This is a genomic window from Paenibacillus sp. FSL H7-0442, from assembly GCF_038593105.1.
Taxonomy (GTDB): Bacteria; Bacillota; Bacilli; order Paenibacillales; family Paenibacillaceae; genus Paenibacillus; species Paenibacillus polymyxa_D.
Window position 1 is genome coordinate 4545234 of sequence record NZ_CP151963.1, and the last position, 57671, is coordinate 4602904.

A 57671-nucleotide genomic window follows, 5' to 3' on the forward strand; every position below is an offset into this window, starting at 1 on the left:
TTTGTTCAAACTCCGTCAGGTCGGTTTCATTAAAATACTCAAACTTTCCGTAGCCCGCATTGTTAAGTAATATATCGACCCGTCCGTACTGTTCCAATACTCGTGCAGCAACAGCCTCTACCTGCTCCTGGCGGGTGACGTCCAGTTGGATAAGCTCATGTCTGCCGCTGATTCCAGCAGATACTTGCTTCAGTCGCTCCTGCGAGCGTGCTGTTAAAATAGGAATCGCGCCCTTTTCGCTTAACAACTGAGCGCAAAGGGCGCCAATCCCACTAGATGCACCTGTAATCACAACTATCTTGTCCTGTAGTATACTCACGCTCATCCCTCCACATTAAAGAAACTTGCTCCTTTAATATTAAGAGATCATCACCTGAATATCCAGCTCACCGATTCCTTCCACCGTGAGCGGAATATAAAGGGCACGCTGAGGCACAAAAGTGGTCAAGTTTTCTGATTTCATGACCTGCGGAGGCGTAATATCCACGACAATTCCCTGACTGGACAAAATCGTACTGGCATTACCACTAATCATATTGCCCAATTCTGAAATTGCGCTTTTTCCCATCTCATCAATTTCAGTCAACACAAATCCGCCCATCATCGCTGATACCATACGTAGCGCCACCTGTTCATTCAGGCCGAACACAATATTTCCGCTAAGCTGTCCGGTCATCCCGATCATAATCCAGATGTGGTCGTCCACCAGCTCGACATTTTTCACACCAAGATTTCCGGATGAAGGAGATACTTGGATCAATTGTTCAATGACCCGTCGCGCCGACTCCAAAAAAGGATTTATCACTTCTGCCTTCACGATCAAAGCGCCCCTTTACGATGGGCTTTTAGACACACAACAAAAGTCCCATTTAAATTAGAATTTTTTAATTAAATATTACTGTAAAACGAATCGATCCTCATTAAAATGCTCTCTATATCACTTATCGACAGCTACCCGGTAATTTTTTATAGCTAAACCACAAAAAATGTGAATAATGTCCTATATCTTTACTTCTTACCGGTTTTAGATTGATTATTTTTGAAGGATATCAGGACTTTAGTCTTTATTTCCCAATATACCACACTTTAAGGTGCTCTGCTTCGATTCATTGCCCTTCCTGCTCGAATAACCTATAATTTAATGAAATAAAGCATAACGACGGTTTTACATATGAACCTATGGATTGGCTAAAAATATTCATTCTATACAGCTGCGATAAGATTAAGAAAAGAGAGGAGGAACTTCATGAACATCAGTCAACTCGAAACACTTATCATGATTTCCAAAACGATGAGCTTCCGCAAAGCCGGAGAACTTCTCAATTTGACGCAGCCGGCGGTGTCCGCCCAAATTAAAAGTCTAGAGGATGAGTTCAAAACCATTCTGATTGACCGCAACCAGCCTGTCACCCTGACCGACCGGGGAGCTGTTTTTTTGGAACATGCCGAGCGCATATTAGAGGTTGTTGAGGAATTAAGACAAAAATTGTACGATCTAAACGAAACACCACAGGGTCACATTGCGCTGGGTACCACAACATCCATCGCTATTCAAATTTTACCGCGCGTGCTTTCCTACTTTCAGGATCAGTTCCCTCTCATCAAAACCTCCATTCAATCCATGGCTTCCTCCATGATTTATCAGCAGGTGGAGAACGGACTTATTGATGTTGGCATCGGCTATCTGATCGAACGTAATCCTAATTTAAGCACTTCGGTTCTGTATTACGATTCCTTTGAGCTGGTCGTGTCTCCTACTCATCCGCTGGCTTCACAACCACATGCTACCATTGAAGCCCTTCGGGAAATTCCGCTGATTCTGCTCTCTCCTGATACAGTGGGACGAAAATTCGTAGACGATGTATTTAAAAAGCACCAAATCGTGCCTCATGTCGTGATTGAGTTGTCCAGCAGTGAGGAAGTCAAACGGATGGTCGAAATTAATCTCGGTGCGGCCATTATTTCCAGACTATCGGTCACTTCTGAACTGCGTGCAGGCACATTAAAAATGATCCATATTCCTGAGCTGGAAGTTAGTCATCCGGTAGGAGTGATTTATAAATCCGGCCGATATCTAAACTCAGCCATGCAGCAATTTTTAAGTGATCTGAAGGGGATGCCGGAGACGAATTTCACCAGTTCTGAATAACGTAATTCGCTATGAACAACATACGCAATATAAACCCTGATTACGAAAGGAAGACAGGCTATGAAATTTGATCTGCACACCCATCATTTCCGCTGCGGTCATGCAGACGGAAACATTCGAGATTACATTGAAGCAGGCATTCAGTCGGGCTTACAAGCGATTGGTATTTCGGACCATTCCCCTTTCCTGGGCAGCGAACAGGATCAGGCTTTTCCTAAAATTTATATGGCCAAATCACAGCTTGCTGAATACGTAGAAGAGGTACAACAGCTTAAAAAAGAATACGAAGGCCGTATTGACGTGCTCCTCGGATTGGAAACGGATTATTTTCCTGATTTTGCTGAATTATATCGTTCCACTCTGGCTCCTTATCCATTTGATTATCTCATTGGGTCGATTCACAATGTCGAAGGGGACAGCATTTTTAACCGTAACCGTTGGAACAAATTAAGCGACGCTCGTAAAATCGAGGTCAAACAAGCCTACTACACGCTCATTCAGGAATCTGCGCGAAGCGGCATGTTTCAGATTTTAGGCCATATTGACGCAATGAAGGGGAACTTTCCAGCCTTTTCAGACATTCCTGCTGATGAAGCCATTGATGAAACCTTGCAGGTAATTGCGGAATCCAATGTGGCGATTGAAATTAACACTTCGGGTAAAACCAAACTGAGTGGCGGATGGTACCCGTCTGCTTCTATTTTAGAAAGAGCGCACCATTTTGGTGTGGAGGTTACTTTTGGTTCGGATGCCCATAAACCTTCGCGGGTAGGCGATGACTGGGAAGAAGTAAAGGCAATGCTGAAGGATATCGGCTTCCGGGAATGGGTCTATTTTAAAGAAAAACGTAAAATTTCTGTGGCGCTTTAAAATTCAAGGTGGGAATTGCCTCTCCGCAAATCATTTGATCTTACGAACGCTGCTGCAATGGAATTGTTGGGGATTGTAATTTATAAGGTAATAATTCCATTGCAAAGGCGAATGCTTAGCAAGATTATGACATCTATGTGTGAGGAGAATTACATATGCACTTGGAAGATCCTATGGACAAATTTAAAAAGCTAAAGCATGACATCACGCGATTTATGCTAATCTATAAATTTGCGCTCGACGAAATGGAAACCAAGATTGAAATATTAAAGCAGGAATTTCAGGCATTACACGATTACAGCCCTATTGAGCATACCAAATCACGCCTTAAATCTCCTGAGAGCATCATGAATAAAATGATTCGTAAACATAGCGAGTTATCGCTGGATGCTATCAAAGATCATATCAAGGATATCGCCGGCTTGCGTATTACTTGCTCTTTTATTTCTGATATTTATGATGTCAGTAACATGCTTCAGAGACAAAGTGACTTGAAGGTGCTGGAAATTAAGGATTACATCAAGAACCCCAAGCCGAACGGTTACCAGAGCCTGCATTTGCTGGTTCAAGTTCCTGTATTCATGTCGGATTGTGAGGAGCTAGTCTGCGTAGAGGTGCAAATTCGAACCATTGCGATGGATTTCTGGGCCAGCCTGGAGCATAAAATATTTTATAAGTACAACCAGTCCGTTCCCGAAAGTCTGACACGTGAATTAAAGAACGCAGCAGACTCCGCTAATGCGCTAGATCTCCAAATGGAGCGACTGCATCGTGAAATTAAGGAGATTAAAGACGCTAGAGGTGAAGAGGACTCCATGGAGGAGCTTCGGAAGATTATGATTAATAATCAGCAAATTACGGTGCCGGCCAATTTCTTGAAGCTTCTAGGAGAGTAGGATTAGGCGGTGCTCCACCGCTATGCGAATGATTGGTTCAACGAATCGCATGTTTGTTCAAAAATGAAAGAATAGAATCATTGATTAAGATCGGCTTCTCTCTAAGCATGTGCGGTCGATGACTACAACCCGGAACAATTAGATAACGTGAGTCTTGGGTCCCTGAGCATAATTCCAGGAGTTGCTCTTCTGTGGCGAAATCGTCATGTTCACCCGCGATAAATAATGCAGGGCACGTAATGCTACTTAACTCACTACGTGTCAATTGCGGATATTGGCGCCAATCCTGTGCGCTCTGACGCATAATCAAATTCATCTGCCCCCTCAGGACATGCGACTCCACTACAGCCTATGGTCGTAACGGTCGCAAACATTTGAGGGTGCTTCACCGCACAATATAAAGCCACATTGCCTCGCAGCTGTACCCATTTTTTCGTAATACATTTCTAAATCCTGAATCTCTACGTATGGCATATGATCCTCCTTTTTTTCATTGCGTCCTGTATCTTTTACATTCATTAGTCCGTCTATCTTAATATAAATGAAAACCATTTCAGAAGGAGTGATGTAAGTATGAAAAAGATACTTGTACTGGGTGGAACGCGCTTTTTTGGCAAGAGACTGGTGGAACGTCTGCTGGAGAGTTCCGAGAACTCCGTTACCATCCTCACACGAGGCCAAACAAGCGATTCGTTCGGTGACCGCGTTCAGCGGATCTGTGCAGATCGTACCGACCCGCAAGCGCTCGCTAAGGCAGTAGGCGAGCAAGTGTGGGACGTTGTTTATGATAATATTTGCTTTTCTCCTGATGAAGCCAGCGAAGCCTGCCGCATTTTTGATGCTAAAGCCAAGAGGTATATCGTGACCTCCAGCCTATCCGTCTATGATTCGAGACCGGAAGTGCTGACAGAGAGCATCTTTGACCCTCAAGCTTACCCGGTTCGCAAGGGCGGGAAAGACGATTTTACATATCAGGAGGCTAAACGGCAGGCAGAAGCAGTTTTTATGCAGCAAGCTACATTTCCTGTAGTTGCTGTTCGTTTTCCAATTGTATTGGGGACAGACGATTATACGAAAAGACTTCATTTTCATATCGAGCATGTTCGTGAAGGAACAGAAATCGGAGTACCTAATGCCGCAGCACAAATCTCATTTATTCGTTCCGATGAAGCCGCAGATTTTCTGTTTTGGCTTGGTCACACTCCTTTAACAGGGCCTGTAAATGCTTGCTCCGACGGTACAGTGAGGATTGGGGAGATCATTTCGATCATTGAGCAGGTAACTGGAAAACAAGCTGTGATGAAAGAAAAAACAGCAGACGAGCACATGTCTCCATTTGGTATTACACAATCGTGGTACATGGATACGTCCAAAGCCCAGTCAGAGGGGTACTCATTTCTCTCCCTAAATGAATGGCTTCCAGAGCTGATAACCAGCCTGACCCGTTCCTAAAAATCATAAAAAAAAGGGGACCCGAAGCTCCGGGTCCCAGCAATATATATATATGATTCAAAGGGGGTCATGTTTATGTTGTACCCACTCTATGTTAAAGTAACTTTGCAGTTATATTTCATTTTTGTAACAAATTGAAATATAACTGAGCACAGCCAAGGCAAGAAGGCTACTCGCTTCCGCAGAAATAGAGAAGGCCCTACTATAGGATAACAAAAAAAGAGGACCCGAATCGTCGGGCCCAGCAACATATATTATTCAAAAGGGGGTCATGTCTGTATTGTACCCGTCCTGTGTTAGAGTTGTTTTGCAGTTATATTTCATCTTTGTAACAAAATATTCCACTTCCATTTCTATGCATAATCCCCTTGGGTCATCGAAAATACCAATACACTTGGCACCTCTCCTGAGGGATCATAAGCACCAATGGTACGCAGCAGGCGCATCTTATTTTTAATAAGCACGCGCATAGAAGCCTGATTATCCTCTTGGCAACGACTTTCGATCCGATGGAGCTTCAAAGATCCGAAACCAAAATTCAACATTTCTCCCACCACTTCTGTACCCAGCCCCTGTCCCCAAAAAGGACGATCCAGAATATAGCCCAATTGCGCCTCCCCCGTTCTTTCATTCCATTGCTGAAAAGAGACGATACCGAGCAACGGTGAAGAGGTAAGCTCATTGGATTCACTAAGTAGATTGCTTTCTTCTGTATTTCTCGGATGCCATTCCACCGCAAAATGCAGGGAATCTAGTGAATCGGAAGAAATTTTAATTTGCGCAACCAGACGCCGCATTCGTGCATAGACTGGCTTGCGAATTCGATTCACATATTGGATCACCAATGGATCGGATAGGATCCGTTCCAGCGCGGGATAATCCTCCGTTCTTAGCTGGCGCAATCGGACTCGGCGGGTGTAAAGCTCCGGTAGCCCAAGACGAAGCATTTCTCTGGTCAGCACAATGTTCCCTCCTGCGGATGGATTGGCTTTTAGAAATGAATGTTTCCATACTTAATCCAGTTCCTGAATCCCGCGGTAAATTCCTGTACGCAGCTCTCGAATATAATACGGCAAAGAAGGCACATCAGCTTCCTCCGCTTGTTTTACCGCCAGTTCTATATCATAAGGTACACGTACAAAATGAATGGAGAAGGACGTAGGCTGCTCCTCTCCCATCTCCCCCTCTAAAATGCAGTAGGAAGCCTGCGTAACATCCAACGGATTCCCGACACTGCCGACGTTAAAAAGTGTTTTTCCCTGAAAATGCTGGATAAAAGCATTGTGCACATCACCATATCCCACAACATCCGGAGCAAAAGCAACTTTTCCATTTTCTTCTGCTAACGGATCGAACATGGCAAGCCGTTTTTCCGGCTCATCCCATGGCTGCACACGGTGATACACACTTTGCGGCGAGGCATGCACCAGACGGATACGGCGTCCGCTCATTCTGAAATCATAATGAAACGGTAACTGTGCCAAATACTGCACTCGTTCTGCCCCCAAGCGCTCGGCTTGCCAGCTAAAATTGAGATCATCCGTAATACTGACCAGCTCATCCCAATTCCCCCGCACGACCACTTCACAACGTTGACGGACAGCATCCAGAACCTCGCTCGGGCTAGGCCCTTTGCCGATCAGATCCCCCAAACAAAACACACGGCTAATGCCTCGGGAAGCAATATCCTCCAGCACCGCCTCACAGGCAGGCCAATTGCCATGAATATCTGAAATGACAGCAATACGATCCATCTGAACCTCACTCCTTTGTCCGAAACGACTACATCTCTACACTACATTCAAGCCATCTTTATGTAGTTCCAAACTATATGACGAAGATGAAAAAAAATCATGGCCTATTGGCCGGATTTTAGTGTAATGACACTAAGCTCCGGCCTGCACAGCACGCGAATCGGCAGATGTGTCATGCCAATGCCTCGGCTAACATATAGCGGCATTCTCTCCGTTCCCACATGAAATAATCCCTGGATGTACTTGCGTCCACCCGGAGGCGGCATTGGCGCTCCAATGACCGGCAAGCGTACCTGTCCTCCATGCGTATGCCCCGACAATTGAAGATCAAAGGACATTTGCGCCGCCACATCTGCATAGTCCGGCTCATGCATCAGCAGGAGCTTGCACATCTCATCAGGTAGTCCGTGGATGGCACGCTGCGGATTGGGCTTGCCCATGATGTTATCCTCTAAACCGACCATAGCTACACGCTGTCCCGCAAGCTCTACAATCGCATGCTCGTTTCTCAGCAACGTAAACCCGGTTTTCGGATACAATTCCTGTACTCCGGCGGGTAAGCCTCTATAATCATGATTGCCCAGAATAGCAAATTTGCCAAGTGTGGCGTACATAGAAGCCATAACTGGAACAGCAGCCTTCATGGATACTGCATAGTCATCCACAATATCGCCTGTAAAACAGAGCAAATCTGGCTTCAGACCTGCTATCCGGTCCGCAAGCTCGCGTAAATCCTGCTCATCCATGTGAAAACCCAAGTGCACATCACTGAAATGTACGACCCTGATTCCGTCAAAAGCAGACGGAAGACGAGGGATAGACAAGTTGAAGCGTGTAATTTCCAAATGATTAGGCTCCCATAAGGAAGCATATCCTCCAGCTAGAAGCGCGGTTCCGGCTGTGGCTAAAGCCGCTTTTTTCAAAAAATGGCGGCGCGAAGGATTGGCTGGTTCATTTGAAACGGAACGCCGCGAAGAACCGGGAGGGATAGCGGCCCCCTGATGCGGGCCATCCTGACTCTCGCGGCGGGTGTGCGGCGTCTTCTCCATATGCGTTCCCCCTTGCGATCTATTCCTTGATCTCACTTATTCGAATTCTTACCGTCCAAAAGCTTTAGCGATGGGTGGACAACCACTGCTCCGCATAGTCTACCAAATCACGTTGCCTCGCGAAAAAACATGAAGCCTCCCCAATGTTCACCCGCGTAAAAGCTGAGGGACAGTCCCGTTCAAAATCAAGTCCCAGCTTCTCAAAGTCATCTGAGGTAATATTAAAATCCTGAAAAGATACCCACGCTTTTGCTCCATCCACCATCATAGGAGCTTGATGGGTGATCACTTCACGTCCATTGTAGGCTGTTCGATATTCCGCCAAATGCAGGGACGTGTTGCTGTCATGTCCGCAGCCCAACAGCACTACATAAGCATCTGCCTCGTACAGCTTCGCCAAGGGCGAATGCTCACCCAGTCCAAAGTCGAGCTCATGAGCTGCCAGTAATTCCGAAGCTGTGGGTCCACGTGCCGCCAGAGAAACATGCGGATGCCCGCTGCGCTTGGTTCCCGGCAGGCCACGGAACGTTTCTACAATGATGCCCATCCCTCCGGTCAGCGTCCAGGCCGGATCATAAGCGGGCATTTCCTCGCGTACCAGTTCCCACCATGACTCATCCAGAGGCGGGTTCATCCAAGTCGAGGGATCAGTCAAGTCATGTGACTGTGTCGGCATCACCAGCGTCCCTTCCGGGCCAACTGCTTCGGTTAGTGCGGCAAGAATGACCGAGGCCCCGCCTGGAACAAAGCGTCCAAAGCTGCGCATCGACGAGTGAACAAGCAATGTCATGCCGCTCCGAACCCCCAGATCCTCTAATCCCTTCAATACATCCGACCTAGTGACAGGTCGATTCGTTATCGGTTGCACAGTCACCTGTCCAGCCTCCTTTTCTCCAAAAACGATACACAATACCATAATTATACCATAACTGCTATCCCGCGCTCCTTCCTCCATGTTACCCTCCATCATTCCTGAGCGCAAAAAACAGGCTTTCTCCAGTTTGAGAAAAAGCCTGTTTGGGCATAACCTATTCGCTGTCTAGTGCTATACAGTCAGCCAGCGCTTGAACATATGCTTGGTCGTTTCCTTGTTCATTTCGGCAATAGAAGTGGTCAACGGAATACCTTTCGGACAAGAGCGTACGCAGTTTTGCGAGTTCCCGCACCCTTCCAGCCCGTCGTCTGTCATCAACGCCTCTAGCCGCTCTTCCTGATTCATTTCCCCTGTCGGATGGCTGTTAAACAGGCGAACCTGAGATATCGCCGCAGGTCCGATGAACGTCGTCTTCTCGTTGACGTTCGGACAAGCTTCCAGACAGACACCACAGGTCATGCACTTGGACAGCTCATACGCCCACTGACGCTTTTTCTCAGCCATTCTAGGACCAGGGCCCAGATCGTAGGTACCGTCAATCGGAATCCACGCTTTGACCTTCTTGAGCGCATTAAACATCCGGCTGCGGTCGATGACCAAATCCCGAACTACCGGGAATGTGTTCATCGGCGCGATCGTAATCGGCTGCTCCAGCTTATCGACGAGCGCTGCACAGGCCTGACGCGGCTTGCCGTTAATCACCATGGAGCATGCTCCGCATACTTCCTCCAGGCAATTCGACTCCCAGCACACCGGAGCCGTCTCTTTACCGTGGCTGTCCACCGGATTACGCTGAATTTCCATCAGCGCGCTAATCACATTCATTCCCGGACGATAAGCCAATTCGAATTCTTCCGTATAGGGACTGGCTTTAGGATCAGCTTGACGGGTCACAACGAACTTCACTGTTTTATTCGACTTCACTGCTTGCTCCGACATCTAAATACACTCCCTTCCGTTATTTGTTCTTGGAATAATCCCGAATACGCGGCTTGATCAGCGAAACATCCACCGCTTCATACGAGATTTGTGGTCCTTCCGGTGTCCAGTCCGCAATCGTCGTTTTCAGGAAATCCTCATCGTTGCGATCCGGGAAATCTGGTTTGTAATGAGCCCCGCGGCTTTCGTTGCGCAGCAGCGCACCTTTGGTCATCGCTTCAGCCAGCTCCATCATATTCCACAGTTGCCGTGTAAATGCCGCACCCGCATTGTTCCAGCGTGAAGCGTCATTGATGTTAATGTTAGAGTAACGCTCCTTCAGCTCCTTGATCTTGTGGATCGTAGCTTCCAGCTTGTCATTATAACGAACCACAGTCATGTTGTTCGTCATCCACTCGCCCAGTTCTTTATGAAGAACATAGGCATTTTCTTTTCCGTCCATATGCAAAATACGCTCATACTTCTCCGTCTGCTGATGAACTGCCGCATCAAATACGGAGGACGCTGTATCCTGTGCAGATTTTTTCAAGCCTTTGATATATTCCACAGCCTTAGGTCCAGCCACCATCCCGCCGTAAATGGCTGACAGCAACGAGTTCGCACCCAAACGGTTCGCTCCGTGGTATTGGAATTCACACTCACCAGCCGCGAACAGGCCTGGTATATTGGTCATCTGATTGTAATCGACCCACATGCCGCCCATTGAATAATGAACAGCCGGGAATATTTTCATCGGAATTTTGCGCGGATCATCACCGACGAATTTTTCATAAATTTCAATAATGCCGCCCAGTTTTACATCCAGCTCTTTCGGGTCCTTGTGGGACAGATCGAGGTAGACCATGTTCTCGCCATTAATACCCAGTCCATCATCAACGCATACACTGAATATTTCACGTGTCGCAATATCGCGAGGGACCAAATTTCCGTAAGCTGGATACTTTTCTTCGAGAAAATACCATGGCTTACCATCCTTATACGTCCAAATACGACCGCCCTCTCCCCGTGCCGACTCGGACATGAGACGCAGCTTGTCATCACCTGGTATAGCCGTCGGATGAATCTGGATAAACTCACCGTTCGCATAGCGTACGCCTTGCTGATACACCGCACCGGCAGCTGTGCCCGTATTAATGACGGAATTCGTGGTTTTACCGAAAATAATCCCGGGCCCACCAGATGCCAAAATAACTGCATCCGCCGCAAAAGTCTTCACTTCCATCGTACGCAAATCCTGCCCGCAAATCCCTCGACAGATGCCTTCATCATCCAGTACAGCCTGTAAAAACTCCCAGTTTTCATACTTGGTCACCAAACCCGCAGATTCCCAGCGCCGTACCTGCTCATCGAGAGCGTACAGAAGCTGCTGTCCTGTCGTCGCACCAGCAAAGGCGGTCCGATGATGCTGGGTACCGCCGAAGCGGCGGAAGTCCAGCAGTCCTTCCGGTGTCCGGTTAAACATGACGCCCATGCGGTCCATGAGATGAATGATCCCCGGAGCCGCTTCGCACATCGCTTTTACCGGAGGCTGGTTGGCCAGAAAATCCCCGCCATAGACCGAATCATCAAAGTGAATCCAGGGGGAGTCTCCCTCACCCTTGGTATTTACCGCACCATTGATGCCACCTTGAGCACAAACGGAGTGGGACCTTTTGACCGGAACCAAAGAAAATAAATGAACGTGAACTCCCGCCTCTGCCGCCTTGATCGTAGCCATTAGACCTGCCAGACCGCCGCCCACGACAATAATGTTGGATGCTGCCATTTCTGCTCACTCCTTTTTTTCAGGATTTTTAACCAAATCCCCTTTTACGTTTGAAAATAGAATTTCAACACAATGTATAATGGATATGACTCATTTACAGTAGTTGTTTAAAAGTACTGCATTGCACCAAGGCAGTTGCTGTTTCCTGAAATTCCGCGCTGCGGAATGCAAGCAGGGAGGCGATGAAGCCGATAGACACCACCACGAACAGGGTCATACAGATATAAGAAGATACTTTTTGCGCACGTGGTCCCACGGTAATCCCCCAACTGACCATAAATGCCCACAGTCCGTTAGCAAAGTGAAAGGATGCCGAAACGACACTGATTAGATACAAAATGAAATAAACCGGGTTCGTCACGATGCCATGCATGACCCCGCCTAGCTCCTCATGAGTTACATTACCCAGAGCCACCTGAAAGCGTGTGTCGTATACGTGCCAGATAATAAATACAAACGTAATGACGCCGGAAATACGCTGGAACAGAAAGCGCCAGTTACGTGAATAGCCGAACCTTTTGACATTCGGATCAGCTTGATAAGCGATATACAAGCCATAAATTCCGTGGAACAGTAATGGCAAGTAGATGAATAACGTTTCTAGTACAATAACCAGCGGCAAACCATTCAGGAAGGCCACGCTGCGGTTAAATCCTTCCTTGCCGCCCTCCACCGCTGTGAAGTTCGTCACCAAATGCTCAACAAAAAATAGAGCCAACGGAATGACGCCAAGAAGCGAATGCAGCTTTCTGGAATAAAATCCTCTCATCTAGGTCATGCTCCCTTCTCCCAATAATAGCGTTTTCAATAGTAATATAACATATAAAATGACAGTTCCCGACAGGAAATGTCCAACAAGGTGTCCCTTATTAGGAAAAACAAAAGTGTGAACATCTTGTGTCGCTTTCATGTTACTCCTTTTCGGCTTATAATGGAATTGCAATATACGTATTAATTATTATGTCTTTTTTGCATATAGAGAGGAAGTGGATGATTTGTTTGAGGATTTGAACGCTTTTGCCGTCATTGTCGAGCAGTCCAGCCTGAATAAAGCCTCCAAACTGCTGAATCTGTCCCAACCCGCCCTGTCCCGCAAAATTGCCAAGCTGGAGGAAGAGCTGGGTGTGAATCTCTTTGATCGTCGGGGCAAACGGCTCGAAATTACGTCCACTGGCCGATTTGTTTATACATTCGCACTAGAGCAACGGCAACGACAGCTTCGCTTCTTACAAAAGCTCTCCCAGCACAAAAATGAAGCCCAGAGTATGCTTACACTCGGCGCAAGTCTCACGACACTCCAGACAACGCTGCCTACCCTTGTCGAAGCTTTTATGAGCAAGCATCCTCAAACCGAGCTGAAGCTGCTCACCGGTAAAACCCATGAAATCGTCGCCTTTGTACGTGACAAAAAAGCAGACGCCGGTATTGTCGGGTCTGCCATTCATGAAGTCGGACTGCGTTGCATTCCGCTATTTGACGATCATTTGGAGCTCGTTGTTCCCATTGGACATGAATTAACCGTTAAAACAGGAACGGCCTCGATGAAAGATCTGCAAGGATTGCCGATGATTATTTTCTCCAAAGGAACCTGGTACCGCAGTCTGACGGATGACTTGTTCCAGCGCAGCGGCATCATGCCGGATATCCGCATGGAAATCGACTCCTTCGAGGCGATTGTACGCCTGCTTCCAACCTGTAAGGCTTCCGCCTTGCTACCCAAATCCTATTTGCGCAGCGAACTGCTGCGGGATAATGGACTCACTGCATTGTACTTGCCCGATTTGAAGGAGACACGCCGAACGACCTCCCTCATTTACTCGGAGACGACCGATCTCGGTCCGACAGCACGACGCTGGATTAGCGAGACACGTGCGTCGTTTGCAGGCTATCGTATGGTGTAGAGAGTTTAGCCCTCTTCATTGACATTAACAACCTCATCCTCAAAGCGGCCGATATTGTCATTTGAGCCGATGATGACCATAATATCGTCTGCTTTTAGCCGATCCATAGCCGTCGGTGCGATCAAGATACCGTTCGCCGTATGAAGCGCCACGACACTACAGCCAAAGCGGGTGCGAGCATTTAGTTCTGCAAGCGTTTTGCCGTTCAGACATGCAGGTACATTGAGTTCCACAATACTGTATTCCTTAGACAACTCCAAATAATCGAGCAAATTAGGCGTGACTAGCTGGTGAGCCACACGGATACCCATGTCCCGTTCTGGATAAATAATCCGATCCACACCGAGCTTTTCTAACGCACGCCCGTGCAGCACAGATATGGCTTTGGCTACGACCTTTTTCACACCCAGCTCCTTCAGCAAAATGGCGGTCAGGATGCTTACCTGGATGTCATCACCAATAGCAACAATGCCACAATCGAAATTACGGATGCCCAGTGATCGCAATGAGTCTTCATCGGTAGCGTCCGCCACGACAGTATGTGTCAACATCTCACTCATACTGTCCACAACATCCTCATTCCGGTCAATGCCTAGCACCTCGCACCCCATATCCACCAATTGCAAAGCTAGGCTTGAGCCAAACCGCCCCAAGCCAATAACTACAAACTGCTGCGTTTTCATGTCTACTCGAAAACTCCCTTATCCTATAATCATTTTACCTTCCGGATGACGATATAATTCTTTACCCTTTTTCGGCCCCAGTGCATAAGCTAGCGTGAGTGGCCCCAGTCTACCTGCAAACATCGTCAGGGTAATCACCAGCTTGCCTATGACTGTCAAATCAGGTGTAAGCCCCATCGACAGCCCCACCGTACCAAACGCAGACACCGTCTCGAACAAGATCATCAGAAAATGATGATCTTCGGTTGCTGACAAAATCATCGTCACCCCGATCACGAACAGCAGCCCCAGCAGTGTAATGGTCAAAGCCTTGTAAATTCGTCCCTGCGCAAGTCGATACCTGAACAGCACAATATCTTCCCGCCCCCGCAGCATCGAAATCACTGCTCCAATGAGCAGCGCGAATGTTGTGGTCTTAATCCCGCCTCCAGTGGAGCCAGGAGAAGCCCCGATAAACATGAGTATGATGATAAAAAACTGCGTAGCCTGCCGCAAGCCTGCAATGTCCAGTGTATTGGCACCTGCGGTACGGGGAGTAACAGACTGGAATAAAGATCCCAGCAGTTTACCACCCCAATCAAGCGAGCCAAGAGTCTTTGGATTCGTAAACTCAAACACAAAAATCACGAGCGTGCCGACTACAATCAGAGCGCCCGTCATGCTGAGTACCACCTTGGTATGCAAGGACAGTCTCTTACGCTTGCGATATTCTGCCAGGTCTGACATCACTACAAAACCAATGCCGCCTGAAATAATCAAAAACATGGCTGTAAAATTAACAATCGGATCATATACATAACCTGTTAGGCTGCGAAAGTGCCCGAATAAGTCAAAACCAGCATTGTTAAACATGGAGATGGCATGCCAAATCCCAAAATAAATCGCCCTGCCTACAGGCATATCAAACGACCAGCGAATCGCAAATATTACAGCACATATGCCCTCAATGACCAGCGAGTACAACAGCACCTTACGGATCAATCCGACAATTCCTTCGACAGAGGTCTGATTCATCGCTTCCTGTAAAATGAGGCGCTCCCGCAAGGAAATCCGACGTTTGAACACCAGCGCGATTAAGGTAGCCATGGTCATAAAGCCCAGACCGCCGATCTGAATGAGCGCCACGATAACAACTTGACCAAAGGTTGTAAAAAAGGTCCCCGTATCCTTTACGACAAGCCCTGTAACACAGGTCGCGGAAGCGGCAGTAAACAAAGCGTCTACAAACGCAAGTGGCTTTCCTGTTGTATTGGAGATCGGCAGCATTAACAATAAACTACCTATTAGAATGATAATGGCAAAGCCCGCAACGAATATCTGCGGTGGAGAAAGCCGGAGCCAGCTTGCATTGGGATTCATCTATTCATCACTTCTCTCCTAATCCTTAAAACTATAAAAACAGTGATTTAATACGGTGTAAGCTCGCTACGCGTTCCATTTGATCTTCCGATCGTCGTTGCCCCTGAATTTTTTGATTTTTCCAAACCTTAGTTAACTATAATTAGCATTCCCTGAATACAGGAAGAATGCATGTCAAGCACTACTCGGTCCCCTGTGCTATTGGCGGGCAGTAGCGAAGGGGGCAGAATTGTTCTGAAGAAGCGAAGCGTTTGCCTTTATCTCCGGATTTTAACCATTAAAGGGGGTATACAATCAAAAAATCCGGGGATAACAGCAATCGGAAGAATAATCTGCACCCGCAGCGGTCTATCTAACCAATCCAAACACTTTTATACGCACAAAAAAAGACACCGGAAAACCGAGTGCCTGACTTGGTTCCTGCTCATAGCCTACGAGGTTAGCTGACGGATTCGGGCAGCACAGTATGCCCTATTTACACTTCCGATCCACCAGTGATCGGCTGTAAAATTCACCCCAGTAACATGGTTCCCCCGTTTTCCCATAGAAATTCGGCTCAACTGTATATCATTACCTATGTATTTTATAGGCATTGCCTCAAGATTATAATCCTTCTATATCCAGATCACAAAACCGATTTCGTCGAAAAAACGTGAAATTGGCTTTATTTTGCGAATGGGCATCGTTTAATCGCAGCTTATCTTATTTTATTGGAACTTTAAAGTGCTTTCACTCTATTTTCATGAATATCGCTGGTCTGTTGGCGGGAACCTGTGCAGTATGATATCTTTAATGGATGTTCTTATTTACAGATTAAGGAGGAAACTCATGAATCCTATCGGGAAACCGGTCGTGCTCACGGCCAACTTCAAAAAATTAGGCTTGCTGGGCGGGATTGGCCTGATTTGCTTTTTTATCTTTCAATTGCTTATTCCCTCGCTTAGCAATCCAAGTCCAGAATCAGTAATGAACGCAAAGGTCATCAGCAAACAAGAAGCGGTCATACACGCATTGGACTTCGCCCGCTCCGAGCTGGGCTATACTGAATCACAGCCAGAGGAGCCTGTCGTGACCTATCAGGCCGAAACAGATTTGTACGGTTATTTATCTAGAGAAAAACTGCTTCAACAGTACGACCGTACATGGAAGAAAAATTACCCTTACGAAACCTTTCGGGTCGATCTGCCTGAATCCTCAGCGAAGAGCAAGCTGCAAATTCATGTAGATTTATCCACTGGGAAGGTCGTTAGTTTTAAACGGATCACCTCCAGCACCAATTACACGCAGGCTGATATTTCTACGGATGAACAAGCACGTAACAGGCTTGTACGTGTGGCTGAGGACGGCATGACGCTTGAAGCCAAGGAGCAGGCGGCCGCTGTATGGGTGAAGCGCTTTGGCTTTAAGCCGTCGGACTTGAAGCTCGCGACCACTGAACAAGAAGGCGGATTAAAGTATACCGTGGACGATAAAAAAATCGGCGCCTCGGTACTTACACTGGCTTTTACTTTTGAAGACGGTGATGTTCGCTCCTTCACTCAAAGCTTTTCGGCCCCGTCATCCTATACCGATTATATCGAAAAGCAAACATTTTGGGCGAATTGGATGACCTATGCGGGTTATGCCCTATTTAGCTTTGTGCTGGGTGTACTTGCCATTGTGTATGCATCACTCACCCGACGACATACTTCATTTGTACGCGGCATTGTTCTATCCGTTATATACTTTATTGCTAGTATAGCTGGGACCATGAACATGCTGCCTTTATTGCAAGCAGAAGCAGGCGGTAAGGGCATGCTTATATTTCTTATGGTTTTCCAGATTGGTGTTACCTTCGTCATGGCTGTAGCGCTCTACTTCTCCTTGGTCGGCGGTGACGGACTTATGCGTCAGGTTGGACTGAATGCATGGCCACGTGCGAAAGAGCCGGGCTACGGGCTGTATGTGCTTCGCAGTATGTATGTCGGCTACTTGTGGGCCTTTATTTTACTCGGGGTACAATCCATTTTATTCTTTATACTGGAGCGCACATTTAATACATTCTCCACAACAGATGCCACGCAATCCCCTTACAATATGGCTTATCCATGGCTGCTGCCAATTATGGCCTGGATGGCAGGTATTGGAGAAGAGACTGTCTACCGTCTGTTTGGTATTCCAATGGTCAAAAAAATTGTGAAAAATACTTTTGTGGCTTGTCTGATTACTACGCTGATTTGGGCGCTGGGACATACGCTTTACCCGATCTATCCGGTGATTTCCAGACCTATTGAGCTGACTTTTCTTGGTTTGCTGTTCAGTTTTGTGTTCCTGCGTTACGGCTTTATTGCCGCCATGTTCAGCCATGTTATTTTTGACAGCATTCTAATGGGACTTAGTGTGATGAGTCTGGGAGACACTGTGAATGTGAGCGCTGGTCTATTCTGGATCTTGCTTCCAGCCATTGTGGGTTACATCATTTATTGGTTTAGTCCTAAAAAGCCAAATCGAATGATGTTTGAACCTATACAAAAAGAGGAGCCGTATTCTACGACTCCTCCTCCCGAAGGGCAGCTATAATCTGACGCGCAAGCTTATCCCCAATAGAGAGAGGCCGGAAGTCTTCGACACTGGCCTCTCTTATTTTTTTGAGCGATCCAAAATGCTTAAGCAGTAACTTACGCCGTTTCTCACCAATGCCTGGAATAGAGTCTAGACGGGAAGTTACCATAGATTTGCCGCGTTGCTCGCGGTGGAACGTAATGGCAAAACGGTGAACCTCGTCCTGAATCCGTTGCAGCAGATAAAATTCTTCGCTATTGCGTGCAAGTGTCACGGCCTCAGAGGATTCTCCCACCAATAGTTGGGATGTTCTATGTTTGGCATCCTTCACCAAACCACATACAGGAATGAACAAACCCAGCTCATTTTGCAATACATCGGTCGCCGCCTTAATTTGTCCACGTCCACCATCGACAACGATCAAGTCGGGACGTTCCAAATTTTCCTTAAGCACACGTTCATATCGACGCCGGATAACCTCACGCATTGTTTCATAATCATCGGGTCCCTGCACAGAACGGATTTTATATTTTCGATACTCCTTCTTGGCAGGTTTGCCATCAATAAACACGATCATGGCTGAGACTGGATCGGAACCCTGGATGTTGGAGTTATCAAACGCCTCCACCCGGTGCAAGCTATCCAGCCCAATGGCACGTCCGAGATTGCTTGCAGCTTTGGATGTTCGTTCCTCATCCCGCTCGATCAGCTTAAACTTCTCATCCAAAGCTACACGTGCATTTTCCGTCGCCATGCCTGTCATTTGCTTTTTCAGTCCACGCTGCGGTACAAGTACCTTTACATCCAACCATTCAGCCAGAGCGAGAGCCGCCGTACTTGGGTCCTCCAGTCCACCGGATAGTTGAGTTTCTGTTTCCTTTATCTCGGCATCTTGGTCACCAGCTTGATCTTGATTCGTTGCCGCTGCATAAGTTGCCCGTTCTTCAGCCACCAGCAGTGAGTCAGCAGAATGCTCTGTCTCCGTTTGTATCGCATTCTCATCTGTCTGTCCGGTAACATCGGCTGTAGGTGCACTGTAGAGTGCAGTTTCTGCCGCAACCGGTTGATCGACATTGACCTGTTTCGCCTGCATCAGCTTAGGAGAATCCGGCAGCAATATTTCCTGCGGCACTGCTGGGTTGTCACTATAATATTGCGTCACATAGGACATAAAATCACTGTAAGCCTCACCGTAGAAAGGAAAAGTCGACATATGGCGCTCGATCATTTTACCTTTGCGGACATATAGGATCTGTACACACATCCAGCCCTTATCTACTGAAAAACCGAATACATCTCGATCTTTCGCATCCGATGTGGTGATTTTCTGCTTTTCCATCATCGCGTCGATGCTGATAATCTGATCTCGCAACTCCTTGGCCCGCTCAAAGTACAATTCCTCTGCGGCCTCCTGCATTTTACGCTGAAGATCCTTTTTAATTTCCTCATGTCCCCCGCTCAAAAAGGAACCAATTTCCTGACCAATCTGGTCATACGTTTCCTTCTCGACCTCTTTCACACAAGGCCCCAAACATTGATGCATGTGATAATACAGACACACTTCCTTGGGCATCACACCACACTTGCGTAACGGATACATACGGTCCAGCAACTTCTTCGTCTGATGTGCCGCGTAGGAATTGGGGTACGGTCCAAAATATTTTGCTTTATCTTTCAGAACGCGACGGGTCACCTCCAGCTTGGGGTGTGCCTCGTTCGTAATTTTCAAATACGGAAAGGTTTTATCATCCTTCAATAGCACGTTATAACGCGGCTGGTACTTTTTAATGAGGTTGCACTCCAAAATGAGTGCCTCCATATTACTGCCTGTAACGATATATTCAAAATCACGAATATCGGAAACCAGTCGCTGCGTCTTGCCGTTATGGCTACCTGTAAAATAGGAACGGACCCGGTTTTTCAACACTTTGGCCTTGCCGACATAAATAATGGTGCCTTCGCTATTCTTCATCAGGTAACAGCCTGATGCATCCGGCAGTAACGCTAATTTGTGCCGTATGTTCTCCAGCGCCTTCTCCTGATTCTGCAAGTCCTCCGCATAAGGTTTCATTTGCCCGGTTCCTCCTTCCATTCTTAATGACTACTCAACTAACTACTTATAATATATAGGAATAATACACAAAAACGCCCCCGGTATTTACAACCGGAGGCATTGACCTTTCATGGCCGCTCCACCAAGCCCCCGCGGGAGCATGGGTCACATGCGATGATTATTGGTGCTTAGTAAGCATGCTTTTCAGCGCTTCTTTGGAGTTCAGACCTACCACTTTATCAACAGGCTGTCCGTCTTTGAAAACGATCAGGGTCGGAATACTCATCACGCCGAAACGGGAAGCAGACTCTGGATTTTCATCCACGTTCACCTTCGCGATTTTGACGCTGTCGCCAACTTCTGTGGACAGATCCTCCAGAATAGGAGCGATCATTTTGCAAGGACCGCACCATGGCGCCCAAAAATCAACCAAAACGGTTCCTGTGCCTTCGACTTCTGCGTTGAAGGATTGATCGGACACGTTAACAATTGCCATTGTATGTTCCTCCTTTATAGAAAAGTCAAGATTATTATAACCTGTAATGTCTGTTTCGACACCTTTTAATTATATCACAATAGTCTTTTAATTGTAAGATATCGAAATAGCAGACGGATAAACGCTTACCCCCGCTGATTTTTTCCCTTTACGGTAATGACATCTACAAAAGGACGAATCCGGTCCATCAAGCGTTGTCCTTTATACATTTCCTCTCCATCCTTGCTCGTAAAGCTGAGATGCTTCTCCAGTCCCTGCAAAGAATAATTGGAAGTATAAAAAGTAGGTTTGCGGTTCATTCGGTAATTCAAAATAGAGCCCATCACGTGGTCCCGTACCCACGGACTTAAATTTTCGGCACCAATATCGTCAAATACAAGCAGATCACAATTTTTGAGCATTTCGGTCGTTTCCTTCAACTTCTGCCCATCTTGGATCATGGACTTTAAGTCCTCCACAAAATCAGGCATATACACGATCACACCGTTCAGACCCGACAGGGCCAACTCGTGCAATAAATAGCCCATCAAAAAAGTTTTACCCGTACCAAACGTACCTTCCAGATACAGTCCTTTTTTGGATAGACCCTGACTTTTCGTTTCTTCAATGTAACGGAATAGCTGTGTGACGGCAGGCATGCGTTGTGAATCTTTGCGCGCAATTTCAAGGGCGTTATATCCCTCCAGAAGTGCGCGTTCATCCACATAGAAGCTTTTAATTCGCTCACGCACCCGTTGCTCATGTTGGGAAGCAATCTGCTTCGCACATGGGGTCCGAATGTCTACAATTTCAGCAGTTCCATTCGGATATTCCACGCCCAGCTTGCAAAAGTGGCCCTGAAAATCGTTAGGACACCGTTCCAGTCCCGGACAATTGTCGCAATTTCGACGATCTCGGGCATACTGAAAGAGCATGCTCATGTTGAGTCGCAATTGTGTTTCGTCCACATCAGGATGCGCAGCACAAAACTCCTGCACGAGCGGATCATTTAGAACCTGATCCGCTACATTGCGAGTGCGCTGGCGAAACGAAGGGTTCTGCATCTGCTGCAGCAAATCGCCCAGTGATTCCAAGAACGCTCCTCCTTTCTTAAAAAGTGCAGAGTTATGGATACCTTAAAATCTACCTACACCTTTTTCTGTTTACCGGATTGCATTCGTTCAGCCAGACGCAGCAGTTCATCCAATTCTTCCTCAGATACAGACTCCTCGGAAGGTTGATCTTGAACGATTGGAATGGATGGCTTGGCTGACCCGTTATTTTTGGCATACGCGCGGGATCGACCGCCGGAAGGAGAAGCAGAGGACTGTTTTCCTTTTACCTTAGCTTGATCCCTTATATATTGAACGGCTTTCTCGTAAGTGTTTACCTGCTTAAGCAGCATATTGGAAGCAACGGCCTCGACAAAGTTGCGGTTAATCCGCTGATCGCTCCCGGATACGAGCAGTGACATCAAATAATGGATCAGCACGTTGATGACTTCGCCTGGCAGCTTATAGCTGATATCAATTTTCTCGAATATATCCAGCAGGTTACCGGGAACCGTGCCGGGGAAAAAGGTTTGCAGCAAACGGCGATAAGGCTCGTTGCGCAACATCATATTATATTGGTGAATGTCACACTTGGCTGTGAATTGTGGGGGAACCTCCACATAAAATTCCATTTCCACAGCTTGCTCTGCAGGCGGCTCTTCAGATGTGGAAGCTTCCCTTTGGCGCAAAGCAACTACCTTGGCGGCTTGAACCTGCTGCTCCTCCTGACGCTTGCGATCCTGTCTGGAGTGCTGGCTAGCCCGAAGCTGAAGCTCGTCGAGCAACAAGTCGCCTGCTTCGGTAAAAATACCGTCCTCATCCAGCAAGCGGCTAATATCCTGTACAGAAAGATCAAATTTGCGAACAACGTAATTGACCATGCCTAACTGCTCGTGCTCAAACCGAAGACGCTCCACGTGCTTACGATTGGCAGATTCACGCGGAAAACGGAGAATAATATCTGCATAGTTCAATGCTTCCTCCGATTCTGACGCAAGTGGTCCAGTCTGACGGCTAGTAGACACCTCGGACAACGCCTGCTCCAATTCATAATCTATAACATGGGTATTCAGTTCAAATAACTCATAAAATGGAATCGAAATATTCTCTTTATTATAGGAAGATTGCGACCATTCGCTAGATTCTCTGCTCCACAATGATTCTCTCAGAGAAAGCACTGCAAACTTACCGATTTTGTCTCTCAACAAAAGGGTGAGATGCTGTGTTCTGAAAAATTCAGCAGGTGCGAGCGGCGGCTGCATCTCATATTCATACATATAGTCGTCCGTTTCGGGTGCATACAGCCTGGACGTCTGTAACAGACCGACGGCCTCCAGTTTGGAGGTCTGTTCAATCAAATACTTGCGTCCCTTCTCACTCGGCTCCAGTCCCAGTGTCAGAAAAAGGCGACGCTGCTGTTCCAACGGCGAATAACCGATTTGTCCGACTGGCACATGCTGGAACAACAGTCGATACAGACTGACCGCAAATGCGCCTACCATCGGCTGATAGACGCTTCCCAGCATCAATTCATCCAGTGCGCTCAAGCCAAATTCCCGATAAACGCAGTAGCGGTGGTTCTCAGTATAGTGCAGCAGGTTTTTCATCCGCATTCCAACATTCTTCCTTTCCTGACATAACGGTCTCCAAGATGTTTTTCTATTCTATCATACTTGCCTTCTGGTGGGACCAACAAAATAAGGGCAATTGTTCTCCTTTTTGGCAGCCGTATTCGTCTGAGTTCTACTTTTTTCGAGAATACTAACTATTTTATGACTTTGTGACCTGCATCATGGTAAAAATGAAATTCTTCACACTTCTTTCATTGGTGAAAAGCTTTACTTTGAGCTACAATATAATGGTTAAGTATCACGTATTGGATACAGGAATGATATTAGGAAGTACACATATTTCGGCTAAGCCGATTACCATTTACAGATCGTAAAGGAGTGTAGATCGTGAGTCAACATCAACCTCAACAAACCCCAGCAACACCTAACGAAGTAGCCTCCACACTGGAAGGCTGGTATGCGCTTCACGATTTTCGGTCCATCAACTGGACAGCATGGAAGACAGCAGACGATGAAGAGCGCGCCGGAGCACTGGACGAGCTTCAAGAGTTTATGAAGGAATGGAACGTTACCGAGGAAGCGGGTCTGGGCAGCTCAGCTGTCTATACTGTAGTCGGACAAAAGGCTGATTTTGTCATGATGCACCTGCGCGAAACGCTGGAAGACCTCAATAAACTGGAAAATGATTTTAACAAAACAACCTTCGCCAAATATACAACTAAAACCTACTCTTATGTGAGTGTGGTGGAACTGAGCAATTATTTGAGCAAAGATGAAGATCCTATGCAAAATCCACAAATTGTCGCACGCTTGAAGCCTGTATTAAACAAGGCCCGTTATATTTGTTTCTATCCAATGAACAAAAAACGTGATCTAGATGACAACTGGTACATGCTTTCAATGGACGAGCGTCGCACCTTGATGCGCAGCCACGGTTTAATTGGACGCAGCTATGCTGGCAAAGTAAAGCAAATCATTTCCGGTTCTGTCGGCTTTGACGATTGGGAGTGGGGCGTAACACTGTTCTCCGATGACGCACTTCAGTTCAAGAAGCTAATCTACGAAATGCGTTTTGATGAAGTCAGTGCCCGTTACGGTGAATTTGGCTCCTTCTATGTCGGCAGCGTGTTGAATGAGGAATCATTTGAAGACATGTTGAAGCTGTAAAGCACAACCGTCAGTACCATATCGCAGCATACAATTAAGGATTCCGCGAACTCCCACTTTCGGGACGGCGGAATCCTTTTTTTATTGCAGCACAGGCTCGACCCCTACGGATGTATCCTCACTTTTCGCCAGCTTTCTTTTCTCCAAAGCGATCTGAATAAAGATAACAAGCATTAGACCACTTAATAGGATCAAAAAGCCGCCAAGCTCAGGAATAAAATATTTTAAGCTCCCACCTTTGAAGCCCATCCCTCTCAAAAACTTGAAATGCCAGGTCAATGGAAGAATATTACTAATATATTGCAGTGATGTAGGCAGCATAGCTACTGGCAATTGAGCGCCGCTCAGTAAAAACGAAGGCAGTATAATTAGCATGAGGCGTGGGGAAGCTTTTCCCGGATTCGCCGCATTCCACCCTAAAGCCATCGCAAACAAACTCAACGTAATCGTGTACAGGAGAAATGGAATACTGAGCTGCCATACATTCGCTTCAAAGCGTAGTCCGCCAATTTGCTTAAGTAAACCAATGGACAGGTAAAAGGACACACATCCTACTAACGCATACGGCAACACCCTAAGAATCAAACCATACGAAAACTGAAGCTCCTCTTTTAATCTTCCTTGCTCCCGCAATCGCGGGACAATTGTCAGTACAGTAGCACCAATCAGTGAAATCATGACCGTATTAATGAACCCCATAACTGAGGTCATCAAAGTAGCATTGGTAGGATTATATAACAGGCGCTGCTGAAGCAGCATATTGGAAGTAAGCCCTGTAACCTGGCTGTCACTCATTCCCATACCCTTTAATCCACCACCAGCCAGCATCGCATTTTCCGTCGCCATAATCTCTGTGACTGCCGAGCGTAGATTTCCCGTAGCCTGACCTACCGTATTATCCACATAAAAACCGATGTTGCTCTGAACTCCTTTGATCCTATTTTCCTCCAACCCAGCTGGAAGGTAAATCACCGCAAAAAACTTTTCATTATATAAAAGTAAATTCGGATCGGCTTCATTCTCTTGCACATGGCGTACATCAATATACTGCGATGCATCTAATTTATTAATAAGCTGTCGGCTATAACTGCTATGATCTAAATCGACTACAGCTACAGAGGCATCGTTAAGCTGATTATTTTTAAAAACAAATCCAAAGGCTACAGCTACTACGATAGGAACGAGCAGCATGATAAAAACCATCTTACCACTGATCATCAGCTTCCATTCTTCTATAAACGCCTTCATTTCGTCACAACCTCTACCGTCATTCCAGGTAATAATTCAGATGTTCGCTGGACATCCACCCGCACTTGGAAGGAGCTTATATCCGACAGACCTTTGTCCCGACTCATTCTCATGTTGGTATACTGAGGGGCAGAAGTAATGTACCTCACCTTGCCTTGGACATCTTTATCTAAAGCTACGACGTGCGTATTCACATTTCCCCCAGCTTTAAACTGTGACATGGAATCCTCGCCCACATAAATATCGTAGTATAGCTGATTGGTTTCAATAACGACGCCCGTTGCCCCCGTAGAAACGATCTCTCCCATTTTAGGTACAATACGCGACACCTTACCATCTGCGGATGCCTTCAGCACCATACGTCCGCGCTGCAATTCCAAAGTTTTGAGTTGAACACTTAATGCCTGCTTTTGTTGAGCCAGAAGATCCACATTGTATTCGCTATTCTTAACATCTTTTCGTGTTTGCGAGGTTTGAGTCAAGGCTTCCTTTGCTTTTTCTGTTTTGATACGAGCCTGCTGGCGTTCCTCAGCAGTTGCGCCTGCCTCCATTTTATCCAAAGCGGTTTGCTGCTGAGCGATCCCATTTTTAGCAATGTCTGATTGTTTGCTAGCCGCTATAATCTGGTTTTTGGCAATTTCAACCTGATCTGTAGCTGTATCTAACGCGATTTGGGCATTATCCAGTTGGTTTTTGGCGTTATCCAGTTCTGCTTTGGTTCCAGCTCCAGCATCATATAACGCTTTGATACGGTTGTAATTCACATTAGCCAAGTCCAGAGCCTGTTGTCTGGATGATACTGTTTTTTGCGCGATTTCCGCATTCCTTTTGGCTGTCTCTACTCCTGTCAGAGCTGCGTCCAACGATTGCTGTGCTGCTTCAATAGCCAGCTTTTGTCTTAGAATATCCTCCGCACGTGTTCCTTGATTTAATAAGGACTCTCCTGCTTGCGCGGCTTGAATGTCCAATTGTCCCTGTTTTTCTGAAGTTGAAATTTTCTCCGACTGATTTTGCAGCCCGTCTTTAGCCTGTTTTATTTTCACATCAGCCTGTGCGATATCCGTTTTTAATTTCTCAATTTGCAAATCAAGGTCTACAGGATCGAGGGTCATGAGCACATCCCCTTTTTTCACCTGTTGTTCTTCCTTCACCTCAATCGTGTTTACTCTTCCCCCTACGCCCTGAAAAGCAACATTTACGGTATCTGCCGTAAGCAGTGTGTTTTTTTGTTGGGCTGCCATACTCACAGCATCCTTGCCGCTCATTGCCATCAGCGTACCTCCGGTACCTAATGCAACAACAAGTAGCACGTACACAATGATCTTTTTATTCATTGCAATAAACTCTCCTTCATGATGATTTAGCCAATGATAGTTAAAAAATAATAGTCAAAAACAAATAAGGAATCTGATAGTACGACGTCTAACTATTTAAGCCGGGAAATTTGATTACTCCCGTTTTATCCGTTCAAGTCCTGAGGAAAACTTATTTAATAACGTAGCAAATAGAATATGATCTTCCTTTGTAAATTCATTCATTAAATCCGAAAAAAGCTGGATGAACATCGGAATTTTTTCCGTCATTAACTGTTTTCCTTCATCAGTCAAGGAGATCGCGGTCATACGTCGATCCGTCAGCGTACTTCTTCGGATGATGCCGTCCCGTTCCAGCTTATCAATTACGCTGGTTACTGTTGAACGAGTAACCCCTGAATATTCAGCCAGCTCTGATGGAGTCAATGCACGTTCATGTAAAAACAATGGCATTAAAATTTTCAGGTTGCCTACAGATAGCCCATATTCCGAGAGTCTGGAAGACACTCCATTGTACACTTCATGTGCTGCCTGCACGAAAAGTACCCACGTATTCAACGATTGGGAGTCCACATTTGGAAACTTTTCAGTCAATAAATGTATTCTCTTGGGATCGGCATTGATTTTAAAATCAGAATTCAATGTGAAGCTCCCCCTCTGTAATTAGTAATCATACTATACGACGTCAAATAGTTATGAGTCAATATCTTTTTTTGTTCATTGAAATAAAAAAGGCCTCCAAGCTCCTTTCAAGGAGTCATGGAAACCTTCTGGCCTTAGAAAAACCGTCCTTTTTTCAGTACCAGTGGAATTCCGCCTATGATGAACAGATAGCGGAGATCGACAATTTTTTTCAATTGTGCGGCCACCCAACCTTTTATTTTGCGCTTGCCCACCACGGCGACGGCTTCGCCTTTTCCAAGAGAAGCAACCGTCCCTTTGTTGGAAAATACGAACTTGTGCAACTCCTTTTTGCGGAGAGTAGCGGCTAGATTCTTGGCACAGAGCACCCCTTGCTGCATCGCAATTTGGGCAGTCGGTGGATAAGGGCGTCCTTCGGGATTAAACATCAAGGAGCTGTCCCCGATAATAAAAATATCATCGTGGCCCGGTGCACGCAGAAAATCGTCGATTTTCACCCTTCCACGCATCACTTCGAATCCAGCTTTCTCAATTAATCCGTTTCCACGAATCCCTCCCGTCCAGACCACCGTGCAGGCTTCGATTTTCTCACCCTCACCAACGATTACACCATCCTGCAAGCATTCCTTAATCGGAATTCCAATGCGGAAGGTGACCCCTTTTCGCTTAAGGACATCCATCGCATACTCCACCAGCTCAGGATCGAACCCTGGCAGTGCCGTTGGAGCCGCCTCGACGTTAATGATTTGAATTCGGTTAAAATCGATGTCATACGCTCTAGCCAGCTGTGGCAAACGATCCGCTAACTCCGCTACAAACTCAATACCGCTAAAACCAGCGCCCCCTACGACGAAATTGAGGCGACCTGGTTTACCGTCGTTTTTATACAAGGCCAGCTGGTATTCAATATGCTCACGAATCAGGCGAACCGAGTTAATACTGCGAATCGTCAGCGCGAACTTATCCATTCCCGGAATACCGAATGTTTCTGGCTCCCCGCCTAGTCCAATGACCAAATAATCATAGGAGAGCGAGCCATCCTCCAGCAAGATTTTTTTCTCCTTCGGTATGATTTCCTTAACCGTTCCTTTGACTAAATCCACCTTGAACTCATCGATCAGTTGGGCAATCGGAATCCTTGAATGCTCAATCGTATCCGTACCTGCCGCAGGCATATGAAGATGTGTCGTAATATAGTGGTAATCATGACGGTTGATCAGCGTGACATCCGCCTCATTGTGCTTGAGCTCCTTTTGCAATTGCTGAGCCGTCAATATACCGCCATATCCGGCGCCCACAATGACAATTTTGGGAATACTGCTCATGCTTTTACCCCTTCCGATATACATAATTATTCGAAGCTGTTCTCTCAAAACGGTTAATTTACACTCACAAAAAAGTCTTCATCAAATATTAATAGCTTTAACTTTGCAAGCGGAACCTGGCAGTTTATAATGATAAACAGTGAATCATGCGTTCGGCGGCTATCTGAACCTCTATGCGGCTGATTCAATAATTACAAATTCCATACTATCCCTTTCGGAGGTGTTTTTAGAGTGACAACTCAATCCACAGGCGCGGAGATCCGCGATCTGATCATTATTGGAGGCGGTCCAGCCGGTATTTTCGCCGCTTTTTACGGAGGAATGCGTCAGGCATCCGTCACCTTAATTGAAAGTATGCCCCAACTGGGCGGCCAGCTTGCAGCCCTTTATCCTGAAAAATATATTTATGACGTTGCTGGCTTTCCTAAAGTAACTGCACAGGAACTGGTCAACAATTTGGTTCAACAAATGAACCACTTTAATCCAGAAGTGCAGCTAGAAGAGAAAGTCGTATCGTTAGAGAAAAAAGAAGAACGCCACTTCATTGTAAAAACAGACAAAGGTGGCGAGTATCATGGTAAGGCGGTTATTATTACCGCTGGTGTTGGTGCTTTCGAGCCGCGCAGACTGGAGCTTCCAGGTGCCGAACATTTTGAAAAAACGAACCTGCATTACTTTGTTAGCGACCTGAGCAAATTTGCAGGCCGAAAAGTGCTAATCAGTGGTGGCGGTGACTCTGCCGTAGACTGGGCACTCATGCTGGAACCAATTGCAGAACAGGTTACATTGATTCACCGCCGCGACAAATTCCGTGCGCATGAACACAGTGTCGAAAACCTCCTGGCATCCAAAGTAAATGTTATTACACCAACGGAAATTACAGAATTGCATGGAGAAGACACGATTACGAAAGTCACTCTTGCTCATGTAAAAACCAAAGAAACACAGGAAATCGAAGTGGACGATGTGATCGTTAACTTTGGATTTGTATCCACACTTGGCCCGATTGCTGAATGGGGAATTGAAATCGAAAGTAATTCCATCGTGGTCGATTCTCGCCAGGAAACCAATATTCCCGGCATTTTCGCCGCAGGAGATATTACAACCTATCCAGGCAAGCTCAAGCTGATTGCGGTCGGCTTTGGTGAAGCCCCTACGGCAGTCAACAACGCCAAGGTCTATGTAGATCCAGATGCCAAGTTGTCTCCTGGTCACAGCAGTAACATGAAATTGTAGTCTAGTTTAGACTATGACAAAAAAGGGTATTTTACTCCAAATTTGAATGTTTGGAGTGAAATACCCTTTTTTACGGTGTGCCTATTCGTTGCAGTGATTGTCTGTAAAGCCATTCGAACCCTGAATGACTTTACAGTCGCAGTACGAGAGCTTGTCCGGTCTAATGAAGGACTACGGCTGTATTCATCTCTAGATTTCTTTTGTGAATTTCAGCCAGCAACAGTGCAATGAAGTCACATTCAAGTTTAAGCTCGATTGCCATCTGATAGGAATCCAAAAGCATCTCATCCGTCAGCATAGCCATCCTCGACACAACCTTTCCTTTTATTTCAAAATCTATTCTATCAAAATACCAAAAACGGAACAAGCGTTCTGTTATCCACAGCCAATTGTGGAAATCCTGTGTATAAATTGTTGGTAAGTGTCGTTAACCCTTATATGTGACAGGGGATAATGTGGACAATATTTATACACAGAATTTTGAAGCTTGAACACAAAAAAAATATTTTTATTATTTATACAAATATATTATATTTAGCGTCTTGTTAATAGATTAAATTGGGATTTTATTGAAGAAAACAGAAATTTATTGAGGTCTTGTATTAACCTCTAAAATCCATACCCTTCCATTCTGATCAAGCCCGTAATCAAATCCTAGTTGTCCAATCCCAGGAAACCTTTTTTCCAGCACAGGAATACAGCGCTGTGTAAGTTCAATGATCTCTCGCCGCTTTCGCGTAGCAAGCCGCCGGGGATATATCATTCGAAGCGCATCTGTTCCCTTCAGCAAAGTTCCCCCTCTGCACAGATTCGTAATGACCAGTCCGGGACGAGCATGACGTGCAACTACCGCACGAAAATCCCATCTCTGCCCTTCCTTCACAACTTTGACTCGATAGTCGACAGGTCTACCTTGAATACTTGCCAGTTGGATCCCTTGTTGAATGAGATATGGGCGTTGGATTCGGAGCTTATGGATTCCGATTACAAGTGCTCTAAAATGACTGAACCGGTGCGTGTGCTCCATACGCGTGCAGGTGTATCCCCTACGCTCCTTTGCCACACGCATGACTCCGATTCCTCCGCCTCCTTTTACAGGTTTTATAAACACAAAAGCATGCCGCCGCAGCATCATGCGCAATTGATCTTCACTATATAGACAGGTTTCCGGTATATAAACGGCGGTATGTGGATGGTGGAGCAGCGCCTTCGTCTTTAGCCATTTGCTTGCAAGTTGTCTCATCTAACCCTCTCCTTTCGCCGTCAGGTATACTTATACATACTCAACAGGAATGTTCTATTCTTGGATGATTGTCCGCGGCACGTGTCTATTTCGACAAGATCATGGCGAACGGTAGCATGCACCGAATATCACTGGTACAATGACAATAATCTACTACCATTTGCACGGAACAGCGGAAATTACCGCCAAATCGTTTTTCAACAAGGAGGTCAACTCATGAATAGCAAAATTGGCATCATGGACATTGGCTCAAACTCCATACGTCTGGTGATCTATGAAATGACAGAGACAGGAGCCTATCGCATTGTGCAGGAATGCAAAGAAGCTGCCCGACTGAGCGAAAAGGTTGGGGCCAACGGCCGTATGGAACGGGAGGCGATTCGAAGCATCGCTCCGTTGCTGCGCCAATTTATGGCGGTATGTCATATGCACGGGGTTGTCCGTATGCGTGCAGCAGCAACAGCAGCCATCCGCAATGCCACGAATTCGGACGAAATCGTCCAATGGATTGCGGAGGAGACAAATTTAACACTGGAAATACTGAGCGGAGAGCAAGAAGGCTATGCCGGTTTTCTAGGTGTAGTGAACACTATGAATGTGAGTGATGGAATCATCATTGACATCGGGGGTGGCAGTACCGAAATTACGCTGTTCCGTGATCGAAAGCGACTGCATACGGTGTCATTTCCCTTTGGCGCCGTCAATATGAACTGGCGCTTTGGACGTGAGGTCAAGAATGGCGAATGGTCTCCTCAGCAGATTGAGGAAATGGAGAGCTTTGTCCGTTCTTCACTGCAAAATCATGATTGGATCTTCTCCAATCCGGATCTGCCATTCATCGGGCTAGGTGGGACCCTGCGTACTTTGGCTAAAATCAATCAGAAGCGGCAGGATTACTCACTTCCTGTGACGCACCATTACGAAATGACGATAGAAGATGTCGATTACTTCTATGGCAGTCTGCCCCATCTTCCCTATGAAAAACGCAAAAAAACAGCCGGCCTGTCCAAGGACAGAGCCGACATCATTGTACCGGGGCTTATTATATTGAAAACGATATTTGAAGCTGCTCAAGGCTCCGCGTATCTGGTCAGTGGAGCGGGTCTGCGAGACGGCCTATTTCATGAGCTGGTCAACGCGGAACAGCCCGTGGTAGCTAATCCGCTTATCACATCCATTCGCAATATCCTTTCGTTTGCTGTCCCGGTTAGCGAAGCGCATGTCAAGCGGGTTAACGAGTACGCCGTCCGGCTCTATGACACATTAGCTAGCGGAACCTCAGCTGCTATGGACAAACGCTTGTTACTGACCGCAGCAACTCTTTACAAAACGGGGGCTGCCTTGAATTACTATCATTTTCGCCAGAATTCCGTGTTCTGGATCTTACATGCAGGCATTGGCGGTCTATCCCATAGGGAAACGGTACTAGCCGCGTTGATCGCGGATTACCATCCCAAGAACCGGACCCCCCGTTTGCTACGCACACATGCGGATATTTTGGAGCCTTCCGACGAGGAACGTGTACATCGACTCGGCTCGCTGCTCCAGCTCGCGATTGGCATGGATCGGAGTGAGTCCGGAATGATTACCAGCATCAATCCTACTACAGGGGATGACGCAATGCATCTTCGTTTGGAAAGCAAGAGTGAACCCATATTAGAACAACGAGAACTAGAATCCGTTGCGAAAGATTTCCAAAAGGCGTGGAACCTCACATTGTCGTGGTCCATTCTACCTTCTTCCAATTTCTAACCTTCATCGCTTCAGATTGGCTCCTGATGGGAGCCTCTTTGTCGTTTCTGGACACAAATTGATAGCTGCCATTAGGCAAAAGCTGGCGCGCCTTCACATTATCCCTTAACGATAAATGCAGAATATCTGCCAGCATTTCTTTGATCCCGTCATCATAAATCGGGCACATCAGTTCAATTCGGCGGGTCAAATTGCGCGTCATCCAATCCGCACTGGACAGAAATAACTCGGATTTCCCTCCATTTTCAAAATAAAACAATCTGGAATGCTCCAGAAAGCGGTCTACAATACTGATGACACGTATATTCTCGCTGAATCCTTCCACACCGGGACGCAAACAGCAGACCCCTCTGATGATAAGATCAATCTTCACACCTGCTTGGGAAGCCGCATATAGTTCATCGATCATCTCCTGATTGGATAAGGAGTTGATCTTGGCAATAATCCGGGCGGGCTTACCTGCCAATGCTTGCTCTGCTTCCCTACGGATGAGTTCAAACAGCTTGTTCTTCATTCCCGTTGGAGCCACCGTAAAAGCTTGCAAAGTCTTGAGCGCAGAGAATCCCGTGATTTCATTAAACAGTTCGGAGGCATCCTCACCAAGTACTGGATCCGACGTAAACAATCCGATATCCGTATACACACGCGCCGTGCTTTCATTATAATTGCCTGTACCTACATGCACATATCGTTTGAGTGCGTTGCGCTCATGGCGTATGACAAGAATGATTTTGGCGTGCGTCTTCAAGCCAACCAACCCATACACTACGTGACAGCCTGCTTTTTCAAGCGTACGCGCCCAGGCAATATTACGTTCCTCGTCAAAACGGGCTTTCAGCTCCACCACCACTGTTACCTGCTTGCCCGATTCGGCCGCACGTGCCAATGCCGGAATCAGCTTCGATTCCCCGTTGACACGGTACAGGGTCATTTTGATTGCCATCACATCTGGGTCCTCTGATGCCTCAATGATAAAATCAGTTACCGCATCGAATGATTCATACGGGTGGTACACGAGCACGTCCCGTTTGCGAAGTACGTTGAAAATATCCTCTTGCGGGGGCAGTTCTTCCGGATACAGTGGTTTGATTGCCGGAAATTTCAAATGTGAATACCCCTCCAAATGATCGGCAAAAGACGATAAAAATGTCAGATCCAACGGCCCGTCCACCTCAAACACATGGTCGAACAGCTTGAATTCGCGTTGAAGCTCCATCAGGGCATAGGGATGAATCCCTTTTTCTACTTCCAGTCTTACTGGCGCGCCCCGTCGTCTTCGACGCAGCTCTTTTTCAATCTCTTCGAGCAAATCTTCGATTTCTTCTTCATTAATGGATAAATCGGAGTTACGTGTCACACGAAAAGCATGAACGGCCTCTGGGATATACCCAGTGAACAGCGTTTGGATATGATGCTTGATCAGTTCCTCAATTAAAATAAATGATTTCTTCTTGCTATTGGAACGTAACGGCACTGTAACCACACGTGGAATATTCGAAGGCACCTGCACAATGGCAAAAAGCGGTTTATCCTCCTCCGTATCCCCCGGACGTCTCAAAACGACCGCTAAATATACGTATTTATTGTGAACGAGTGGAAAAGGACGGCTCTGATCGACCGCCATCGGCGTGAGCACCGGAAATATAATTTCATGAAAATATGCATCCAGCGACTTGCGCTGTGTCGTATTTAAGTCTTCATATTCGAGCAGTAAAAGACCTTTTTTCGTCAAGAGGCGAGAAATATCACGATAGGTCCGGTATTGTTCCGATACCATCGAGACAGTACGCTTGATCAGGCGTTTGTACAAACCGGAGGGGGTATATCCCGTAAAATCCTTTTGCATAAAACCCGCCTTGATTTTCTCGCGCGTCTCTGCAACACGAACAGCCATAAACTCATCCAAATTGCTAGATACAATCGCCAAAAATTTGGCTCTCTCCAGCAACGGTGTATCTGCATCCTGAGCTTCCTGAAGCACACGGCGATTAAATTCAATCCAGCTTAAATCTCGGTTAAAGTAACGTTCTGACCCGGCTTTATCCTTATTCTGACTCTCTATCAACATATGGCCTCCATCAATTCATGCAGTATAGTTACCCTTTATTGTACTATTAGATGAAACGCACTAGCATCACAGTAGTGTAAACGCAATGTAAAATGTGTGTAAACACAAACTGGATATTTGAAAAGGTCATTCGGATGCTTTACAAAAATAGCATTAAGCGGTACAGTGTTTACGTCTGTTTCATAGAGTAGATTGAAGAACCGTTTCTTTTTCAGTTGTTTATGTTCGTTATGATGTGTAGTAACCACTTAGAAGCCACATTCAATTGCTGATTTTCAAATGGCATGATATAGGGAGGATTTACGTTATGGAACCCAAGAAAACGCCACGCGTACTGCAAAAAAACATCGAATTTTTCACCGCAGCGCTGTCTCAACACCTCGTTACGGTCTGGCAAGAGGACCCTACAGGTGTATACTGTGAGATTGGCTGTGGATATATCGAGTTATTCAGTAGCGAGATGATTCGGGTGCGCAATCAAGATGGAACCCCAAGCCATTATGACCGCAATATTACCATGTTTCAGCTAATCACAAAGGATCAGCCGATATAATTATTATATGCTATGCCTGCGCTGTTCTTCCAGATTAGAATTGCTTTATGTTTACAACTACCGATTTTCATATCTGCTGAATCTTGCAGTTTTTCAAAAAGCGCCTCAGAGCGCTTTTTTTGTCGACCTTTTTTGAACATCGTTTCGAAAAGCAGTATGATAAGGGAGCATATTACCTAAATTTAAAGGGGAATCAACCGATGGAGCATACAACATCAGATGAGCGCATCCTGGTTATGACCGCGGTTGAAGGCGAACGGGAAGCTGTACTGCGGGGCCTGAAAGGCGACACCCGTTTTGTGGTCGAGCTAGCTGGCGTGGGCGCACCGTCCGCGGCGGCTTCAACCGCGCTAGCACTGGCGGCGGCTGGTGACTACCGTCTGGTCATCAGCGCCGGAATTGGTGGCGGCTTCGCGGAGGTCGCTGCATTGGAGAGCGTCGTTGTTGCTGACGCGATCATTGCCGCTGACCTGGGGGCCGAGACGGCAGAGGGCTTCAGCAGCGTGGACGAGCTAGGGTTCGGCTCAAGCAAAATTGCCGTGAACGTTGCCACCGCGCAGCGATTGGTTCAGACGTTGCGTGCCGCCGGACAGACGGCTGTCGCGGGGCCGATCCTGACCGTCTCTACGGCCACCGGTACGGCGGCAACAGCGGAACGGCTGGCCAAACGCGTTCCTGGAGCTGCTGCCGAAGCGATGGAAGGCTACGGCGTGGCCGTGGCGGCAAATAGGCTAGAACTGCCGACGATGGAAATCCGCACGATTTCCAATGCTGTCGGTCCACGTGACCGTGCAGCCTGGCGAATCAAAGAGGCTTTGCAAGCATTGGAAGCCGCATTTTCTACATTAACGGAGGTTATATAGATGCAAATTGCTTTTTCACCTTGTCCCAACGACACTTTTGTCTTCCATGCCCTGGCGCATGGTTTGATTCCGGGCGCACCCGCGCTGGACATTACATTCGCCGATATCGACATCACCAACAATCTGGCGATCACACCAGACGGACTGGATATCATGAAAATTTCGTATGCTGCACTCCCTTGGGTACTGGATGAATATGCCCTGCTGCCTTGTGGGGGCGCACTGGGCCGGGGTTGTGGGCCACTCGTGCTGACCAAGGAAGGTTCCACCGTCAAAGGCCCGGAAGCCCTGTCCGGCAAGCGCGTAGCCGTTCCGAGTGAACGTTCCACTGCCTATCTGCTGTTCCGCCTGTGGGCGGCCAAGCATGTGCCTGGGGGTGTCGGCGAGATCGTCGTGATGCCGTTCGACCAAATTATGCCTGCTGTCCGTGACGGGAAGATAGATGCCGGACTAGTTATTCATGAAGCACGGTTCACGTATCCGTCCTACGGGCTTAGTAAGCAAGTCGATCTGGGGAACTGGTGGGAAGAAGATACAGGACTGCCGATCCCGCTCGGAGCTATTATTGCCCGCCGTACGCTGGATCTGGATGCGATCACAAACTGGATACGCGCCTCTGTCGAATACGCTTGGCAGCATCCCGAAGCTTCGCGTGAATATGTATTGTCTCATGCGCAGGAGCTTTCACCTGATGTCGCCCAATCGCATATCGACCTGTACGTTAACGATTTTACCGCCAATCTGGGCGACAGTGGATATGCCGCCATCGAAGCTTTGCTCGGTCGTGCCGCGCAGGAAGGGCTGGTACCTTCGTTTGATTTAGCCCAACTGCGCCCTACATCCACAACAATACGTTAAAAGGGAGAGACATGCCTTGCATGTTTTCCTACTGAATAGAGTAGTTTAAACATATAAAACCTCCCGAACGAGCACATGGCCTAGCCATGCGCCCCATTCGGGAGGTTTTATCATTTCATATGGCGAATCTTCATTCGACTCGCTTGATCCCTATACTTAGTTCTGTTCCTGCTCCACAACCTCGGTCTTAAATACGTTATCCAGTTTGGTACCCAATCTTTTGACCAGCGGCACCTTGATATCCCGGCTCAGCTCCTTGAAAAAAGCGTCCATGTCACAATTAATCTTATCCAACACGACCTTCACGGTACCCTCCTCCAAGATCTGCTCATTCAGATCCTCCGGTACGGTAACCGAGATATCATACTTCTTGCTTAACGTTTTAATGTAGCGGGTAAAGATTTCGATAAGCTCCTCATTGTTGAACTTCTCAACTGCAACTTGCCCTTTGTTGGTAAATTTCAAATTCACTCTCACGTTAGCATTTCCCCTTTTCCTTTTGACCATTTATTTTGGATAAACGTTGAACCTTTCAGAGGCTCTTCAAAGAAAGGGCCTTACCGGTCGTTTTAGACTCTTGTCCTTTGATATACTAAGTATAACACATTAAGGCCGTTTTCATTTCCCAACTTGTCGTTTTATGATAAAAAATGATAAAATTTGCGCATTTTCAGCATAAATTCTTTCTTTTCATGCCAATCATTAGGAATATCCCCTACACAAATACACAAAAAAACGCCTATCTCGCAAAAGAAAGACGTTTCCGTATAGATGCCTAAGTGGTATGCATTTACAGAGGTTTCGTACATTCCCAACCATGTGAACGATACTCACGCACAGCGTCTCGTATATCCTCAATATCATCAGTATGCAGCAAAACGGCAGGTAGAATAACCCAATATTCATTCTCCGCTAGATCAATAAATACGTCCTCGACATCGTAATATTGCATATCGCCAAATGCCGTGTCCCTGATCTTCTGTCCAACTAAAGGTGTAAACGGAGAATCAAATGTTTTCATCACCTTCGTATATTCCTTCACGCCCGTTGCCGAGATTTGCTGTGAAATAATGACGCTCAATGCTGTTACCTCCCTGACCTAATAATGCTCATTATACCCTTCTCTCAGACCCTCTACAAAACCTTGCGTAAAAAAAATCATAAAAATCAATAGACCGATGCCAATAGCAACGGAGCTGATTACAATAATGAAGATGCCCTGCGTGTTTCTTTGTTCCATTCGTTTCGTCAAAATTCCAAAAACCAAACCTAAGACACCCAACAATCCTCCAAAGACAAAAAAACTAAATATGAACCCCAAACCTGCAAAAATCCAGCCAAAGAAAGCGAGCAGCCATCCCTGCTGCTGCGGCTCGCTCTGTTTCATCTGCCAACGTTCCCTCGCTGTAGGTGTATATCTGTCCATTCCTTAACTCCCCCGCTTCATCTGCAAAACCCAACATCGGAATACATTAGGTTCCTCCTACTGCTGACCGGTGAGTTTAAAAGTGCCGCCTTCCCGCTTCCCAAGCGGATAATTTTGAACCGTCATTTCCACCCTCGTATTCTTATCCCATACCGGAAGCTTGTCAGATGTACCGTACTCTTTCATAGCTATGTTTATGACTTCCTCCGCCTTCTTCGTCAATGCAGCTGAGGACATATTATATTTACCATAACCTTGATAAGCACCGCCAAAACCAAGATTAGGTTGATTGTTCACATTCAGTAGCACACCCTTCAACGTGCCATCCTCTGTTACATCAAAAGTCACTTTTTCCAATACAAAATCATCGGTAACGACAGATGTCTGCTCTAACATATGCGTTATGGCTGACAGGTTAGCTGTTAATCTAACTCGTCCCAGTAGCGCCTCTGTATCGTTGTGTTGCTTCGTTAACGCTTGTGTTGTTTTATTTAGTGAAGCGTTCGCACTAGTTAAAGTATTGACCTTCGTATTCAGATTATAATTCCACACCGCCAAGGCTATACATCCTAGTACAGCTACTCCTGAAATGACTGTTGCTACAACTGCGAGCTTACGAACAGAATGTGCTTGCGGCTCCACAGACTGAGCATGACTGCTTAATTCTCCCATACCAAACTTCCTCTCTACTTATATAGTCATATTTTACTATTCCCTCCTCTGATAATCTAGTATATTTTTCCTAATTCCATATTTCTATGCATTTGTACAGGAATTCGTTTCATCAGCCCTGGAGTTTCGGTTCTTTCGTTTTCTAGGAGATGCTGTATTTACCAGATACACACTGCCTGCAATCAGCACCAGCCCCACAACAAACGTCAAAGTAAGCGATTCCTTGAGCATTACCATACTAAAGACTGTGGACAACACCGGAATCATAAACGTATATGAGCCGACGGTTCCTGCATCTCCATTGTCGATCAGTTTAAAATAAATTATCCAGCCCATCGCAATCACGAATATCGAAATAAACAATAGAATTGCGATAAAGGAGGTCGTCCAGTGAATATCGCTCCATTTCTCGGTCGTAAATCCAATCCCATTGAGTATAATCCCTCCCAATACGAGCTGCATCGTCACCGCCCAAATGGAGTCCAGCTGCTGACTTTTTTTCTTCATATAAATCGTTCCGAGCGCCCAGCACAATCCTGAAGCTAGCCCCAACACAATACCCAGTACCGATAAATGCCCTGCCATTCCACCAGAGCTAATCACGATCACCCCGCCAAAACCCAGTACCAGTCCAATGACCTTCAGGGGAAACATGCGCTCCCCTAACCACATCCAGGAGAATAATCCCAACAGGATCGGCTGAAGGAATACTAAAGTGGAAAATAACCCAGCAGGCAAATAACGCAGCCCTACCGTCTGCAAGCCATAGTAGCCTGCAATATTAAATATGGACAGCACAAGATAAGTCCACGCATTTTGTCTAAAACGCAAGGTTTCCCGGTGACGTATAGCGAACAATAGCAGAATCACACCACCCAGCAGGGTACGGATTCCTGAAAAAAATATCGGCGGCGTATCTGGCAAAGCCAGCTTGGTCAACGGCCAGTTGATCCCCCATACCATCACTAATATCAAGACAAGCCACAACGTAGCTTTAGGTGTTAATTTTTTCATAGATGTCTTCTCTCCCTTAGATTTTTCATCGCTCATTGCTACCGACTAAAATCTGAATAGCCGTTTGCAAAGTTTTGCTTTACTAGCGTATACTGTGGTCACTAATAAATAAAATGAATGTTTTCAATAAGGGAGATAACTTTTCACTTATGACCATTACTCAGATTATGATCTTCGTTCGTGTAGCTGAAACGCTAAACTTCACCCAAACTGCCCATGAGCTGCATATGACGCAGCCCGCGGTCAGCCATGCCATCGCCAGCATCGAAAACGAGCTGGGTGTCCAGCTATTGCTGCGCGACCGAAAAAAAGGAGTGCTGCTGACAAATATCGGGCACAAGGTACTGCTGCAATTCCGTATGATGCTGCAAAGCATGGAAAAGGTACAGCAGCAGGTGGCTGCTGAAAAAGGTTTAGACGTGGGCACGATCACGATCGGTGCCTTTCCTTCTGCCTCAGCCTATTTTCTGCCCCCGATTATTCATCATATTCGTCAGCATTATCCGAACCTTGTTTTCGATCTACATGAAGGCTCCACGAATGAAGTCAAGGAGTGGGTGCATACCAGAGAAATCGAAGTCGGTATCATCCTGTTACCAGACCCTCAGGTAGATATCATCCCATTATGTCAGGATGACATGGTTATTCTCCTGCCAGACGGTCACCCTCTACAATCACACAATAAAATTGCCATCCGTGACTTGAATGAGCAGGATATGATCTTTTGTAAAGGTGGACATGAGGTCGCCATTATGGAAGGGTTTGAACGCGAACAAAGTCAGTTGCAGGCACAATTCATTACTCACAATGTCAGCACCTTGGTCAGCATGGTTCGACAAGGACTGGGTATGGGCATTGTTTCTTCACTCGCCTTGTCCACGTTCCCCCATGATCTGACCGTCAAGGAGACTTCACCTCTGATCACACGTCAAATCGGTATCGCTGTACCATCCCTGCACAATGCTTCTCTGGCTGTACAGTTATTTGTGCGTACTGCGCAGGAGCTGTTTACGGATATGAAGCAGTAGAAGCATTGGATTATGAACATAAGGAGGTCTATTCATATGCAGAGAAATCAAATCATTCGACCAAATAGCTAAATTTCTAACCTATAAGCTTATACATCACATATAATGCATTAATTACACTGGTATATTATCCCATCCCAGCGGGTAACCTATATGCTGAATACCTGCAATTTTCAAACTAGGAGGGTTTTGCATGGATCATCTCGTTATTTTGATCAGAAGTTTTTCTGCATTCGTTATCCTCATGCTAATTGGGAGAATATTGGGGAAGCAAACCCTTTCCAATATGAACTTTCACGAATTCGTAACGGCAGTTATATTAGGAGCTATGGCTGCTAATTTTGCATTTAACCAAAAAATAGAAGTTGTCCACCTATTAATAGCCCTGTCTGTTTTTACAATTACTTCTTATGTTTTATCCAAGTTTTTTTTGAAATTCAGAAACTTTAAGATGTGGACAGAGGGAGCACCCACCGTTCTCATAGAAGGAGGGTTCATTCTCGAAGATAACCTAAAAAAAAATAATATGACATTGGATTCTTTAAACCAACAACTTCGCCAGAAAGAAATTTTTAATATAGAAGAAGTGCAGTACGCCCTCCTTGAGATTAACGGAAAACTATCTGTTCAAAAGAAAAAGGAACTGCAAGCCGTGACATTAAAAGACCTGCAGTTGAATGCAGGTAATGCCACACAGTTCCCAATTGAGCTTGTAATCGACGGACAGCTTTTGCATGGCAATTTAAACTCCAATCATATTCCCGAATCATGGCTGCTGTCTCAACTGAAGGCCCGCGACAAAAAGTTAGAGGACGTATTCTATGCCGTTAAAGGCAGCAACGGCCAACTCTATGTGGATGAATATAAGGATAAAATCCAGCATCCAATTGATGTGGAGTAGTATTGACTTTCGGTCAATAGTTACCTGAGATTCAACGTAATCAGATAATTGTATTTGGCAGCGTGCTTAAGCTCATCCAAAATGATACCGTACACCGTGTCCTTATAGATACCGGCAGGCAAACCAAACCAGATGTTGCGATATCGTTCCACCGCACCCAACTCTCCCATCAAGGCGCGCTGTAGACCTTCTGTATAAGATTGCACCCTCTCATATTGCTCACTACTGATGCCTGCAATTTCCTGTCCTGTCAAAGCCCGATACATCTCTCTGAACATTTTATTGTGACCGCGCTCATCATTACGGATGCTTTCAATAATAGCCACCTGCTCTTGTGAGGGTGCCAAATTGATCAATTCATCGTAGAACAACTCATCGTTACGCTCCCCTTGTACCGCTTCCTTTATCATTTGTACTGCTTTCGGAAATCCTGTGTTCCAGATCGGTACAAAATCGGCCCGCATATAGTATGAATTTCCCCAGTAAGAAGGTACTTGATACAAGTTTATTCCTCCTAATGTTAGTTTTTAGAAAGTATATGCGCATCTGCCCATGTCGGTTCCTAACATTAGGAGAATATACTGATGATAGCTATCCTTCAATGTCGGATCAAACCTCCAGCTACATCATCCCAGCGCCAAGAAACCTCATGTCCATGGAGATGCAGCCCCCCAAACCACTCATCGATCCCTTGAACTGCAATGCGGTCCGCTGATCCATTCAGTACCTCTTTACCCAACTCTGTCAGAATTACCTTTCGGTTCAGAAAATCCGGAATTTGTCTGAAATCCAAGCCAGCCTCATCCCCGTCAATCATCAGCAAAGGATGTTCGCCTTGCGCCAAAGCACGAATAAATTTCCAGTATTCGAGATCCCCCATGCCAAGCACATGCAGAACGTCAGTTACCTGACGAAACAATTCCAATGCCGTATTCACTCCATTATGAACGGCCTGAAGCGTGGTCTGTTCCACAATGCCAAGACCATTCTGCTCCGAGGGCAGCCGCTTGAGATGCGCTGTGAAAGCTTCATAGGCAAAAGGCAGGCCGGATGCTGCCAATTCTGCCTTCTTGTCTTCCAGCAGATTAGCCATTTGAACAGGATCAGGAGAAGCATACGCCTTCCAAAGCTCGCTTCCGAGTTCCATTTCTTGCCGCCCAATAGTCCGCCAGGTCCCAGATAATGTCTGAAGCTGTGCCGGAGTGAGCTGTCCCAAGCCATGAAAGCGTTCGATTCCCGGAAACTCCCCAATGCAGAGCAAGCTCAGCTTCGTGCGGCCCAGTTTCTGTCTTTTGAACCAGTGGAGCAGATAGGCGAGCATGCTCTGATCAAACAGGTCATGCTCAAACCACAATACGACTTCATCATACTTAATAAACTCACGAAGTTTCTGCTCCTGTTCCTCACAACCCATAATATATTCGCTGGTCGGAATACCCATCGATTCTTCTAGGACCCTGGCCCGCAATGCCCGTTCTTCCGCCCCCGCTGGATTTAAAAATATCGGTCCTGCCGGATATACCTCTCTCCATACAAGCACATCACCCTGTACAACACCCTGCTTCAACATCTCGCCTACAACATCACCGTTAACAATATGTAGCATGTTTTGCCCTCCCTCATACAAATGATTGAACACAGAAACGAGATCAGCTACCGGGAGTGTACCTTTCAGCTTTCGGCGAGCATCGTGCAACCGCTTCTTAAGCGTCGGGACCGGAGTGCCCAGATAATCGGAAATTTCCTGAAGAGAATAGCCGTAAAAATAAAACAGCCGCAGAGGCACGCGCAGCTTGGCAGACAGTGCCTTCACCGATTGTTGCAGAACTTGGCTCTCCTCCCTACGCTCCGCAATTTCTGCTACACCCGGTACTCCTCCCGATATCTGCACAGCCTCATCCAGAGGAAGCACCGAATGATGCTTGCGCCGCAGCATTCGCTGGCACTGTCTTACCACAATGGTCTTGAACCAGCCTGGAAAAGCAGACGGGGTCTGCAGCTTCTCCAGATTCTGATAAGCCTCTATGAACGCATCCTGCACGGCATCTTCCGCGAGATGGACATCCTTCAGCATGTCATAGGACACCGCATAGGCCATCCCGCGAAAATGCAGCATCAGCTGCCCGAACGCTTCTGCATCCCCTTGCCGTGCCTTTTCAACCCACTCCCTCATACGTCCCTAGCCTCTTTTCTTTCGTGTTCTTAGTCTTAAGTGCCAACTCCGTGCAGGAAGGTTACAAATCAGCTAGTTTCCAACAGAAATATATCATCCTTTATTTTTTACGAGGTTAAGTTCAATATGACTTCGACCATGTAGCCATAGCAGTTCGTCCAGTAAAAACGTCAATCCATCCTTACTACGCAAACGCTCGATCAGTTCTGTAACGACTTCCATAATCCCACGCTGTACATTCTTCGCTAGTTGGAGGCCCCCACTTTCCCCATCCACATAAAGATGTGGATGGTCCGGTTGTTCTACCTTTCTTACATGTCGCAGACACAGTATCCCATGTTCAAGATAAAAGAAATAACTACGATCATACAGAACTCCCTCAAATAATTCATACATATGAGGATCATCATCAAGTCCATATGTCATGGTAGCCATTTTTAAACTAACTGGATTGCTCATATATTCTTTCACTCCCTCAGAATTCAAATTGTAAGTTCCTATACTGAAATTCTAGTGAAGTAAAACTCTAATTAAAATAATGTGAATTTTTTATTTGATAAGTCCTGAATGTTTGTATGCAATACTGTAATTTATGTATAAGAAGTCGTTCATTAAATACATTCGCAATATGGTATATATACCAAGTTAACTTCTATTTTGTTAATGAGGTACTTATACTATATGTTTTGAATTCTTATAATCAAATTGGAGAGTGATACAATGAATTTTATAAAATCTATTTATACAAAACAAAACGTAAATAGCTCAGTACTCTTTTTTGCATTTTTAGTTTTATATAGTGTTTTTTCTAAGATTGAAATTAAACCCGTAGCTCTTTTGCTTTTTACAGTTGCATTTGCCTTTTTTAATGCCCTGAGTAAATTTGTCCAATCCACACGTAGTGATAATGATCCTAAGTAAGTAATCTCTACATATTAAAAAAGACCTCCAGGACGAATATAGTACGTGACTATACCGTTCTGGAGGTCTTGATTTACATTTTCGAATTGTTAACACCCCATCATGCAGGTTTGCAGACAATTCATTTCATTGTACCCTTTTAAACTACCTTAACAAGGCTCTTCGTTCGGTTTCCCGGCATCTGTAGCTGTACGGAAGCTTGAACCGCAGCCGCATGTAGCTACGGCATTCGGGTTATGAATCGTGAAGCCGCCTGACATTCCAGACTCTTCAAAGTCGATTTCCAGACCGTCCAGGTAGCGGATGCTTTCCTTTTCCACTACAATCTTCATATCCTGTACGTTCATATATATATCCTGATCCGTCTCGTTGTCGTCAAAGCCCATTGCATACGAGAATCCGGTACATCCACCTGGCGTAACACCCAGACGTAAAAACATATTCGGCGTTTCCTGCTGCTCCAGCATATCTTTCAAACGCTCAGCAGCGGAATCGGTGATGTTAATCATAGCTCCATCCTCCTCTTTTACTTCATGTTCTCCTTCAGTATACTCCACTATTTGCAGGTGCTCAAGTCATGGAATGTCCTTCCCTTACAGGCTTCAAGACCTGTTTTTCTATTCGTTTGTATTGAACACCGGTGGTGTGAGGTTTATAATAGGTGAAGAGTGTGTAAAAGAAACTGTCGGAAATTTGTCATTTCAAAGGCGATATTTTGAGATATTCATCATTGTAGCCTGGCATTGTAACATTTTTCACATATCGTATATCCGCGCTGCCGGATTCTTACCGACGGAACGGGACATCCTGTGCGCACCAAGCGCTTATGCCGCTGATTTGGCGGACAGCCTCGCACAGAGCAACTTGAAGGAGGAATAGGCATGTCCACATTAGTTACACCTTTTACAGACCGCAGAATGGCGGAAATTGTAGAAAAGGTACAGAACGGGATTCGTTTGAACCTTGAAGATGGTATATATTTGTATGAAACTGACGATATCCTCACACTGGGTCAGTTGGCTAACGAAGCCAATTTACGCAAGAACGGAAAAAAGGTTTATTTTATCGAAAACATGAGCCTGTACTTCACCAATGTATGCGAAGCGCGCTGCGCGTTCTGCAATTTCCGCAAGGATCAGGGGGAGGACGGCTCTTATACTTTGTCCGGGCAGGAAATGATTGATTATGTTGAGCAACACATCCATCCGGGGGTAAGAGAATTTCATATCGTTGGTGGTCATAATAATCATGTGCCTTTCCAATACTATGTAGACTCTTTGAAGGCGTTGAATGAAAAGTATCCCCACGTTACATTGAAAGCTTATACTGCAGCGGAAATTGACTTTTTCACACGCATAAGCGGCTTGAGTATTAAAGAAGTGCTTCAAGAGCTGCAAAAGGCTGGACTTCAATCCCTAACTGGTGGTGGCGCGGAAATCTTGTCCGATGAATATCGGAAGAAGATGCGTGTTACGAAAGCCAACGTGGACCGCTATCTCGAAGTACATCGCACGGCCCACAATCTCGGCATGAAAACTCATACGACCATGCTGTACGGTTCGGTCGAATCGTATCAGGATCGTATTGAACATATGTTGCAAATTCGTGAATTGCAGGACGAAACGAACGGATTTATGGTATTTATTCCATTGTCCATGCAGCCGAAAAGCAAAAACGCCAACATCATGCGCCGTAACTCCGCTTACGAGGATCTCAAAACCATTGCGATCAGCCGCCTGATGCTGGACAATATCGACCATGTCAAAGCTTACTTCATTAATATTGGCCCGCAATTGACGCAGGTCGCTCTCACCTTTGGCGCATCAGACGTCCATGGTACGATTGTGCGTGAGCAGATCAGCCATGCCGCAGGTGCGTTAACCCCTGCCGGATTGACCCGTAAAGAGCTGATCTGGCTGGTCAAAGGTGCAGGACGCATACCTGTAGAACGGGACACCTTCTATAACGAAATCGAAGTTTTCGAATAAATGTAATATCGGATTCAGATTCCCGCGAGCATTTCATCCCCATTACTCACACCATGCAGCATCTTGCTGCCCCGGAATACGCTGGTCTGCCTGCCACAGGCAGGCCCGATTCTCGGGATTTATAACAATATAAACTTGTGTTAGATCAACGAGACACCAGACCATTTGCCGGGGACACGGTAGCGAAAGGAAGGCGGATTTTGATGAAAAATTTCGTTATTCTGGGGGGCGGCTATGGCGGCCTTACCATTGCCAAAGAATTGCTGGATAAACACATTCCCGACGATGTTCAAGTTATTTTAGTGGATCGAATGCCCTTTCAGGGGTTGAAAACAGAATACTATGCCCTCGCGGCAGGTACGGTTTCTGATTTTGATTTGCGCGTACATTTTCCAGATGAACAACGCCTTATTCGCAAATATGGAGAGGTCACCTCGATGGATCTGGAGAATAAAATGGTCCATTTTCAAGACGGTGAACCCTTGCCCTATGATCAGCTTGTCATTGCGTTGGGTTGTACCGACCGCTTTCACAATACACCGGGGGCTGAAGAACACAGCTGTACGATCCAGTCGTTTAACCATACCCGCCAAACCTATCTGCGCTTGAACGAAATCAAGCCATATGGACATGTCCATATTGTAGGCGGCGGTCTTAGCGGTGTTGAGATTGCAGCGGAGTTACGTGAAAGCCGCACGGATTTGAATATTACCATTATGGATCGGGGCGAGCGGGTGCTGTCAGCATTCCCGCAACGTTTGTCTGCCTATGTACATGCTTGGTTCAAGGAGCATCAGGTTAATGCCCTGAACCATGTTGCGGTTTCTCGTATTGAGCCGGGGGCTATTTATAACCGTGACGAGCAAATTGTAACGGATGCAGTGGTATGGACGGCCGGGATTCAGCCAGTAAAAATCGTGCAGGATTTAGCTGTCCCTAAAGACCCTCAGGGTCGTATCGTGCTCAACGATTACTACCAAATACCAGATCATCCAGAGGTATATGTGGTCGGAGACTGTGCGAGCCTTCCCTACTCTCCAAGCGCTCAGGCAGCAGAGGTGCAAGGGGAACAAATCGCACATATTGTACGTGATCTATGGAAAGGTCAAACGCCTCACCCGCATCCTTTAAAGCTGCGCGGTACATTAGGCGCACTTGGCAAGAAGGCCGGGTTCGGCTATGGCTTTATGGGCAGCACTTCATTGCGCGGCCGTGTACCACGCCTGCTTAAAAGCGGTGTGCTCTGGAAGTCCAAACGCCATTTTGGCTGATCATGCTAAACAAACAAAGAAGACCCGCTCCCAGAGCAGGTCTTCTTTGTTTATTGCGTATATGGGCTAACAGAGCATTATATTTCAATCCAAGTCTAGGTTATCCCATGCTTCAGCTTCCTTAATTTTGTTCATAATCACTTCGTACAGAAGCTCTGCTGAATCTGCGGATACAATCTCACCATTGACCATCGCATAGGGTTCCGCGTTACACTGACCGCAATTGCTTAGGCAGCCGTATTCAATCACATCATAATCTGGATTCTGTTCCAGCTTGGACATGATTTCGTCAGTGCCCCAATGCATATTACTGGTGCAAAACTCAATAATAGGTCTTAACATTTTTTCACCTGCTTTGGATGACGGGCATTTTAATTTGGCCCGCTTTGTAATATAATAATAAAGGTATAGGAAAGGAGTTGAATTCTAATGAGCGAAACACAAAGCGTTCAAATGTATGATGAAGTAGCAGATGTACTGGATAAGCTCCGTCCGTTCCTGCAACGCGATGGCGGCGACGTTGAGCTGGTTGACGTTGAAGACGGCATCGTTAAGCTGAAGCTGGTAGGTGCTTGCGGCAGTTGCCCAAGTTCCACAATCACGCTGAAAGCAGGGATTGAACGCGCTCTTCTCGAAGAAGTCGACGGCGTCCAAGAAGTGGTACAAGTATTTTAATGCTTGATGCATAAGATCATGAGAGTCTTGACTTCGGTAACGAAGCTCAAGACTCTTTTTTGTGTTACAGCGTCTGAGGGATCACTCAAGCTTATATGGTTGGCCGAATGGGGTCCAATCCTCCCGATACATCCATAATATTGCCTGTTATAAAATCCGAATGCTCCTCACATAAATAGGCGATCACTCGCGCAATGTCCTCCCCGCTCCCCGGACGCCCACGCGGTGTCTCTTTATCCTGCATGCCGATGACATCGGCGATTGACATTTCCTTATTTGCTCCTCGAATATCCCCTGGACAGATCATATTGACCGTGATGCCATAAGGAGCCTCCTCCACAGCCAGTGACTTCGTAAAAGACACCAGCCCCACCTTGGCGGCTGCGTAGACGGCGCGATGCGGCCAAGCCCTCGCTTCTCCAGCATGACCAAAGCCAAAATGAATAATACGTCCCCATTGCTGGCTACGCATGTGAGGCAATACCAAATGGTCCAGCAACATGGTACCGACCAGATTCCCTTGTATCATGGTATGAATCTCAGCTACACTGTAATCCGCAAACAAGCGGCGTTCCCGGATGAACGGTCCAGCATTGTTCACCATAATATCGACTCCGCCTAGCCGATCCTGGACTTCACCAATCAGCCTCGTGATATCTTTCTGAACAGAGATATCCCCTTGTAAAGACAGGCAGCGTACTCCCTTAGACTCAATCACCAGCTTAAGCGCTTCGGCTTCTGCTTGGCTATGCACATAATTCAGCGCAATATTACAGCCTTCATCCGCCAGACGCAGAGCGGTCGTTTTACCTAAACCTTTGGCACTACCCGTTATGAATGCGACTTTATCTCTCAACAATTTTCCTCCTGTTCACAGAGAACGGTCACCCCCAAGTATAAAATATTTAAGCTTCCCCTACAACTCTATCCAAAAGAAACCCCAGTCCTCTTGTTCAAGAGAATCTGGGGTTTTGCGTGCAATGCGTTCTCGTTCCCTACTTAAAATGCCGGGATAATTGCGCCTTGGTATTTATCTTCAATGAATTTTTTAGTTTCTGGGGATTGCAAAGCTTTAAGCAGCTTCTGAATCGCTTCAGAATCTTTATTATCAGGACGAGCTACCAGAACGTTAGCATATGGAGAATCTTTATCTTCCAGTGCCAGTGCATCCTTCGTAGGGTTCAGCTTAGCTTCCAGAGCGTAGTTCGTGTTGATCAACGCAATGTCCACTTCAGGCAACTGACGTGGCAGCATAGCCGCTTCCAGCTCCTTGAATTTCAGGTTTTTCTTATTTTCAGTAATATCTTTTACGGTAGCTTCAATGTTGCTTGCGTCTTTCAGCTTGATCAGACCTTGTTTTTCCAACAACAACAATGCACGGCCTCCGTTTGTTGCATCGTTCGGAATGGCTACCGTTGCGCCATCTGGGAGTTCATCAAGCTTTTTATATTTTTGGGAGTAGATGCCGAAAGGCTCCAGGTGAACCGCGCCCACAGAAACCAAATTCATTTTGCGCTCTTTGTTCATAACATTCAAGTAAGGTACATGTTGATAGAAGTTAGCATCCAACTGCTTGTCAAACAATTGAACGTTCGGCTGTACATAGTCGTTAAACTGAACGACTTGGAGACGAACCCCTTCTTTTTCCAACTGAGGTTTGATTGCTTCCAAAATTTCCGCATGCGGCACAGGAGAAGCTCCAACTTTCAGCTCCACTTCACGTGGTGATCCGCCTGTATTTTCGGCCGCATTGTTTGTATCCGATGTTGTGCTCTTTGTGCCGCAAGCAGCCAGCACCGCAATTAATGTCAAGCTTAATACAGCCAATACCCATTTCTTCATGTTATTACCCCTCCAATAATTTGTAATATTCAGGAGCAGACGTCCTGATCAATAAGGATATCTATATGTTTTCCCTATTTTCGAGTATAATGCCGCACGAGACGGTCTCCCGCCATTTGCAGCAATTGAACCAATACGACCATCAGCACGACCGCAACGATCATTACAGCCGTTTCATAACGATAATAGCCGTAGTTGATAGCCAGTGTACCCAGTCCACCGCCCCCGATCATCCCGGACATTGCCGTGTAGGATACGAGTGTAACGACGGTAATGGTTAATGCGGCTAGCAGTCCCGGAAGTGCCTCACGTAACAGCACACGCCGGATAATTTGTCCTGTCGAGGCCCCCATTGCTTGTGCGGCTTCAATGACACCCTTGTCCACTTCACGCAGAGACGTTTCGACAAGACGTGCGAAGAATGGGGCAGCCCCTATAACCAATGGTGGGATGGTTCCCAACACCCCGGTCGAGGTACCTACCAGCGATCGTGTAAAAGGAATAAGTGCAACGATCAAAATGATAAATGGCACGGAACGTAAAATGTTAACGATGAATGATAATACAATGTATATCACCTTCATCAGAGTCAACGAGGAGCGGCTCGCCAGAAACAATAATATGCCGAGCGGCAAACCAATAATGAGGGTGAACAATGCGGATGCACCGAGCATCTGAAGGGTTTCCAGCGTAGAATTCCCTAGCTCTTCCCAACTCACTTGTGAAAAATCAAGTTCGCTCATTGTCCGATCACCTCCACATCAAGTCCTTGCCCAGACACTTCGCGCAGCGTATGCTCTATATCCTCATGATTTCCTTCAAAACGAACGATTAGCTGACCATAGGGTACATTTTTAATCGTAGATATGGTTCCCTGCAAGATCGCAAAATCAACCCCAGTGCTTCGAGCCGTACGCGACAGAATCGCATCATATGTTTTGCTGCCCAAAAAGGAGATACGCACCACCTGTGCCGACTCGCCCTCACCTGCTGCCGCAATCGCTGCTTGCAACTCCTCGGGATGTTCTGACTCCCGCTGGATAAAGTCCTTGGTTACCTGGTGCTGTGGCTTCAAAAATACTTCCGCCACCGGACCTTGCTCCACGATGTCACCCTGATGAATGACGCCAACTTTATCACAGATGCTTTGAATGACATGCATTTCATGTGTAATCAGCACGATGGTTAAATTAAATCGCTGATTAATATCCAGCAGCAATTTCAGGATAGACCCCGTCGTCTGCGGATCAAGCGCAGAAGTCGCTTCGTCACACAGCAATACATGAGGATCACTAGCCAACGCCCGCGCAATTCCTACCCGCTGTTTCTGTCCACCTGAGAGCTGTGACGGATATTTTCCACTGTGCTCTTCGAGACCCACCAGTTCCAGCAGTTCACGGACCTTCTGGTCCAACTTCTGCTTGGGCGTGTTTACCAGCCGCAACGGAAATGCAATATTGTCATATACCGTCGCCGAAGACAACAAATTAAAATGCTGAAAAATCATTCCGATTTTTCGGCGCTGCATTTGTAACTGGGATTGACTCACAGTAGTGAGGTTTACCCCGTCTACCCATACTTCACCTGAAGTAGGGCGTTCCAATAAATTAATACAGCGGATCAATGTACTTTTCCCTGCCCCGGAGTGACCAATCACTCCGAATATTTCTCCACGCTTTATAGAAAGATTCAACCCAGACAGCGCATTTACGCGTCGGTTGCCTTTGCCATAATGCTTGGTTAACTGCTTAAGCTCTATCAACGTGCTGCGACCCCCTTCACTTCTTCCTTACCCTTTTTACCAGTTGTCATCTCTCAGGATTGTATAAAATCGCTATTTATTTATACAAAAAAGAGCCCCTTTCACAGAATGAAAAGGGCCCCACCTTGCGATCCTTTTCTCATCTGCCAAAATCGCTATAACTCTAGCGGTTTTGTAGGAATTAGCACCATCATGTTCCCTCCCAGTGTATTACACCGGGAAAAAACGGGTTGCCGGGCTTCATCGGGCCAGTCCCTCCACCTCTCTGGATAAGAAAAATATGTTAAACTCCAGCTTTAGCTGTCCGTTAAGTTTATATAAAAAAACATAATTCAAGCATTTTTCTGAAACTAGGTTTCAGTATAGATAGTTTACATTGCTTTGTCAAAGGATATTTTCTATCATATTTTTGGGCGTACTGCCCGGTTCTTCCATTGTTTCGCAGTATAAGTAAAGGCGATTGACAACGACCGACACACCATTTCCAAGCCCTGCTGCAAATCTTCCAAATGGTGATCAAGGTCCTCCAGTTGGATTTTTCCATACAAAGCTCGGTGTCGTTGCCAGAGATCATCCTGCATTTCTGTATTCATATAGTGTATCTCCGTATTTCGCCGCTTACGCAGCCGATTGATCGCATCGTTGTATGTATCCTTGATATCATATAAATTATCGGTCAATACAGGATGCATTTTGAGATACTTGAGCTGCCGCAACACGGTAAAATACGAATAATGCGCCTTATACTGTCCTGTTTTTAAATCATACAGATCATTCAGCCAGTTGCCCAGCTTATCCAGAATGGAAAATACCCTCACAAACCCATCTTTATAAAAGAAAACATACAATGCATAGTCGGATTTTTCATCCTCACTCATATCTTCAGCATATCCGGCTTTCACTTTCATACGGAAAAAGGCGGCAGCATGATGGCTCTGCTCCAGTTCATCCAGAGATGACATTAGACCGCGTGTCAAAATATCCGCCTTCCGAAAATCGTGGGTCGGATCTCCACCAGCCTGAATTTGCCGTTCCAGCAGGTTCAACATATCTGACATGCTATTCATGGCATCTAGCAGGATGCCCTTGTTCACACGCGGCGGCTCACCCAGTAGCTTGCGTATCATGCTTACGCCTCCTTATAAATATAAAATCCGGCTGTAGGTTTAATTAGGGCGTCAAGCGAAATAACTTGTCCATCGTTGATCTACAAGCTTAACAATATCCTCACGCGGTAACACCTCATCCGGATACCCCGGCTTCATACGCGCATCCACTACAATCGGCAGCTTATAGTTCAGATGATGCAAACGCACTTCGCTGTCCGCGTACATATCCGTAGCCGGGTTAAAGCGAGTGAATACCGTCCACAGGAACGAGGCTTGAGAGCGAACGACTTCCTTGGCATCGTCCACAATGAAAACGAGCGGCCACTCTTGCTCACCCGCAGCTAATCGCTCCAATACACGCGCAGCGAGTTCAGGCTCCTGCTCAAAGGAAGAGCCGGACACAACGAGGCACCCTCCGCAATAGGGCTCAATTTCACGAATGCCCGGCAGATCGCCTCCCTCATAAGCACGAGGCAATTCACGTACAGGCTCACCTATTCCCATCAGGATCGCCTTACTGCCATGATTCAGCTTGCGGCCTGTGTAATCGAGTGTATCGTGTGACGTGTGATTGAAAATAAATAAATCCCTTGCTGGATTAAATCGCTCCAGAATGGTTTCTAACAGCAGGTTAAAGTCAGATAAATCAATGACTCGATCTGTCAGCATCAGGAACTTGGTCAATGACAATTGACCTTGACCCAAAATGGTAAAACCGGATACAAGCGCTTCACGGGAGTAGCTTTCACGTACGACTGCCGCTGCCAGCGCATGTACGCCCGTTTCCGCATACGCCCACAGGGACTTGACGGAAGGCATCACAAGCGGATAGGCAGGCGACAGCAGACGTTGCAAAAACTCACCGAGGTAGTAGTCTTCTTGCCGAGGCTTACCTACAATGGTTGCCGGATAAATGGCATCCTTGCGGTGATGCATATGTTTGACATGAAATACAGGGAAATCATGCTGTAATGAATAATATCCAAAATGATCGCCAAACGGGCCTTCCGGACGGCGTTCATGAGGTGGCACATAACCGCTGATTGCAAATTCTGCTTCTGCTGGAATCCGATGACCCCCAAGCGGGTCCTCTGTCATGGGCAGCTTGCCTCCCATAATAAGCGAAGCCAGCAACAGCTCAGGCAAGTTTTCCGGTGCTGGAGCAATGGCAGACGCAATCAGAGCAGGCGGGCCACCGATGATAATCGTCGTAGGCAACGGCTCATTACGCAGCTCCGCTTCATGATAATGGAAACCGCCGCCTTTATGAATTTGCCAGTGAATGCCCGTCGTCTGATCATCATAAATCTGAATGCGGTACATCCCCAGATTATGATCCTTGGGCTGACCTGGCTTCTCGGTATACACGAGTGGAAGGGTAATAAACGGTCCTCCATCCTCATGCCAACTGGTCACTTTAGGCAGTGGTGCCAGCGGAGCCTCTGTACGGCGAACTCCCAATACAGGAGCCTCGCTATGAGATACTGTTTTTAGGCCTACTTTTAGCATGTCCTTAATCAGGCCACGTTCATTCCACAATGCTTTGGGTGTAGGTGGAAACAATGTTTTGGTTGCTCCTACAATCGCATCCATCAGTTGCTCTGGGCGCGGGCCAAAAGCCATGTCCACACGGCGATTCGTGCCAAACAGATTACTGGCTACAGGAAACGGAGTTCCTTTTACATTCGTGAACAGCAGTGCCGGCCCTTCTTCCTCAATGACTCTTCGATGAATCTCAGCCAGCTCCAAGTAAGGATCGACAGGTGCCTCTATAATTTTAAGATGATTTTCTTTACGCAGTGCTTCAATAAATTGGCGCAAATTCTGGTAGATCAACTGGACGATTCCTCCTAAGCAAATCAAGCCCTCGAGAAACTCGTGGGCCTGGTTTGTTTCTTATATGCTATTATACGTGTTTAAACGCCACTTGGGCAAAAAATCCGCTTCACTATGATCTATGAAATGCTTAGGTACGTTGTGCTTGGGTCGGAACAAGCTTGCGATCCGGTGACAATTGCCATACACGATAGCTCAGATAAGCCAAGATGGAGAACAACGATGCAATCACCAGCATATGCCCCAGCACGATAAACATGTAGATTTCAGGTCTGTTGACGTACAGCAAGATAATTCCAATCACCACTTGAAGCAGGATTAACAAGACCGATACAACACCCAATATACGGATGTCCCGGTGATTCGGGTGATAACGGTATGCGTAGTGACCCACAGCCAAGATAATGACGAACAGCAGACCGGCTGAAATCTGATGAAGCAACAGTGGAGATATGAAGCCTCCAATATTTACAACCTTCTGGATGACCGAGTGACTAAGCAACGCCCCTGAATAGACAGCAATATAGGTATAGATCGTCGATAGCCATATAAAATTACGAAAGCCCCGACTGACAGGCCCAGGAATCAGACGCGGAGTGTGGCGTGAGTCCGCATGCTCCTGCCAGGCCCCCAGCGTCATCATAGTCGCACTGGCAAAAGCGATAAGCGCAAAGCCAAAATGCAGTCCCATGACCGCAGCTGATTGGGAGAATATGACAGCCAACGCCCCCATTGCACCTTGTATGATCACAAACAAGAGCGTGAGCAGCGAGAATAGCTGTAAATCCTTTCGATGCTTCATAAACAGCAAAAAGCCAACAAATGAGGCGATAGAAAGAATCCCGGCCATGGCACTGACGGAGCGGTGAGAGAACTCAATAAGGGATGCGATCGTATGTGCCGGAACCAGCTTACCATTGCATAGCGGGAATTCCCGGCCACAGCCCAGACCCGAATCCGTCCGCGTCACAACACCTCCACCGAAGGTAGCCAAAAACATGACAATACATGTTACGAGTGCCAGCCATTTTAATATTCTAATTTTGTTATTCAAATTCACCCGTATCCTTCCAAATATAATATTTATTCACTTTATATGTTGTGAAATGATCACTTATAGTAATTATAACTGATATATCGTTCCTTGACATACGAGCTTTGTTGACAAAATGTGAACGTGTTCGTGAGAAAGCCGCCCCCTTGAAAGGAAGCGGCTTTCTGAATGTCTTGATGTTTAAAATTCAATTTGGAACCTTCATGTATGCATGTACAGCATTCATTATTTTGCCAAGCTCGTATGGACTTCAACAGCCCGATCCAAAAATTGCTCAATCTCCTCGCGGGATTTGCGCAGTCTGTTCACCAGACGTACCAGTTCTCGCCCTTCACTGTAAGCGATAAA

General features: G+C 46.3%; 60 protein-coding genes and 2 riboswitches (2 of these 62 cut by a window edge). Of the genes, 19 read left to right on the forward strand and 41 right to left on the reverse strand.

What is annotated here, in order from left to right; translation table 11 throughout:
* Both MHH57_RS20025 and MHH57_RS20030 read right to left on the reverse strand, forming a co-directional pair.
* Nucleotides 1–319, reverse strand: partial view of an SDR family oxidoreductase gene (locus MHH57_RS20025; RefSeq protein WP_318628014.1) — the 5' portion only. 461 nt of this gene lie to the left of the window's left edge; the window shows 319 of its 780 coding nt (coding positions 1–319); its start codon is at nucleotides 317–319; the stop codon falls past the left edge of the window.
* Between the two features lie 39 nt (nucleotides 320–358).
* Entirely contained in the window at nucleotides 359–817 is a 459-nt protein-coding gene (locus MHH57_RS20030; RefSeq protein WP_029518260.1) for a chemotaxis protein CheX, read from the reverse strand.
* A gap of 429 nt (nucleotides 818–1246) precedes the next feature.
* On the opposite strand from MHH57_RS20030, the gene MHH57_RS20035 reads away from it, so the two are divergent.
* The 3 genes from MHH57_RS20035 (at nucleotide 1247) to MHH57_RS20045 (ending at nucleotide 3915) form a co-directional block, all read left to right on the forward strand.
* On the forward strand, nucleotides 1247–2149 hold the full coding sequence (locus tag MHH57_RS20035) for a LysR family transcriptional regulator (RefSeq protein WP_023990132.1): 903 nt from the start codon (nucleotides 1247–1249) through the stop codon (nucleotides 2147–2149).
* Between the two features lie 60 nt (nucleotides 2150–2209).
* Nucleotides 2210–3019 carry a histidinol-phosphatase gene (locus tag MHH57_RS20040; RefSeq protein ID WP_039272676.1) on the forward strand — a complete coding sequence of 270 codons (810 nt, stop codon included), beginning with the start codon at nucleotides 2210–2212 and terminating at the stop codon, nucleotides 3017–3019.
* A gap of 155 nt (nucleotides 3020–3174) precedes the next feature.
* Entirely contained in the window at nucleotides 3175–3915 is a 741-nt protein-coding gene (locus tag MHH57_RS20045) for a GTP pyrophosphokinase family protein (protein ID WP_165148567.1), read from the forward strand.
* A 37-nt stretch (nucleotides 3916–3952) separates the two neighbouring features.
* Here MHH57_RS20045 and MHH57_RS20050 read toward each other — a convergent pair whose 3' ends face one another.
* Nucleotides 3953–4225, reverse strand: a complete 273-nt coding sequence (locus MHH57_RS20050; RefSeq protein ID WP_342434444.1) for an alpha/beta hydrolase — start codon at nucleotides 4223–4225, stop codon at nucleotides 3953–3955.
* A 263-nt stretch (nucleotides 4226–4488) separates the two neighbouring features.
* On the opposite strand from MHH57_RS20050, the gene MHH57_RS20055 reads away from it, so the two are divergent.
* Nucleotides 4489–5367 (forward strand): NAD-dependent epimerase/dehydratase family protein, encoded by an 879-nt coding sequence (locus MHH57_RS20055; protein ID WP_342434445.1) that lies wholly within the window; start codon nucleotides 4489–4491, stop codon nucleotides 5365–5367.
* A 353-nt stretch (nucleotides 5368–5720) separates the two neighbouring features.
* On the opposite strand, the gene MHH57_RS20060 is transcribed toward MHH57_RS20055, so the two are convergent.
* From MHH57_RS20060 to MHH57_RS20090, 7 genes are all read right to left on the reverse strand, one after another.
* On the reverse strand, nucleotides 5721–6329 hold the full coding sequence (locus MHH57_RS20060; RefSeq protein ID WP_342434446.1) for a GNAT family N-acetyltransferase: 609 nt from the start codon (nucleotides 6327–6329) through the stop codon (nucleotides 5721–5723).
* Between the two features lie 51 nt (nucleotides 6330–6380).
* The gene (locus MHH57_RS20065; protein ID WP_318628009.1) at nucleotides 6381–7121 is read right to left on the reverse strand and encodes a metallophosphoesterase family protein; all 741 of its coding nucleotides are present in this window, start codon (nucleotides 7119–7121) and stop codon (nucleotides 6381–6383) included.
* Nucleotides 7122–7225: 104 nt separating this feature from the next.
* Nucleotides 7226–8170 carry a metallophosphoesterase gene (locus tag MHH57_RS20070; RefSeq protein ID WP_340886317.1) on the reverse strand — a complete coding sequence of 315 codons (945 nt, stop codon included), beginning with the start codon at nucleotides 8168–8170 and terminating at the stop codon, nucleotides 7226–7228.
* Between the two features lie 64 nt (nucleotides 8171–8234).
* Nucleotides 8235–9044: an AAC(3) family N-acetyltransferase gene (locus tag MHH57_RS20075; protein WP_029518254.1), complete on the reverse strand. Its 810-nt coding sequence runs from the start codon at nucleotides 9042–9044 to the stop codon at nucleotides 8235–8237.
* A gap of 171 nt (nucleotides 9045–9215) precedes the next feature.
* Nucleotides 9216–9983: a succinate dehydrogenase iron-sulfur subunit gene (sdhB, locus tag MHH57_RS20080; RefSeq protein ID WP_039272681.1), complete on the reverse strand. Its 768-nt coding sequence runs from the start codon at nucleotides 9981–9983 to the stop codon at nucleotides 9216–9218.
* A gap of 19 nt (nucleotides 9984–10002) precedes the next feature.
* On the reverse strand, nucleotides 10003–11748 hold the full coding sequence (gene sdhA, locus MHH57_RS20085; protein ID WP_342434447.1) for a succinate dehydrogenase flavoprotein subunit: 1746 nt from the start codon (nucleotides 11746–11748) through the stop codon (nucleotides 10003–10005).
* Between the two features lie 94 nt (nucleotides 11749–11842).
* Nucleotides 11843–12517, reverse strand: coding sequence for a succinate dehydrogenase cytochrome b558 subunit (locus MHH57_RS20090; protein ID WP_069012627.1), 675 nt, complete (start codon nucleotides 12515–12517; stop codon nucleotides 11843–11845).
* A 226-nt stretch (nucleotides 12518–12743) separates the two neighbouring features.
* Between MHH57_RS20090 and MHH57_RS20095 the strand changes: the two genes are divergently transcribed.
* Entirely contained in the window at nucleotides 12744–13649 is a 906-nt protein-coding gene (locus tag MHH57_RS20095; protein ID WP_029518250.1) for a LysR family transcriptional regulator, read from the forward strand.
* Between the two features lie 5 nt (nucleotides 13650–13654).
* Here the strand turns inward: MHH57_RS20095 and MHH57_RS20100 are convergent, their stop codons facing one another.
* Together MHH57_RS20100 and MHH57_RS20105 are read right to left on the reverse strand one after the other, a co-directional pair.
* Nucleotides 13655–14332 (reverse strand): TrkA family potassium uptake protein, encoded by a 678-nt coding sequence (locus tag MHH57_RS20100; RefSeq protein ID WP_023990146.1) that lies wholly within the window; start codon nucleotides 14330–14332, stop codon nucleotides 13655–13657.
* An 18-nt stretch (nucleotides 14333–14350) separates the two neighbouring features.
* Nucleotides 14351–15691, reverse strand: a complete 1341-nt coding sequence (locus MHH57_RS20105; protein WP_318628008.1) for a TrkH family potassium uptake protein — start codon at nucleotides 15689–15691, stop codon at nucleotides 14351–14353.
* Between the two features lie 413 nt (nucleotides 15692–16104).
* Nucleotides 16105–16258: riboswitch (cyclic di-AMP (ydaO/yuaA leader) on the reverse strand.
* A gap of 261 nt (nucleotides 16259–16519) precedes the next feature.
* Between MHH57_RS20105 and MHH57_RS20110 the strand changes: the two genes are divergently transcribed.
* Nucleotides 16520–18250 (forward strand): type II CAAX endopeptidase family protein, encoded by a 1731-nt coding sequence (locus tag MHH57_RS20110; RefSeq protein ID WP_342434448.1) that lies wholly within the window; start codon nucleotides 16520–16522, stop codon nucleotides 18248–18250.
* Here the strand turns inward: MHH57_RS20110 and uvrC are convergent.
* The 4 genes from uvrC to MHH57_RS20130 form a co-directional block, all read right to left on the reverse strand.
* The gene (gene uvrC / locus MHH57_RS20115; protein WP_340933081.1) at nucleotides 18219–20303 is read right to left on the reverse strand and encodes an excinuclease ABC subunit UvrC; all 2085 of its coding nucleotides are present in this window, start codon (nucleotides 20301–20303) and stop codon (nucleotides 18219–18221) included. The two genes, MHH57_RS20110 and uvrC, sit on opposite strands and share 32 nt — an antisense overlap.
* Before the next feature lie 160 nt (nucleotides 20304–20463).
* Nucleotides 20464–20781, reverse strand: a complete 318-nt coding sequence (gene trxA / locus MHH57_RS20120) for a thioredoxin (RefSeq protein ID WP_010347861.1) — start codon at nucleotides 20779–20781, stop codon at nucleotides 20464–20466.
* Between the two features lie 125 nt (nucleotides 20782–20906).
* A complete protein-coding gene (dnaI, locus tag MHH57_RS20125) occupies nucleotides 20907–21854 on the reverse strand; it encodes a primosomal protein DnaI (protein ID WP_029518246.1) in 948 nt (315 codons plus the stop codon).
* Nucleotides 21855–21907: 53 nt separating this feature from the next.
* A complete protein-coding gene (locus tag MHH57_RS20130) occupies nucleotides 21908–23425 on the reverse strand; it encodes a helicase DnaB (RefSeq protein ID WP_340933084.1) in 1518 nt (505 codons plus the stop codon).
* A 345-nt stretch (nucleotides 23426–23770) separates the two neighbouring features.
* On the opposite strand from MHH57_RS20130, the gene hemQ reads away from it, so the two are divergent.
* Nucleotides 23771–24550 (forward strand): hydrogen peroxide-dependent heme synthase, encoded by a 780-nt coding sequence (hemQ, locus tag MHH57_RS20135; RefSeq protein WP_051718004.1) that lies wholly within the window; start codon nucleotides 23771–23773, stop codon nucleotides 24548–24550.
* 81 nt (nucleotides 24551–24631) lie between these two features.
* Here hemQ and MHH57_RS20140 read toward each other — a convergent pair whose 3' ends face one another.
* From MHH57_RS20140 to MHH57_RS20155, 4 genes are all read right to left on the reverse strand, one after another.
* Complete coding sequence (locus MHH57_RS20140; protein WP_341039968.1) at nucleotides 24632–25798, reverse strand: ABC transporter permease; 1167 nt, start codon at nucleotides 25796–25798, stop codon at nucleotides 24632–24634.
* Nucleotides 25795–27132 carry a biotin/lipoyl-binding protein gene (locus MHH57_RS20145; RefSeq protein WP_039272689.1) on the reverse strand — a complete coding sequence of 446 codons (1338 nt, stop codon included), beginning with the start codon at nucleotides 27130–27132 and terminating at the stop codon, nucleotides 25795–25797. The genes MHH57_RS20140 and MHH57_RS20145 overlap by 4 nt, the downstream gene beginning before the upstream one ends.
* Before the next feature lie 114 nt (nucleotides 27133–27246).
* Nucleotides 27247–27753 (reverse strand): MarR family transcriptional regulator, encoded by a 507-nt coding sequence (locus tag MHH57_RS20150; RefSeq protein ID WP_318628002.1) that lies wholly within the window; start codon nucleotides 27751–27753, stop codon nucleotides 27247–27249.
* A gap of 134 nt (nucleotides 27754–27887) precedes the next feature.
* Complete coding sequence (locus tag MHH57_RS20155; protein ID WP_318628001.1) at nucleotides 27888–29078, reverse strand: NAD(P)/FAD-dependent oxidoreductase; 1191 nt, start codon at nucleotides 29076–29078, stop codon at nucleotides 27888–27890.
* Between the two features lie 231 nt (nucleotides 29079–29309).
* On the opposite strand from MHH57_RS20155, the gene MHH57_RS20160 reads away from it, so the two are divergent.
* On the forward strand, nucleotides 29310–30314 hold the full coding sequence (locus tag MHH57_RS20160) for an NAD(P)/FAD-dependent oxidoreductase (protein WP_340933088.1): 1005 nt from the start codon (nucleotides 29310–29312) through the stop codon (nucleotides 30312–30314).
* A gap of 160 nt (nucleotides 30315–30474) precedes the next feature.
* On the opposite strand, the gene sda is transcribed toward MHH57_RS20160, so the two are convergent.
* Both sda and MHH57_RS20170 read right to left on the reverse strand, forming a co-directional pair.
* A complete protein-coding gene (sda, locus tag MHH57_RS20165) occupies nucleotides 30475–30618 on the reverse strand; it encodes a sporulation histidine kinase inhibitor Sda (RefSeq protein WP_007431918.1) in 144 nt (47 codons plus the stop codon).
* A 282-nt stretch (nucleotides 30619–30900) separates the two neighbouring features.
* On the reverse strand, nucleotides 30901–31557 hold the full coding sequence (locus MHH57_RS20170; protein WP_165148519.1) for a YheC/YheD family protein: 657 nt from the start codon (nucleotides 31555–31557) through the stop codon (nucleotides 30901–30903).
* Between the two features lie 216 nt (nucleotides 31558–31773).
* Between MHH57_RS20170 and MHH57_RS20175 the strand changes: the two genes are divergently transcribed.
* Nucleotides 31774–33309: a Ppx/GppA phosphatase family protein gene (locus tag MHH57_RS20175; RefSeq protein WP_029518238.1), complete on the forward strand. Its 1536-nt coding sequence runs from the start codon at nucleotides 31774–31776 to the stop codon at nucleotides 33307–33309.
* On the opposite strand, the gene ppk1 is transcribed toward MHH57_RS20175, so the two are convergent.
* A complete protein-coding gene (gene ppk1 / locus MHH57_RS20180) occupies nucleotides 33269–35377 on the reverse strand; it encodes a polyphosphate kinase 1 (RefSeq protein WP_029518237.1) in 2109 nt (702 codons plus the stop codon). The genes MHH57_RS20175 and ppk1 overlap by 41 nt on opposite strands.
* 307 nt (nucleotides 35378–35684) lie before the next feature.
* Between ppk1 and MHH57_RS20185 the strand changes: the two genes are divergently transcribed.
* The 3 genes from MHH57_RS20185 to MHH57_RS20195 all read left to right on the forward strand — a co-directional run bounded on the left by MHH57_RS20185 (nucleotide 35685) and on the right by MHH57_RS20195 (nucleotide 37651).
* The gene (locus MHH57_RS20185) at nucleotides 35685–35930 is read left to right on the forward strand and encodes a hypothetical protein (protein WP_029518236.1); all 246 of its coding nucleotides are present in this window, start codon (nucleotides 35685–35687) and stop codon (nucleotides 35928–35930) included.
* A 200-nt stretch (nucleotides 35931–36130) separates the two neighbouring features.
* Complete coding sequence (locus MHH57_RS20190) at nucleotides 36131–36793, forward strand: futalosine hydrolase (protein WP_165148513.1); 663 nt, start codon at nucleotides 36131–36133, stop codon at nucleotides 36791–36793.
* Complete coding sequence (locus tag MHH57_RS20195; protein ID WP_029518234.1) at nucleotides 36794–37651, forward strand: 1,4-dihydroxy-6-naphthoate synthase; 858 nt, start codon at nucleotides 36794–36796, stop codon at nucleotides 37649–37651. It abuts the gene before it with no gap.
* Nucleotides 37652–37807: 156 nt separating this feature from the next.
* On the opposite strand, the gene MHH57_RS20200 is transcribed toward MHH57_RS20195, so the two are convergent.
* From MHH57_RS20200 to MHH57_RS20220, 5 genes are all read right to left on the reverse strand, one after another.
* Nucleotides 37808–38128, reverse strand: a complete 321-nt coding sequence (locus tag MHH57_RS20200; protein ID WP_023990165.1) for a hypothetical protein — start codon at nucleotides 38126–38128, stop codon at nucleotides 37808–37810.
* Nucleotides 38129–38441: 313 nt separating this feature from the next.
* Nucleotides 38442–38732, reverse strand: coding sequence for a hypothetical protein (locus tag MHH57_RS20205; RefSeq protein ID WP_069012616.1), 291 nt, complete (start codon nucleotides 38730–38732; stop codon nucleotides 38442–38444).
* 18 nt (nucleotides 38733–38750) lie between these two features.
* Entirely contained in the window at nucleotides 38751–39077 is a 327-nt protein-coding gene (locus tag MHH57_RS20210) for a hypothetical protein (RefSeq protein ID WP_039272696.1), read from the reverse strand.
* Nucleotides 39078–39134: 57 nt separating this feature from the next.
* On the reverse strand, nucleotides 39135–39749 hold the full coding sequence (locus tag MHH57_RS20215) for a hypothetical protein (RefSeq protein ID WP_069012615.1): 615 nt from the start codon (nucleotides 39747–39749) through the stop codon (nucleotides 39135–39137).
* Between the two features lie 84 nt (nucleotides 39750–39833).
* Nucleotides 39834–40763, reverse strand: coding sequence for a DMT family transporter (locus MHH57_RS20220; RefSeq protein WP_069012614.1), 930 nt, complete (start codon nucleotides 40761–40763; stop codon nucleotides 39834–39836).
* 149 nt (nucleotides 40764–40912) lie between these two features.
* Between MHH57_RS20220 and MHH57_RS20225 the strand changes: the two genes are divergently transcribed.
* Entirely contained in the window at nucleotides 40913–41791 is an 879-nt protein-coding gene (locus MHH57_RS20225) for a LysR family transcriptional regulator (RefSeq protein ID WP_029518230.1), read from the forward strand.
* Nucleotides 41792–41984: 193 nt separating this feature from the next.
* Nucleotides 41985–42692, forward strand: a complete 708-nt coding sequence (locus MHH57_RS20230) for a DUF421 domain-containing protein (RefSeq protein WP_069012613.1) — start codon at nucleotides 41985–41987, stop codon at nucleotides 42690–42692.
* A 20-nt stretch (nucleotides 42693–42712) separates the two neighbouring features.
* Here the strand turns inward: MHH57_RS20230 and MHH57_RS20235 are convergent, their stop codons facing one another.
* The 3 genes from MHH57_RS20235 to MHH57_RS20245 form a co-directional block, all read right to left on the reverse strand.
* Nucleotides 42713–43195: a ferritin-like domain-containing protein gene (locus MHH57_RS20235; RefSeq protein WP_238437843.1), complete on the reverse strand. Its 483-nt coding sequence runs from the start codon at nucleotides 43193–43195 to the stop codon at nucleotides 42713–42715.
* A gap of 95 nt (nucleotides 43196–43290) precedes the next feature.
* A complete protein-coding gene (locus tag MHH57_RS20240) occupies nucleotides 43291–44865 on the reverse strand; it encodes a sigma-70 family RNA polymerase sigma factor (protein ID WP_342434449.1) in 1575 nt (524 codons plus the stop codon).
* 93 nt (nucleotides 44866–44958) lie between these two features.
* The gene (locus MHH57_RS20245) at nucleotides 44959–45324 is read right to left on the reverse strand and encodes a hypothetical protein (protein WP_165148504.1); all 366 of its coding nucleotides are present in this window, start codon (nucleotides 45322–45324) and stop codon (nucleotides 44959–44961) included.
* A gap of 261 nt (nucleotides 45325–45585) precedes the next feature.
* Between MHH57_RS20245 and MHH57_RS20250 the strand changes: the two genes are divergently transcribed.
* Nucleotides 45586–45786 carry a hypothetical protein gene (locus MHH57_RS20250; RefSeq protein ID WP_029518226.1) on the forward strand — a complete coding sequence of 67 codons (201 nt, stop codon included), beginning with the start codon at nucleotides 45586–45588 and terminating at the stop codon, nucleotides 45784–45786.
* A gap of 149 nt (nucleotides 45787–45935) precedes the next feature.
* Here the strand turns inward: MHH57_RS20250 and MHH57_RS20255 are convergent, their stop codons facing one another.
* Nucleotides 45936–46295 carry an iron-sulfur cluster assembly accessory protein gene (locus MHH57_RS20255; protein ID WP_013311832.1) on the reverse strand — a complete coding sequence of 120 codons (360 nt, stop codon included), beginning with the start codon at nucleotides 46293–46295 and terminating at the stop codon, nucleotides 45936–45938.
* A gap of 184 nt (nucleotides 46296–46479) precedes the next feature.
* On the opposite strand from MHH57_RS20255, the gene MHH57_RS20260 reads away from it, so the two are divergent.
* The 3 genes from MHH57_RS20260 to MHH57_RS20270 all read left to right on the forward strand — a co-directional run bounded on the left by MHH57_RS20260 (nucleotide 46480) and on the right by MHH57_RS20270 (nucleotide 49045).
* Nucleotides 46480–46665 carry a hypothetical protein gene (locus MHH57_RS20260; protein WP_342434450.1) on the forward strand — a complete coding sequence of 62 codons (186 nt, stop codon included), beginning with the start codon at nucleotides 46480–46482 and terminating at the stop codon, nucleotides 46663–46665.
* 2 nt (nucleotides 46666–46667) lie between these two features.
* Entirely contained in the window at nucleotides 46668–47774 is a 1107-nt protein-coding gene (gene mqnE, locus MHH57_RS20265) for an aminofutalosine synthase MqnE (protein ID WP_023990177.1), read from the forward strand.
* Nucleotides 47775–47977: 203 nt separating this feature from the next.
* Nucleotides 47978–49045, forward strand: coding sequence for an NAD(P)/FAD-dependent oxidoreductase (locus MHH57_RS20270; RefSeq protein ID WP_029518224.1), 1068 nt, complete (start codon nucleotides 47978–47980; stop codon nucleotides 49043–49045).
* An 84-nt stretch (nucleotides 49046–49129) separates the two neighbouring features.
* On the opposite strand, the gene MHH57_RS20275 is transcribed toward MHH57_RS20270, so the two are convergent.
* A complete protein-coding gene (locus MHH57_RS20275; RefSeq protein WP_023990179.1) occupies nucleotides 49130–49387 on the reverse strand; it encodes a YuzB family protein in 258 nt (85 codons plus the stop codon).
* 87 nt (nucleotides 49388–49474) lie between these two features.
* On the opposite strand from MHH57_RS20275, the gene MHH57_RS20280 reads away from it, so the two are divergent.
* Nucleotides 49475–49720 (forward strand): NifU family protein, encoded by a 246-nt coding sequence (locus MHH57_RS20280; RefSeq protein ID WP_013311836.1) that lies wholly within the window; start codon nucleotides 49475–49477, stop codon nucleotides 49718–49720.
* A 91-nt stretch (nucleotides 49721–49811) separates the two neighbouring features.
* Here the strand turns inward: MHH57_RS20280 and MHH57_RS20285 are convergent, their stop codons facing one another.
* The 8 genes from MHH57_RS20285 to MHH57_RS20320 form a co-directional block, all read right to left on the reverse strand.
* The gene (locus tag MHH57_RS20285) at nucleotides 49812–50576 is read right to left on the reverse strand and encodes an SDR family oxidoreductase (protein ID WP_342434451.1); all 765 of its coding nucleotides are present in this window, start codon (nucleotides 50574–50576) and stop codon (nucleotides 49812–49814) included.
* Between the two features lie 143 nt (nucleotides 50577–50719).
* Nucleotides 50720–51562, reverse strand: a complete 843-nt coding sequence (locus tag MHH57_RS20290) for a MetQ/NlpA family ABC transporter substrate-binding protein (protein ID WP_029518221.1) — start codon at nucleotides 51560–51562, stop codon at nucleotides 50720–50722.
* 74 nt (nucleotides 51563–51636) lie between these two features.
* Nucleotides 51637–52305 (reverse strand): methionine ABC transporter permease, encoded by a 669-nt coding sequence (locus MHH57_RS20295; protein WP_025723588.1) that lies wholly within the window; start codon nucleotides 52303–52305, stop codon nucleotides 51637–51639.
* Complete coding sequence (locus MHH57_RS20300; protein WP_029518220.1) at nucleotides 52302–53324, reverse strand: ATP-binding cassette domain-containing protein; 1023 nt, start codon at nucleotides 53322–53324, stop codon at nucleotides 52302–52304. The genes MHH57_RS20295 and MHH57_RS20300 overlap by 4 nt, the downstream gene beginning before the upstream one ends.
* Before the next feature lie 136 nt (nucleotides 53325–53460).
* Nucleotides 53461–53600: riboswitch (SAM riboswitch) on the reverse strand.
* Between the two features lie 125 nt (nucleotides 53601–53725).
* Nucleotides 53726–54451 (reverse strand): Cthe_2314 family HEPN domain-containing protein, encoded by a 726-nt coding sequence (locus tag MHH57_RS20305; protein ID WP_029518219.1) that lies wholly within the window; start codon nucleotides 54449–54451, stop codon nucleotides 53726–53728.
* 51 nt (nucleotides 54452–54502) lie between these two features.
* Complete coding sequence (locus MHH57_RS20310) at nucleotides 54503–56269, reverse strand: UbiD family decarboxylase (RefSeq protein WP_208332629.1); 1767 nt, start codon at nucleotides 56267–56269, stop codon at nucleotides 54503–54505.
* 130 nt (nucleotides 56270–56399) lie between these two features.
* Nucleotides 56400–57329, reverse strand: coding sequence for a COX15/CtaA family protein (locus tag MHH57_RS20315; protein ID WP_029518217.1), 930 nt, complete (start codon nucleotides 57327–57329; stop codon nucleotides 56400–56402).
* Between the two features lie 219 nt (nucleotides 57330–57548).
* On the reverse strand, nucleotides 57549–57671 hold the final stretch of the coding sequence (locus tag MHH57_RS20320) for a thioredoxin family protein (protein WP_029518216.1). 222 nt of this gene lie beyond the right edge of the window; only the last 123 of its 345 coding nucleotides appear in the window; its start codon lies off the right edge, out of view; the stop codon is at nucleotides 57549–57551.

Excerpts from the sequence above, each read along its gene's own strand:
- MHH57_RS20240 (WP_342434449.1), bottom strand. The coding sequence starts at position 44,865 with ATGAGGGAGTGGGTTGAAAAGGCACGGCAAGGGGATGCAGAAGCGTTC.
- MHH57_RS20305 (WP_029518219.1), bottom strand. The coding sequence starts at position 54,451 with ATGATACGCAAGCTACTGGGTGAGCCGCCGCGTGTGAACAAGGGCATC.
- MHH57_RS20045 (WP_165148567.1), top strand. The coding sequence starts at position 3,175 with ATGCACTTGGAAGATCCTATGGACAAATTTAAAAAGCTAAAGCATGAC.
- sdhA (WP_342434447.1), bottom strand. The coding sequence starts at position 11,748 with ATGGCAGCATCCAACATTATTGTCGTGGGCGGCGGTCTGGCAGGTCTA.
- MHH57_RS20110 (WP_342434448.1), top strand. The coding sequence starts at position 16,520 with ATGAATCCTATCGGGAAACCGGTCGTGCTCACGGCCAACTTCAAAAAA.
- MHH57_RS20280 (WP_013311836.1), top strand. The coding sequence starts at position 49,475 with ATGAGCGAAACACAAAGCGTTCAAATGTATGATGAAGTAGCAGATGTA.
- MHH57_RS20130 (WP_340933084.1), bottom strand. The coding sequence starts at position 23,425 with ATGCGGATGAAAAACCTGCTGCACTATACTGAGAACCACCGCTACTGC.
- MHH57_RS20055 (WP_342434445.1), top strand. The coding sequence starts at position 4,489 with ATGAAAAAGATACTTGTACTGGGTGGAACGCGCTTTTTTGGCAAGAGA.
- MHH57_RS20290 (WP_029518221.1), bottom strand. The coding sequence starts at position 51,562 with ATGAAGAAATGGGTATTGGCTGTATTAAGCTTGACATTAATTGCGGTG.
- MHH57_RS20185 (WP_029518236.1), top strand. The coding sequence starts at position 35,685 with ATGGAACCCAAGAAAACGCCACGCGTACTGCAAAAAAACATCGAATTT.
- MHH57_RS20070 (WP_340886317.1), bottom strand. The coding sequence starts at position 8,170 with ATGGAGAAGACGCCGCACACCCGCCGCGAGAGTCAGGATGGCCCGCAT.
- MHH57_RS20145 (WP_039272689.1), bottom strand. The coding sequence starts at position 27,132 with ATGAATAAAAAGATCATTGTGTACGTGCTACTTGTTGTTGCATTAGGT.
- MHH57_RS20215 (WP_069012615.1), bottom strand. The coding sequence starts at position 39,749 with ATGGGAGAATTAAGCAGTCATGCTCAGTCTGTGGAGCCGCAAGCACAT.
- MHH57_RS20275 (WP_023990179.1), bottom strand. The coding sequence starts at position 49,387 with ATGTTAAGACCTATTATTGAGTTTTGCACCAGTAATATGCATTGGGGC.
- MHH57_RS20190 (WP_165148513.1), top strand. The coding sequence starts at position 36,131 with ATGGAGCATACAACATCAGATGAGCGCATCCTGGTTATGACCGCGGTT.
- MHH57_RS20255 (WP_013311832.1), bottom strand. The coding sequence starts at position 46,295 with ATGATTAACATCACCGATTCCGCTGCTGAGCGTTTGAAAGATATGCTG.
- MHH57_RS20040 (WP_039272676.1), top strand. The coding sequence starts at position 2,210 with ATGAAATTTGATCTGCACACCCATCATTTCCGCTGCGGTCATGCAGAC.
- mqnE (WP_023990177.1), top strand. The coding sequence starts at position 46,668 with ATGTCCACATTAGTTACACCTTTTACAGACCGCAGAATGGCGGAAATT.
- MHH57_RS20065 (WP_318628009.1), bottom strand. The coding sequence starts at position 7,121 with ATGGATCGTATTGCTGTCATTTCAGATATTCATGGCAATTGGCCTGCC.
- MHH57_RS20175 (WP_029518238.1), top strand. The coding sequence starts at position 31,774 with ATGAATAGCAAAATTGGCATCATGGACATTGGCTCAAACTCCATACGT.
- sda (WP_007431918.1), bottom strand. The coding sequence starts at position 30,618 with ATGGCTATGCTGACGGATGAGATGCTTTTGGATTCCTATCAGATGGCA.
- MHH57_RS20195 (WP_029518234.1), top strand. The coding sequence starts at position 36,794 with ATGCAAATTGCTTTTTCACCTTGTCCCAACGACACTTTTGTCTTCCAT.
- MHH57_RS20220 (WP_069012614.1), bottom strand. The coding sequence starts at position 40,763 with ATGAAAAAATTAACACCTAAAGCTACGTTGTGGCTTGTCTTGATATTA.
- MHH57_RS20140 (WP_341039968.1), bottom strand. The coding sequence starts at position 25,798 with ATGAAGGCGTTTATAGAAGAATGGAAGCTGATGATCAGTGGTAAGATG.
- sdhB (WP_039272681.1), bottom strand. The coding sequence starts at position 9,983 with ATGTCGGAGCAAGCAGTGAAGTCGAATAAAACAGTGAAGTTCGTTGTG.
- MHH57_RS20170 (WP_165148519.1), bottom strand. The coding sequence starts at position 31,557 with ATGAGACAACTTGCAAGCAAATGGCTAAAGACGAAGGCGCTGCTCCAC.
- MHH57_RS20295 (WP_025723588.1), bottom strand. The coding sequence starts at position 52,305 with ATGAGCGAACTTGATTTTTCACAAGTGAGTTGGGAAGAGCTAGGGAAT.
- MHH57_RS20225 (WP_029518230.1), top strand. The coding sequence starts at position 40,913 with ATGACCATTACTCAGATTATGATCTTCGTTCGTGTAGCTGAAACGCTA.
- MHH57_RS20250 (WP_029518226.1), top strand. The coding sequence starts at position 45,586 with ATGAATTTTATAAAATCTATTTATACAAAACAAAACGTAAATAGCTCA.
- MHH57_RS20090 (WP_069012627.1), bottom strand. The coding sequence starts at position 12,517 with ATGAGAGGATTTTATTCCAGAAAGCTGCATTCGCTTCTTGGCGTCATT.
- MHH57_RS20100 (WP_023990146.1), bottom strand. The coding sequence starts at position 14,332 with ATGAAAACGCAGCAGTTTGTAGTTATTGGCTTGGGGCGGTTTGGCTCA.
- MHH57_RS20245 (WP_165148504.1), bottom strand. The coding sequence starts at position 45,324 with ATGAGCAATCCAGTTAGTTTAAAAATGGCTACCATGACATATGGACTT.
- trxA (WP_010347861.1), bottom strand. The coding sequence starts at position 20,781 with ATGGCAATTGTTAACGTGTCCGATCAATCCTTCAACGCAGAAGTCGAA.
- ppk1 (WP_029518237.1), bottom strand. The coding sequence starts at position 35,377 with ATGTTGATAGAGAGTCAGAATAAGGATAAAGCCGGGTCAGAACGTTAC.
- MHH57_RS20155 (WP_318628001.1), bottom strand. The coding sequence starts at position 29,078 with ATGAGCAGTATTCCCAAAATTGTCATTGTGGGCGCCGGATATGGCGGT.
- MHH57_RS20210 (WP_039272696.1), bottom strand. The coding sequence starts at position 39,077 with ATGGACAGATATACACCTACAGCGAGGGAACGTTGGCAGATGAAACAG.
- MHH57_RS20105 (WP_318628008.1), bottom strand. The coding sequence starts at position 15,691 with ATGAATCCCAATGCAAGCTGGCTCCGGCTTTCTCCACCGCAGATATTC.
- MHH57_RS20035 (WP_023990132.1), top strand. The coding sequence starts at position 1,247 with ATGAACATCAGTCAACTCGAAACACTTATCATGATTTCCAAAACGATG.
- MHH57_RS20230 (WP_069012613.1), top strand. The coding sequence starts at position 41,985 with ATGGATCATCTCGTTATTTTGATCAGAAGTTTTTCTGCATTCGTTATC.
- uvrC (WP_340933081.1), bottom strand. The coding sequence starts at position 20,303 with ATGAAACCTTATGCGGAGGACTTGCAGAATCAGGAGAAGGCGCTGGAG.
- MHH57_RS20270 (WP_029518224.1), top strand. The coding sequence starts at position 47,978 with ATGAAAAATTTCGTTATTCTGGGGGGCGGCTATGGCGGCCTTACCATT.